The sequence below is a fragment of the Aeromonas sp. EU05-FHT14A05 genome, assembly GCF_058791175.1.
The window spans coordinates 286,612-344,282 of the sequence record NZ_JBYTDH010000004.1 but is presented as its reverse complement, the minus strand read 5'-3'; the positions used below and the strand labels follow the sequence as shown (position 1 = coordinate 344,282).

49 protein-coding genes, 3 tRNA genes and 1 pseudogene (1 of these 53 running past the window's edge) are annotated in these 57,671 nt (G+C 62.3%); 33 read left to right on the top strand and 20 right to left on the bottom strand.

Annotated elements, in window-relative coordinates:
• A protein-coding gene (locus tag AC3WR3_RS08760) for a methyl-accepting chemotaxis protein (protein WP_492291653.1) crosses the window boundary here: on the top strand, nt 1–503 show its 3' end. Its footprint begins 1,051 nt before the window's first position; 503 of the gene's 1,554 nt are visible here — the last part of the coding sequence; its start codon lies off the left edge, out of view; its stop codon occupies nt 501–503.
• Nucleotides 504–580: 77 nt separating this feature from the next.
• Nucleotides 581–937: an MGMT family protein gene (locus tag AC3WR3_RS08755; RefSeq protein WP_342057755.1), complete on the top strand. Its 357-nt coding sequence runs from the start codon at nt 581–583 to the stop codon at nt 935–937.
• A 20-nt stretch (nt 938–957) separates the two neighbouring features.
• On the opposite strand, the gene AC3WR3_RS08750 is transcribed toward AC3WR3_RS08755, so the two are convergent.
• Entirely contained in the window at nt 958–1,128 is a 171-nt protein-coding gene (locus AC3WR3_RS08750; protein ID WP_162852227.1) for a hypothetical protein, read from the bottom strand.
• A gap of 114 nt (nt 1,129–1,242) precedes the next feature.
• A complete protein-coding gene (topA, locus tag AC3WR3_RS08745) occupies nt 1,243–3,864 on the bottom strand; it encodes a type I DNA topoisomerase (RefSeq protein WP_247625799.1) in 2,622 nt (873 codons plus the stop codon).
• Nucleotides 3,865–4,224: 360 nt separating this feature from the next.
• Here topA and astB point away from each other — a divergent pair, with 360 nt between their 5' ends.
• Entirely contained in the window at nt 4,225–5,562 is a 1,338-nt protein-coding gene (gene astB / locus AC3WR3_RS08740; protein WP_202046423.1) for an N-succinylarginine dihydrolase, read from the top strand.
• A gap of 89 nt (nt 5,563–5,651) precedes the next feature.
• On the opposite strand, the gene sohB is transcribed toward astB, so the two are convergent.
• The gene (gene sohB, locus AC3WR3_RS08735) at nt 5,652–6,659 is read right to left on the bottom strand and encodes a protease SohB (RefSeq protein ID WP_492291652.1); all 1,008 of its coding nucleotides are present in this window, start codon (nt 6,657–6,659) and stop codon (nt 5,652–5,654) included.
• A gap of 224 nt (nt 6,660–6,883) precedes the next feature.
• Between sohB and AC3WR3_RS08730 the strand changes: the two genes are divergently transcribed.
• Nucleotides 6,884–7,639, top strand: coding sequence for a YciK family oxidoreductase (locus tag AC3WR3_RS08730; protein WP_139435573.1), 756 nt, complete (start codon nt 6,884–6,886; stop codon nt 7,637–7,639).
• 87 nt (nt 7,640–7,726) lie between these two features.
• Complete coding sequence (locus AC3WR3_RS08725) at nt 7,727–8,611, top strand: LysR family transcriptional regulator (RefSeq protein ID WP_139435575.1); 885 nt, start codon at nt 7,727–7,729, stop codon at nt 8,609–8,611.
• Between the two features lie 74 nt (nt 8,612–8,685).
• Here AC3WR3_RS08725 and AC3WR3_RS08720 read toward each other — a convergent pair whose 3' ends face one another.
• A complete protein-coding gene (locus tag AC3WR3_RS08720; protein ID WP_043128994.1) occupies nt 8,686–9,858 on the bottom strand; it encodes an MFS transporter in 1,173 nt (390 codons plus the stop codon).
• A 162-nt stretch (nt 9,859–10,020) separates the two neighbouring features.
• On the opposite strand from AC3WR3_RS08720, the gene AC3WR3_RS08715 reads away from it, so the two are divergent.
• Both AC3WR3_RS08715 and AC3WR3_RS08710 read left to right on the top strand, forming a co-directional pair.
• Complete coding sequence (locus tag AC3WR3_RS08715) at nt 10,021–11,163, top strand: MalY/PatB family protein (RefSeq protein ID WP_492291651.1); 1,143 nt, start codon at nt 10,021–10,023, stop codon at nt 11,161–11,163.
• A gap of 122 nt (nt 11,164–11,285) precedes the next feature.
• Nucleotides 11,286–12,614: a TAXI family TRAP transporter solute-binding subunit gene (locus tag AC3WR3_RS08710; RefSeq protein ID WP_492291650.1), complete on the top strand. Its 1,329-nt coding sequence runs from the start codon at nt 11,286–11,288 to the stop codon at nt 12,612–12,614.
• Nucleotides 12,615–12,692: 78 nt separating this feature from the next.
• Here AC3WR3_RS08710 and AC3WR3_RS08705 read toward each other — a convergent pair whose 3' ends face one another.
• On the bottom strand, nt 12,693–13,601 hold the full coding sequence (locus AC3WR3_RS08705) for a LysR family transcriptional regulator (protein ID WP_247625795.1): 909 nt from the start codon (nt 13,599–13,601) through the stop codon (nt 12,693–12,695).
• Nucleotides 13,602–13,770: 169 nt separating this feature from the next.
• Here AC3WR3_RS08705 and AC3WR3_RS08700 point away from each other — a divergent pair, with 169 nt between their 5' ends.
• The 3 genes and pseudogenes from AC3WR3_RS08700 to ygjK all read left to right on the top strand — a co-directional run bounded on the left by AC3WR3_RS08700 (nt 13,771) and on the right by ygjK (nt 18,093).
• Nucleotides 13,771–15,027, top strand: coding sequence for an adenylosuccinate synthetase (locus tag AC3WR3_RS08700; protein WP_139435583.1), 1,257 nt, complete (start codon nt 13,771–13,773; stop codon nt 15,025–15,027).
• A gap of 66 nt (nt 15,028–15,093) precedes the next feature.
• A pseudogene (locus AC3WR3_RS08695) lies at nt 15,094–15,427 on the top strand (helix-turn-helix domain-containing protein); the annotation flags it as partial.
• 185 nt (nt 15,428–15,612) lie between these two features.
• Nucleotides 15,613–18,093 (top strand): alpha-glucosidase, encoded by a 2,481-nt coding sequence (ygjK, locus tag AC3WR3_RS08690; RefSeq protein ID WP_492291649.1) that lies wholly within the window; start codon nt 15,613–15,615, stop codon nt 18,091–18,093.
• Between the two features lie 78 nt (nt 18,094–18,171).
• Here ygjK and tyrS read toward each other — a convergent pair whose 3' ends face one another.
• Complete coding sequence (tyrS, locus tag AC3WR3_RS08685; protein WP_492291648.1) at nt 18,172–19,371, bottom strand: tyrosine--tRNA ligase; 1,200 nt, start codon at nt 19,369–19,371, stop codon at nt 18,172–18,174.
• Between the two features lie 114 nt (nt 19,372–19,485).
• Here tyrS and AC3WR3_RS08680 point away from each other — a divergent pair, with 114 nt between their 5' ends.
• The 4 genes from AC3WR3_RS08680 to AC3WR3_RS08665 all read left to right on the top strand — a co-directional run bounded on the left by AC3WR3_RS08680 (nt 19,486) and on the right by AC3WR3_RS08665 (nt 24,604).
• Nucleotides 19,486–20,805 (top strand): peptidoglycan DD-metalloendopeptidase family protein, encoded by a 1,320-nt coding sequence (locus AC3WR3_RS08680; protein ID WP_492291647.1) that lies wholly within the window; start codon nt 19,486–19,488, stop codon nt 20,803–20,805.
• A 188-nt stretch (nt 20,806–20,993) separates the two neighbouring features.
• Nucleotides 20,994–22,118: an anhydro-N-acetylmuramic acid kinase gene (locus AC3WR3_RS08675; RefSeq protein ID WP_342057747.1), complete on the top strand. Its 1,125-nt coding sequence runs from the start codon at nt 20,994–20,996 to the stop codon at nt 22,116–22,118.
• A 792-nt stretch (nt 22,119–22,910) separates the two neighbouring features.
• Complete coding sequence (locus tag AC3WR3_RS08670; protein WP_492291646.1) at nt 22,911–24,176, top strand: RidA family protein; 1,266 nt, start codon at nt 22,911–22,913, stop codon at nt 24,174–24,176.
• Nucleotides 24,177–24,358: 182 nt separating this feature from the next.
• Nucleotides 24,359–24,604 carry a hypothetical protein gene (locus AC3WR3_RS08665; RefSeq protein WP_492291645.1) on the top strand — a complete coding sequence of 82 codons (246 nt, stop codon included), beginning with the start codon at nt 24,359–24,361 and terminating at the stop codon, nt 24,602–24,604.
• A gap of 663 nt (nt 24,605–25,267) precedes the next feature.
• On the opposite strand, the gene tkt is transcribed toward AC3WR3_RS08665, so the two are convergent.
• Nucleotides 25,268–27,259 carry a transketolase gene (gene tkt / locus AC3WR3_RS08660; protein ID WP_139435601.1) on the bottom strand — a complete coding sequence of 664 codons (1,992 nt, stop codon included), beginning with the start codon at nt 27,257–27,259 and terminating at the stop codon, nt 25,268–25,270.
• 341 nt (nt 27,260–27,600) lie between these two features.
• Between tkt and metK the strand changes: the two genes are divergently transcribed.
• The 7 genes from metK to ruvX all read left to right on the top strand — a co-directional run bounded on the left by metK (nt 27,601) and on the right by ruvX (nt 33,553).
• Nucleotides 27,601–28,752: a methionine adenosyltransferase gene (metK, locus tag AC3WR3_RS08655; RefSeq protein WP_005330558.1), complete on the top strand. Its 1,152-nt coding sequence runs from the start codon at nt 27,601–27,603 to the stop codon at nt 28,750–28,752.
• Nucleotides 28,753–28,820: 68 nt separating this feature from the next.
• The gene (locus AC3WR3_RS08650; protein WP_319916466.1) at nt 28,821–29,360 is read left to right on the top strand and encodes a SprT family zinc-dependent metalloprotease; all 540 of its coding nucleotides are present in this window, start codon (nt 28,821–28,823) and stop codon (nt 29,358–29,360) included.
• A gap of 73 nt (nt 29,361–29,433) precedes the next feature.
• A complete protein-coding gene (locus tag AC3WR3_RS08645; RefSeq protein WP_492291644.1) occupies nt 29,434–30,126 on the top strand; it encodes an endonuclease in 693 nt (230 codons plus the stop codon).
• 69 nt (nt 30,127–30,195) lie between these two features.
• Nucleotides 30,196–30,927: a 16S rRNA (uracil(1498)-N(3))-methyltransferase gene (rsmE, locus tag AC3WR3_RS08640; RefSeq protein WP_139435606.1), complete on the top strand. Its 732-nt coding sequence runs from the start codon at nt 30,196–30,198 to the stop codon at nt 30,925–30,927.
• Nucleotides 30,928–30,978: 51 nt separating this feature from the next.
• On the top strand, nt 30,979–31,929 hold the full coding sequence (gene gshB / locus AC3WR3_RS08635; protein WP_025326198.1) for a glutathione synthase: 951 nt from the start codon (nt 30,979–30,981) through the stop codon (nt 31,927–31,929).
• Between the two features lie 193 nt (nt 31,930–32,122).
• Nucleotides 32,123–32,677 (top strand): YqgE/AlgH family protein, encoded by a 555-nt coding sequence (locus AC3WR3_RS08630; protein WP_139435608.1) that lies wholly within the window; start codon nt 32,123–32,125, stop codon nt 32,675–32,677.
• A 453-nt stretch (nt 32,678–33,130) separates the two neighbouring features.
• Complete coding sequence (gene ruvX / locus AC3WR3_RS08625; RefSeq protein WP_025326196.1) at nt 33,131–33,553, top strand: Holliday junction resolvase RuvX; 423 nt, start codon at nt 33,131–33,133, stop codon at nt 33,551–33,553.
• Nucleotides 33,554–33,581: 28 nt separating this feature from the next.
• Here the strand turns inward: ruvX and yidZ are convergent, their stop codons facing one another.
• From yidZ to AC3WR3_RS08605, 4 genes are all read right to left on the bottom strand, one after another.
• A complete protein-coding gene (gene yidZ / locus AC3WR3_RS08620; RefSeq protein ID WP_319912777.1) occupies nt 33,582–34,589 on the bottom strand; it encodes an HTH-type transcriptional regulator YidZ in 1,008 nt (335 codons plus the stop codon).
• A gap of 13 nt (nt 34,590–34,602) precedes the next feature.
• The gene (locus tag AC3WR3_RS08615) at nt 34,603–35,772 is read right to left on the bottom strand and encodes an MdtL family multidrug efflux MFS transporter (RefSeq protein ID WP_492291643.1); all 1,170 of its coding nucleotides are present in this window, start codon (nt 35,770–35,772) and stop codon (nt 34,603–34,605) included.
• A 262-nt stretch (nt 35,773–36,034) separates the two neighbouring features.
• Complete coding sequence (ampC, locus tag AC3WR3_RS08610) at nt 36,035–37,192, bottom strand: FOX/MOX family class C beta-lactamase (protein WP_492291642.1); 1,158 nt, start codon at nt 37,190–37,192, stop codon at nt 36,035–36,037.
• Between the two features lie 229 nt (nt 37,193–37,421).
• Nucleotides 37,422–38,861 carry an alanine/glycine:cation symporter family protein gene (locus tag AC3WR3_RS08605; protein ID WP_139435616.1) on the bottom strand — a complete coding sequence of 480 codons (1,440 nt, stop codon included), beginning with the start codon at nt 38,859–38,861 and terminating at the stop codon, nt 37,422–37,424.
• A gap of 724 nt (nt 38,862–39,585) precedes the next feature.
• Between AC3WR3_RS08605 and tal the strand changes: the two genes are divergently transcribed.
• Both tal and AC3WR3_RS08595 read left to right on the top strand, forming a co-directional pair.
• Nucleotides 39,586–40,536 (top strand): transaldolase, encoded by a 951-nt coding sequence (tal, locus tag AC3WR3_RS08600; protein WP_492291641.1) that lies wholly within the window; start codon nt 39,586–39,588, stop codon nt 40,534–40,536.
• Nucleotides 40,537–40,728: 192 nt separating this feature from the next.
• The gene (locus AC3WR3_RS08595; protein ID WP_025326190.1) at nt 40,729–40,908 is read left to right on the top strand and encodes a DUF3545 family protein; all 180 of its coding nucleotides are present in this window, start codon (nt 40,729–40,731) and stop codon (nt 40,906–40,908) included.
• Nucleotides 40,909–40,997: 89 nt separating this feature from the next.
• On the opposite strand, the gene AC3WR3_RS08590 is transcribed toward AC3WR3_RS08595, so the two are convergent.
• Nucleotides 40,998–41,546: a hemerythrin domain-containing protein gene (locus AC3WR3_RS08590; RefSeq protein WP_202046443.1), complete on the bottom strand. Its 549-nt coding sequence runs from the start codon at nt 41,544–41,546 to the stop codon at nt 40,998–41,000.
• 154 nt (nt 41,547–41,700) lie between these two features.
• Complete coding sequence (gene ung, locus AC3WR3_RS08585; protein WP_202046444.1) at nt 41,701–42,387, bottom strand: uracil-DNA glycosylase; 687 nt, start codon at nt 42,385–42,387, stop codon at nt 41,701–41,703.
• 595 nt (nt 42,388–42,982) lie between these two features.
• Here ung and grcA point away from each other — a divergent pair.
• On the top strand, nt 42,983–43,363 hold the full coding sequence (grcA, locus tag AC3WR3_RS08580; protein ID WP_025326187.1) for an autonomous glycyl radical cofactor GrcA: 381 nt from the start codon (nt 42,983–42,985) through the stop codon (nt 43,361–43,363).
• A 107-nt stretch (nt 43,364–43,470) separates the two neighbouring features.
• On the opposite strand, the gene AC3WR3_RS08575 is transcribed toward grcA, so the two are convergent.
• From AC3WR3_RS08575 to hemA, 7 genes are all read right to left on the bottom strand, one after another.
• Nucleotides 43,471–44,754 (bottom strand): dicarboxylate/amino acid:cation symporter, encoded by a 1,284-nt coding sequence (locus tag AC3WR3_RS08575; RefSeq protein WP_404837995.1) that lies wholly within the window; start codon nt 44,752–44,754, stop codon nt 43,471–43,473.
• A gap of 304 nt (nt 44,755–45,058) precedes the next feature.
• Entirely contained in the window at nt 45,059–45,913 is an 855-nt protein-coding gene (gene kdsA, locus AC3WR3_RS08570; protein ID WP_202046446.1) for a 3-deoxy-8-phosphooctulonate synthase, read from the bottom strand.
• A gap of 38 nt (nt 45,914–45,951) precedes the next feature.
• Complete coding sequence (locus tag AC3WR3_RS08565; protein ID WP_139435629.1) at nt 45,952–46,752, bottom strand: SirB1 family protein; 801 nt, start codon at nt 46,750–46,752, stop codon at nt 45,952–45,954.
• Nucleotides 46,753–46,763: 11 nt separating this feature from the next.
• Entirely contained in the window at nt 46,764–47,147 is a 384-nt protein-coding gene (locus AC3WR3_RS08560; protein ID WP_139435631.1) for a SirB2 family protein, read from the bottom strand.
• A gap of 42 nt (nt 47,148–47,189) precedes the next feature.
• Nucleotides 47,190–48,023 carry a peptide chain release factor N(5)-glutamine methyltransferase gene (gene prmC / locus AC3WR3_RS08555; RefSeq protein ID WP_342059717.1) on the bottom strand — a complete coding sequence of 278 codons (834 nt, stop codon included), beginning with the start codon at nt 48,021–48,023 and terminating at the stop codon, nt 47,190–47,192.
• Nucleotides 48,024–48,028: 5 nt separating this feature from the next.
• Nucleotides 48,029–49,117, bottom strand: a complete 1,089-nt coding sequence (gene prfA, locus AC3WR3_RS08550) for a peptide chain release factor 1 (protein WP_041205238.1) — start codon at nt 49,115–49,117, stop codon at nt 48,029–48,031.
• 50 nt (nt 49,118–49,167) lie between these two features.
• On the bottom strand, nt 49,168–50,427 hold the full coding sequence (gene hemA / locus AC3WR3_RS08545; RefSeq protein ID WP_139435633.1) for a glutamyl-tRNA reductase: 1,260 nt from the start codon (nt 50,425–50,427) through the stop codon (nt 49,168–49,170).
• Between the two features lie 125 nt (nt 50,428–50,552).
• Between hemA and lolB the strand changes: the two genes are divergently transcribed.
• From lolB to AC3WR3_RS08500, 9 genes are all read left to right on the top strand, one after another.
• Complete coding sequence (gene lolB / locus AC3WR3_RS08540; protein ID WP_162519166.1) at nt 50,553–51,131, top strand: lipoprotein insertase outer membrane protein LolB; 579 nt, start codon at nt 50,553–50,555, stop codon at nt 51,129–51,131.
• Complete coding sequence (gene ispE, locus AC3WR3_RS08535; protein ID WP_265435831.1) at nt 51,128–52,018, top strand: 4-(cytidine 5'-diphospho)-2-C-methyl-D-erythritol kinase; 891 nt, start codon at nt 51,128–51,130, stop codon at nt 52,016–52,018. The genes lolB and ispE overlap by 4 nt, the downstream gene beginning before the upstream one ends.
• Nucleotides 51,998–52,072, top strand: a tRNA-Gln gene (locus AC3WR3_RS08530). The genes ispE and AC3WR3_RS08530 overlap by 21 nt, the downstream gene beginning before the upstream one ends.
• A 172-nt stretch (nt 52,073–52,244) precedes the next feature.
• A complete protein-coding gene (locus AC3WR3_RS08525) occupies nt 52,245–53,192 on the top strand; it encodes a ribose-phosphate pyrophosphokinase (protein ID WP_139435637.1) in 948 nt (315 codons plus the stop codon).
• A 96-nt stretch (nt 53,193–53,288) separates the two neighbouring features.
• Nucleotides 53,289–55,307 (top strand): bifunctional metallophosphatase/5'-nucleotidase, encoded by a 2,019-nt coding sequence (locus AC3WR3_RS08520; RefSeq protein ID WP_492291640.1) that lies wholly within the window; start codon nt 53,289–53,291, stop codon nt 55,305–55,307.
• Between the two features lie 181 nt (nt 55,308–55,488).
• The gene (gene pth / locus AC3WR3_RS08515) at nt 55,489–56,085 is read left to right on the top strand and encodes an aminoacyl-tRNA hydrolase (protein ID WP_005330168.1); all 597 of its coding nucleotides are present in this window, start codon (nt 55,489–55,491) and stop codon (nt 56,083–56,085) included.
• 92 nt (nt 56,086–56,177) lie between these two features.
• Nucleotides 56,178–57,269 carry a redox-regulated ATPase YchF gene (ychF, locus tag AC3WR3_RS08510; protein ID WP_005330171.1) on the top strand — a complete coding sequence of 364 codons (1,092 nt, stop codon included), beginning with the start codon at nt 56,178–56,180 and terminating at the stop codon, nt 57,267–57,269.
• 235 nt (nt 57,270–57,504) lie between these two features.
• Nucleotides 57,505–57,581: transfer RNA gene (locus AC3WR3_RS08505), tRNA-Met, on the top strand.
• A 13-nt stretch (nt 57,582–57,594) separates the two neighbouring features.
• Nucleotides 57,595–57,669 (top strand) — tRNA-Gln (locus tag AC3WR3_RS08500).
• The last annotated feature ends 2 nt before the right edge of the window (nt 57,670–57,671 follow it).

Below are 57,671 nucleotides of genomic sequence, written 5' to 3'. Positions count from 1 at the left end.
TCATGGGCGAGATCCAGGGCATCGCCGAGCAGACCAACCTGCTGGCCCTCAACGCCGCCATCGAGGCGGCCCGGGCCGGTGAGCAGGGACGCGGCTTTGCGGTGGTGGCGGACGAGGTGCGCACCCTCTCCACCCGCACCCACAAGGCGACCGAGCAGATCCAGGGCAGCATCCGCCAGATCCAGCAGACCCTGGGTCGCTGGCAGGGAATGATGCAGGACAACCTGGCCCAGACTCGCGAGTGCGCCCTGATGACGCGCCAGGGCTCCGGCAACCTGCATCTGGTGCTGGGGGAGATCGATCAGGTGACCGAGTTCTCCACCCAGATAGCCGCCGCGGCCGAACAGCAGCAGGCGGTGGTGGAGGAGATCAGCCGCAACATCCACCAGATCTCCCAGTACTCCCGCGCCAACAGCCAGAAGATCCAGGCGGTGGACAACTCCAGCCAGGAGCTGCTCAAGCGCGCCAGCGAGCTCAGGGGGCTGAGCCAGACCTTCGGCTGAGCCGGATCCCCTGTTGCCCCCCAGACCACGGAAGCGCCACAATGATGGCGCTTTTGTTTCACGCCGAGTAACGCACCATGATGATGACCCCTCCCCCTTCCCCCTTGAACAAGGTGGCGCGCATCGAGGCTATCCTGGCCCTGATCCCGGTCGGCCGCGTGGTGAGCTACGGCCAGGTCGCCGATCTCGCGGGCCTGCCCGGGCGGGCGCGGCTGGTGGGAAAAGTGTTGCGGGAGACGGACAAGACGCTGCCCTGGCATCGCGTGCTGGGCGCAGGCGGTACCATCTCCTTGCCCAAGGGCTCGGCGGGTTTTGATGAACAGGTAGGAAGATTGCAGGAAGAGGGGGTGCCGGTGATCAAGGGGCGGGTCAGGATGCGGGAGTGGCAGTGGCAGCCCGACCTCGCCGAGCTGCTCTTTCTGATCCCGTTCTAGCGCCTGTCAGGGCGCCGTCGCTAGTCGCTGGCAAGGGGGCCCAGGATGTCGTCGCAACGTACCTGCACCGGTATGGTCTCGTCTTCCCGCTGCAGCAATACCAGCAGACTCTGCCTGTCCACTTCCAGCACATAGGCCGTTCCTTCCCGCGTCAGGCAGGTCATGCCTGGCCGGATTTCATGTATCTCCATGACAACCTCCCTGTCTTGTGCTGCCATCCATGCAGCCCTCTCAGTATACCGCCATCTCCCAATAAAAAGGCCCCTGTACGGGGCCTCTTTCATCATGATGTGAGCAATGGCGCGTCAGGATTTCTTCGCCTTGGCCAGACTTTCCTGCCACTTTCCATTGTCGTAATGGGCGGTCCAGCCCGTCGCCTTGCCGTTGACCTCGGTCATCACGTACTGCTCCTTGCTCTTGCGGCTGAAGCGCACCACGGATGCGTTACCGTCAGGATCTGACGCCGGAGCGTCCGCCAGGTACTGATGCTTGGGCGACAACCGATCGCGGAAGCGTTTGAGCTCCTCCACCAGAGGCGCACGAGTCTCACGGGATTTCGGGAAGTTGCTGGCGGCGAGGAAGAGACCGGCCGCCCCGTCACGGAGCACGAAGTGGGCGTCGGACTGGGTGCACTTGAGCTCGGGCAGCGGCACCGGATCTTCCTTCGGCGGCGCTATGTCACCGTTTTTCAGGATCTTGCGGGTGTTCTTGCAGGTCTCGTTGGTGCAACCCATGTACTTGCCGAAGCGGCCGTTCTTGAGCTGCATCTCGGAGCCGCAGCGATCGCACTCGATGCTCGGCCCTTCATAGCCCTTGAGCTTGAACTGGCCCTGCTCGATTTCGTAACCGTCGCAGTCCGGGTTGCGACCACAGACGTGCAGCTTGCGGCTGTCGTCGATGATGTAGGCATCCATGGCGGTGCCGCAGACGCCGCAGCGGTGCTTGGCGCGCAGCGCCTCGGTCTCGGCCTCGTCCCCGTCGGTGGCGGAGACGAACTCGTCCGCACTGACCAGGTTGATGGTCTTCTTGCAGCGCTCTTTGGGCGGCAGGGCATAGCCGGAGCAGCCGAGGAAGACTCCTGTGGTGGCGGTGCGAATGCCCATCTTGCGGCCGCAGTCCGGGCAGTCGATGTCGGTCAGCACCATCTGGTTGGCACGCATGCCCCCCTCTTCCGCCGGTTTGTCGGCCTGCTCCAGCTCCTGGGTAAACTCGGCGTAGAAGGCGTCAAGCACCTTCTTCCACTCCAGGCTGCCTTCGGCGATGCCATCGAGCTTGTCTTCCATCTTGGCGGTGAACTCGTAGTTCATCAGCTCGACGAAGTTCTCCACCAGACGATCGGTGACGATCTCCCCCATCTTCTCGGCGAAGAAGCGACGGCTCTCGACCCGCACATAGCCGCGATCGACGATGGTGGAGATGATGGAGGCGTAGGTGGACGGACGGCCGATGCCGCGTTTTTCCAGCTCGCGCACCAGGGCCGCCTCGGTGAAGCGGGCGGGCGGCTTGGTGAAGTGCTGACGGGGATCCAGCTTGACCAGTTTGAGGATCTCGCCGACGGTCACCGCCGGCAGCTGGCTGTCTTCCCCCTTGCGGCCCATGGGCGGCAGGGCCTTGGTCCAACCGGCGAAGCGCAGGGTGCGGCCACGGGCCTTGAGCTCGAACTCGCCCGCCTTGACGGTCAGGGTGGAGGAGTCGTACTGGGCCGGGGTCATCTGGCATGCCACAAACTGGCGCCAGATGAGGTCATAGAGCCGCATGGCGTCCGGCTCCATCCCTTCCAGCATCTCGGCAGTCACCTGCACGCTGGAGGGACGGATCGCCTCGTGGGCCTCCTGGGCATTGGCCTTGGCACCGTAGAGGTTCGGCTCGCTCGGCAGATAGGCGGCGCCATACTGCTCGCCGATATATTCCCGCACCGCCTCGACCGCCTCTTTGCTGAGGTTGGTGGAGTCGGTACGCATATAGGTGATGTAACCCGCTTCGTAGAGACGCTGGGCCATCATCATGGTCTTCTTGACCCCGAAGCTCAGCCGGGTGGAGGCCGCCTGCTGCAGGGTGGAGGTGATGAAGGGGGCGGACGGCTTGGAGCCGGTCGGCTTGTCTTCCCGGTTCACCACCTTGTAGTCGACCCCTTCGAGGGCGGCCACGGCGGCGAAGGTCTCGGCCTGGGTCACCGGCTTGAAGTCGACGCCGTTGCGGCTGACCACTTCCATCCGCAGCTCGCTCTTCTCGGCGGTGAGCAGGTCGGCGTTGAGATCCCAGAACTCCACCGGCACGAAGGCCTTGATCTCGCGCTCTTTGTCGACGATGAGGCGCACCGCGACGGACTGCACCCGGCCGGCGGAGAGACCGCGGGCCAGCTTCTTCCAGAGCAGCGGGGAGACCATGTAGCCCACCACCCGGTCGAGGAAACGACGGGCCTGCTGGGCGTTGACGCGGTGGATGTTCAGCTCGGACGGCTGGGCGAACGCTTCCTGGATCGCGGTCTTGGTGATCTCGTTGAACACCACCCGCTTGTAGCGGCTGTCGTCGCCGCCGATGATCTCCCGCAGGTGCCAGGCGATCGCTTCCCCTTCTCTATCCAAGTCGGTTGCGAGATAGATGGTGTCGGCCTTGGCGGCCAGACTTTGCAACTCGCTGACCACTTTTTCCTTGCCGGGCAAAATCTGGTAGTTGGCCTGCCAGCCTGCGGTCGGATTGATCCCCATCCTGGAGAACAGGGCGTTGCGATCCTTGGCCGCCTTCTCGGATTCGCTGAGCTTGATGCCGCGAATGACAGGTTTTTTGGGCTCTGTGCTGGCGCTGCCGCTGGTCGGCAGATCGCGCACGTGACCGACGCTGGATTTCACCACGTAGTCCTTGCCCAAATATTTGTTGATGGTCTTGGCCTTGGCCGGAGACTCCACTATGACCAGTGATTTGCCCATGCTGTAACTATTATCCTCATTGCACCCGACGGGGTTGGCGTGCGGTTTTGTGGGGCTGTATAAGAGATTTGACGGGAAAAAGCAATCTTGTGAACAAATTTGCCATGCAGCCCGAACCGCCTTGCTTCTTTATTTATTAATGCGAAGGGGACGCGCGGGAAGCAACCGCTTTTTTGTTTTTATGCTATATCCCCCCCTTTTTTAGATTGGAAATGACATATCCAGCCACCCCCGTCACATAAAAAACCATCTTGGTTATCAGCTTGTTACAAAGGATGAAATCTCTTTATAATGGCCGCACGCCGCAGCTTTGTGCGCGGAAGGAACCGCTCCCCATATAAAAATCGAAAGGATGTAGTCATGAAGCACTTCGAGGTCAACTTCGACGGCCTGGTCGGCCCCACCCACAACTATGCCGGCTTGTCTTATGGCAACGTGGCGTCCCAAAGCAACGCCAAGGAGGCGTCCAATCCGAAGGAGGCGGCCAAGCAGGGGCTGCGCAAGATGAAGGCGCTGACCGAGCTCGGCATGACGCAAGGGGTGCTGGCGCCGCAGGAGCGGCCGGATCTCGCCACCCTGCGCCGCCTCGGCTTCACCGGCAACGATGCCAGCGTCCTGGCTCAGGCCGCGAAACAGGCCCCCGCCGTGCTGGCCGCCTGTTACTCCGCCTCCAGCATGTGGACCGCCAACGCCGCTACCGTCTCGCCGAGCGCCGACACCCAGGATGGCCGCATCCATTTCACCCCCGCCAACCTGACCAACAAGTTCCACCGCTCCCTGGAGCCCGAAGTGACCGGCCGCATCCTGCGCGCCGTGTTCAACAACGACCGTCACTTCAGCCACCACCAGCACCTGCCGGAGAACGACCACTTCGGTGACGAGGGGGCAGCCAACCACACCCGGCTGTGCCGCGCCTATGGCGAGGCCGGGGTCGAGCTGTTCGTCTATGGCCGCAGCGCCTTCGACGTCTCCCAGCCGGCTCCCAAGCGCTACCCGGCCCGCCAGACCCTGGAAGCCAGCCAGGCCATCGCCCGCCTGCACGGCCTGGGGGAAGAGAGCGCCGTCTTTATCCAGCAGAACCCGGACGTGATCGATCAGGGGGTGTTCCACAACGACGTGATCGCGGTGGGCAACCAGAACGTGCTCTTCTTCCACCAGCAGGCGTTCCTCAACACCGCCTCGGCCCTGGCCGAGGTGCGCACCAAGTTCGGCGAGGGGGAGCTGCACTTCATCGAGGTGCCGACTGCCGAGGTGTCGGTGCAGGACGCGGTGAAATCCTACCTGTTCAACACCCAGATCCTGACCCTGCCCTCCGGCGAGATGGCGATCATCGCCCCCACCGAGTGCCGTGACAATCCGGCGGTATCCGCTTATCTGGCCAGGCTGGTGACCCTGGGCACCCCCATCAAGGGGGTACATTTCATGGACGTGAAGCAGAGCATGCGCAACGGCGGCGGCCCCGCCTGCCTGCGCCTGAGGGTCGCCATGAACGACGCCGAGCTCGCGGCGGTCAACCCGGCCTGCCTCATCAACGACAGCCAGTTTGCCCGTCTGGACAACTGGGTCGAGCGTCACTACCGCGACAGCCTGTCGCTGGACGATCTGCGCGATCCGGCCCTAGTGCTGGAGACCCGCACCGCCCTGGACGAGCTGACCCAGATCCTCAAACTCGGCTCCGTCTACCCCTTCCAGCGCTGAGCACAGGCTCGCAGCGAAGCCGCGACATCAGCATAAACAGAGAGCCGGGCAATGCCCGGCTCTCTTGTTTCAACCCAATAAACTGTGCCTCAGCGCCAGGGGCTCTGCTGCCACAGGCGACCGAGGGCACCCTCCAGCCCCAGTACGGCCTGGCGGCCTAGCCGCTGGGTCAGGCTCTTGGGTTTGCGGTAGCTGATGCCGACCACCTTGTGGTGGCTGGCCTGGGCCAGCAGGTAGTCATCGCTGGTGCAGAGTGCATCCACCAGGCCGAGCTGCTTGGCCTGACTCGCCAGCCAGTGCTCCCCCGTGGTGACCTTGTCGATGTCGAGGCCGGGTCTGTGCTCGGCCACGAACCCCTTGAAGCGCTCGTGGATGGCCCCCAGCTCCTCGCGAAACTTCTCCCGCCCCAGATCGTCGTTCTCGCCGAACATGGTGATGGTGCGCTTGTACTGGCCGGCGGTGTGCATCTCGAACTCGATGTCATGCTTTTTCAGGAGTTTGTTGAAGTTCGGCAACTGGGCTATCACCCCGATGGAGCCGACGATGGCAAAGGGCGCCGCCAGTATCTTGTCCGCCACGCAGGCCATCATGTAGCCGCCGCTCGCCGCCACCTTGTCGATGGCCACCGTCAGCGTGATGTCCTTGTCCCGCAGGCGCTGCAGCTGGGAGGCCGCCAGGCCATAGCCGTGCACCACGCCGCCGCCGGACTCGAGGCGCAGCAGCACCTCGTCACCGGGCCGGGCGACCCCAATCACGGCGCTCACCTCTTCCCGCAGGGAGGCCACCTCCCTGGCGTCCATGCTGCCGTGAAAATCGAGCACAAAGAGCCGACTGCGCTCGTCCCCTGTCTTGGCGCGCGCCTTCTCCTCGGCCTTGCGTGCCTTGTCCATCTGCTTGCGCTCGGCCTTGCCTGCCAGGGCCGATTGCAGCTGATGACGGCCCTGCTCCAGCTCCCGGGAGAGATCGGTCACCACCAGCTCCCCCTTGCGGGCTCTGGGCTGACGGCTGCTCACCACCATCAGGACGACGGCGCCTATGGCCAGCACTAAGGTGAGGGTCTTGGCCAGAAACAGGCCGTATTCGGTCAAAAATGCCACTTGATGCTCCGCGCTATGTTCGGTTTTTTCACATAGTAAGGAGTTTGGCGGCATGGTGCAAAAACTCTGCCATGGGCCAGGGGCAGGCAGCGCCAATTCAGGCTAGCGCCCTGTTTTCTTCACATTTTTGCCGTCTCATACTGGTCAACGGCAGGGCCGGATCAGTACACTTGCCTCCTCTATTGTCGCGCCCATCCGTCACGGATTTGTTAACAGGAGTGCACATGCTCGATTATCAGGCCCCCCGGGATCTGCTCAAGGACAAGGTCATTCTGGTAACGGGTGCCGGTGACGGCATCGGCCGCGAAGCGGCGCTCACCTATGCCGCCCACGGCGCTACCGTGGTGCTGCTCGGGCGCACCAGCGCCAAGCTCGAGGCGGTCTACGACCAGATAGAGGCGGCCGGTCACCCCCTGCCCGCCATAGTTCCTGTGGACCTGAAAGGGGCCACCGCCGCTCACTACCGCGGCATGGCCGAGACCTTCGCCCAGCAGTTCGGCCGCCTCGACGGCGTGCTGTTCAATGCCGGCCTGCTCGGCACCCTCTCCCCCTTCGAGCACATCCAGGAGAAGGAGTGGGACGAGGTGATGCAGGTCAACGTCAAATCCGAATTCCTGCTGACCCAGGCCCTGTTGCCCCTCATTCGCCAGACCGCCAAGGAGCACGGCGAGGCCTCCATCGTCTACACCTCCTCCAGCGTGGGGCGAAAAGGGCGCGCCTACTGGGGCACCTATGCCATCTCCAAGTTCGCCGTCGAGGGCATGATGGAAGTGCTGGCGGACGAGCTGGAGAATACCGGGGTGCGGGTCAACACCCTGAACCCGGGCGGCACCCGCACCAGGATGCGGGCCAGCGCCTTCCCGGCGGAAGATCCCCAGTTGCTGAAGACCCCGGCCGACCTGATGCCGCTCTATCTCTATCTGATGGGGCCGGACAGCCGTGGCAAGACAGGCCAGACCTTCGTGGCCCAGCCCAAATAAATCAACAAACTAACCAGATGGGGTTAAAGTGAAGAGGGGTGCCAGTCGCGCCCTGTTGAATCCCATCGGCCCCTGACAGGTTGCACTATGTTTCGTCCCAAGAGCACGTTTGAGCAATGGCGGATCTTCCAGGCCGTGGTGGACTGTGGCGGTTACGCCCAGGCCGCAGAGGCGCTGAACAAGAGCCAATCCTCCCTCAATCATGCGGTCGCCAAGCTGCAACAGAGCCTGGGGCTGGCCCTGCTGGAGGTGAGGGGGCGCAAGGCGGTGCTGACGCCGGCGGGGGAGATCTTCCTCAAGCGGGCCCGTCAGCTCAGCCAGCAGGTGGAAGAGCTGGAGAACCTGGCCAACAACCTGGAGCGCCAGTGGGAGCCGCAGATCAACCTCTATGTCTCCGCGCTGCAACCCAGAGACCGGCTCTACCGGGCGCTGGCCCACTTCCATCCCCGCAGCCGGGGTTGCCGCATCAATCTGCACGAGCGGATCCATTGCCACTTCAATGCGCTCCAGGTGGGGGACCTGATGCTCTCCGAGCACCTGCCCCACGATCGCACCGGCCTGCCGCTGGACGAGGTCTGCCTGCTGCCGCTGTGCGCGGCCGGGCATCCCCTCGCCGGGCAGGAGGAGCCCATCACGGCGGAGCTGCTCGCCAGCCATAACCAGATAAGCCTGCACCCGCCCATCCACCGCTCGGTGGACTGGAACGATGCGGACGACACCGGCTGGAAGGCGACCCACTATCACGAGGTGCTCAGCATGGTGCGCCTGGGCCTTGGCTACGCCTGGGTACCTGGCCACCTGGTACGGGAGGAGCTCGCCAGCGGCGCCCTGGTGCAGCTCGATCTGGCCGGCGGCAGCGAGCGCTACCTCTACACCTACCTGCTTACTCCCTCCACCGATGCCCTGGGCCCGGCGGCCGAGCTGCTGCTGCGCTGCCTGCGCAACGAATACCAGGCCGACAACGGCAAGTAATGCTCCGCCGGCCACCGCGGCCGGCCTCTTCTTACCCCGCCGGCGTCAATGCCGCAGCGCCCGCCAGGGGCGCCTCACACATTGGGCACCCGCCAGCAGGCGGCCAGCGCAGCCAGCGCCAATGCGGTGGCCACCATGAAGACCCCGTGAAAACTCCAGATCTCCGCCACTGTCCCCGCGATGGCACCCGCCATGATGGAGCCGGTGCGGATGCTGTTGGCAAACAACGTGGTCGCTACCCCGGCCCGACCCGGCATCAGATCCTGGAAATAGGACATGCCGATGCCGGCGACTATGCCGATGAAGATGGCGTTGAGCAGTTGCAGCGCGATGAGGGCCCCCTGGCTCGACAGCGTCACCAGGCCGGCGTAGAAACCGACCCCGGCCAGCACCGCCAGCAGCATCATGGGCCGCTTGCCAAAGCGCCGGGTGTAGTAACCCGCCAGCAGCATGAAGGGGATCTCCAGGGCCGCCGCCGTGCCCATCAGGATGCCGGCCAGCTTCTCCTCCAGCCCCAGCTCGCGGGTGATGTAGAGCGGCATGTTGATGAGGTACATGCTGTTGCAGGTCCACATCAGGGTGGAGGCGATGAAGAGCGCCCGCACCGAAGGATCTCGCCAGCTGCTGACCCGCTCACCCCCGCCCTGGCTGCTCGGCAGCGGCAGGGAGGGCAGCCAGCGCCAGACCACCAGGGCGCAGATCAGATAGGCCAGGGCGGAAGCCAGATACATCACCTCGAAGCCGTAGCCGATGGCGAGCGCGAAGGCGGCCGGCGGCCCGATGACCCAGGCCAGGGAGAACTGGGCCCGCAGCACAGAGCTGAACATGTCCGCCCGCTTGTTGCGGCTGTCGGCGTATTCCCGCGCCAGGGCAAACAGCTGGGGGCTGGCGGTGGCGGTGAGGCTCGCCAGCACCACCCCCAGGCTCACCAGCAGCCAGTATTGCCGGTTCCAGGCAAACAGCAGGGAGAGCACTATGCCGGCAAGGCAGCAGCGCAGGATCAGCTGCTTGCGATCCCCCCCGTTGTCGGAGCGATGGCCGAGCCACTGGCTGATGAGGATGCCGATCACCGCGTTGACGGTGTAGAAGAGCCCCACCAGGAAGGGGCGCACCTGCACCTCTTCGGCCAGAAACAGGCTCAAGGTGGGCACCTGGAGTGCCACCGCCACCCCGGTCATGAAGGTCACGGCGAGGAAAGAGAGAGAGACGGGATCCGGCCTCTTGCGGGCAGCACTCAGCAAACTCATAGAGATACCATTGATATGGAAGAGAAAAGGAAGCCAGAAGCCGGCGGATGTACAGCATGACAGCGATTATTTTATGCGATTATCAACAGCCACCTCAAGGCTTGCGAGGCCACGTCCAAGTCCGTACATTGGTAAACCCTCTGGCCAGTACAAGGATTTCACATGTTTGATTTTGATCGGGAGATAGATCGCAGCGGCACCATGAGCCTGAAGTGGGACAAGTACAAGGGTCAGGATGTCGTGCCCATGTGGGTGGCCGACACCGATTTCGCCTCGCCCCCCGCCGTCATCGAGGCCCTCACCGCGCGGGTGGCCCACGGCGTCTTCGGCTATTCCCGCCCCTCCCCCCGGCTGATCGAACTCATCATCACCCGTCTGCAGCAGCGCTATGGCTGGACCATATCCCCGGAGTGGCTGGTCTTCCTGCCGGGGGTGGTGCCCGGTCTGAACCTCGCCTGCAAGGCCTGGAGCCAGCACGGCCGTGGCATCATCACCCCCAAGCCGGTCTATTACCCCTTCCTGCAGGCGCCGGGCTTCAACGATCGCCCCCTGCTGACCGTCCCCATGATGGAGGAGGCCGGACGCTGGGTGCTGGATCTGGAAGAGCTGGAGCGCCAGGCTCCCTCCGCCGACCTGCTGCTGCTGTGCAACCCGCAGAATCCGGGGGGCACCGTCTTCACCCGCGAGGAGCTGCTCGCCATCGACGCCATCGCCGAGCGCCACAACCTGGTGGTCTGCTCGGACGAGATCCACTGCGATCTGCTGCTGGACAAGGATGCCCGCCACATTCCCTACGGTGCCCTGAGCCCGTCGGCCGCCGAGCGCTCTGCGGTCATGATGGCGCCGAGCAAGACCTTCAACATCGCCGGCCTGTGCTGCTCCTTCGCCGTGATCCCCAACCCCCGCCTGCGGCTCAAGCTGCAACAGGCGATGCGCGGCATCAGCGCCGACGTCAACCTGCTGGGCTTTGTCGCCGCCGAAGCGGCCTACGAGGGCGGCGAGCAGTGGCTCAGCGAACAGCTCGACTATCTGAGGGCCAACCTGGCGCTGATCGAGCAGGCGGTGGCCCGCTGGCCCGGCATCAAGCTGGCAAAGAATCAGGCGACCTATCTCGCCTGGATCGATGTGAGCGCCCTCGGGCTGGACGATCCCGTCGCCTTCTTCGAGCAGGCGGGGGTCGGTCTCTCCCCGGGCGCCCAGTTTGGCGACGGCCAGTTCGTGCGCCTCAACTTTGGCTGCACCCGGGCTCGCCTCACCCAAGCCTTGGCGCGCATGGAGAAGGCCATTCTCCAGCGCACGATCTGACAAGGAGCCCCCTTGACGGGAATGGTGAAAGCCATTCAGGTTCACATCTGATATAGATAAGATGTGACACATGACGGGATGAGCCTGGCTCATCCTTTTTTCAGCCATTGTTCCGGTTCACTATGCACCCACGAGCCCTGCGTCACCTGTCGCGCCTGTCACTTGCCGCCCTGCCCTGGCTGGCGGCCATGCTGGCACAGCCCCTCTCGGCCACCCCCGCCTATGTCACCATAGGCACGGGGGCGCTCAACGGCGTCTACTACCCCACGGGGGGCGCCATCTGCCGTCTGCTCAACGACGACAGCAGCAACCACGGGCTGCACTGCACCGTGCAGAGCACCTCGGGCTCCATCGCCAACCTGGCCGCGCTGGCCAAGGGCGACATCCAGCTGGCGCTGGTGCAGTCGGATGTCCTGTACCATGCGGCCCACGGCAGCGGCCCCTTCGCGGGCCTGAGCCCGAACGCGCAGTTGCGCAGCCTGCTGCGGCTCCACAAGGAGTCCCTGACCCTGCTCGCCAGCGCCACCAGCAACATCACCACCCTGGCGGACATCGAAGGCAAGCGGGTCGATCTCGGCGCCCCCAACTCCGGGGACAGGGTCACCAGCCGGGCACTGCTCGACGCCATGGGCTGGCAGGAGAGCCAGTTCGCCGTGCCCCCCGTCGCCTCGGCAGGCAACCGGCTGGAGGGGCTCTGCAACGGCACCCTGGATGCCGCCTTCCTGGTCGCCGGCCACCCCAACCAGGGAATAGGCGATCTGACCGGTCGCTGCCAGGCCCGCCTCATTCCCATCGAGGGGGAGCAGGTCGACAAGCTGCTCAAGCAGTATCCCTACTATGAGCGCAGCCGCATCGGCGCCAACCTCTACCCGGGGCAGACCAGCTCCGTCGCCACCTTTGCGGTGACCGCCGAGCTGGTGGCCGAGGCCAGCCTGCCTGAAGATCAGGTGCGCACCCTGCGCGACGTGCTGAGCCGCAATCTCAAGCAGTTCACTCGCCTGCACCCGGCGCTCACCACGCTCACCCCCGAATCCATGCAGGCGGGAGACATACTCCCGCTCCATCCCGGCATGCTGGATGCCGCGCCGACCCTGTTGCCCGATGCGCCCTCCGGGGCCGAGGCCACCTCGGGAGCGCTCCCCACGGCGCCGTCCGCCCCCACCAGTGCGGCCACCCCGCTGGAAGGGGCTGAGGTGCTGCCGGAGCAACCCGCCGGCGCCACCCTGCCGGCCAGTTCGGATGCGGTGACGACCGAACAAGCCCCGGCGCTGACCACGCAACCTACGCCGGCAGAGGCAAGGTCGGCGCAGGGCAGCGAGCCGGACGCGGCCGGGATCACCACCCCCTCGGCGGCAAAGGGCACAGCGCAAGCACCGACCGAGGCGCCCGCACCGGGCAGCCCAAGCGGTGCCTCGCCGCTCACCGGCGAGACGCCCGCCCCCGTCCAATGACGGGGAGAGCACAGTGCAAGAGGCCACCCAAGGGTGGCCTCTTGTCATCCGGATGTGCGCCGACGAGCGGCGCCGGGCCTATCCCTTGGGAAGCGGCAGCGAGTCCGGGCGCTGGATCTCCTCCTCCACCCAGTGCAGCAACTGCTTGATGGCCCGCGACAGCACCTGGTTCTGACGCACCACATACCCCAGGCTGGTGCCGGGGAAGTCGGTGAGCCGGGTCACCGGGGCGGTGAGCTTGAGCCGCGGGTGGAGGGAGAAATCCGGCACTATGGCGACGCCAAAGCCCGCCTCCGCCCAGTCGAGCTGGGCATCCACGCTGCCCACCTCCATGATGCGGCAGCTCGGCAGCCCGAGCAGGGGCAAGGAAGGGTCTATCAGCGCCCGGGTGCGGGTGTCGTGCCCCAGCAGGATGAGGGTGGGCTCGTCGAGGGGATCGCTCTCCCCGGCCTTGGCACGGGCCTGCCAGCGGGTGAGCCCCTGCCCCAGCGCGCACCAGGTCACCTGCTGCAATTCGGTGTAGAAGAGCGGCTCGCTGCGCTTTTGCGCCATCACGAAGCCGAGATCCGCCTTGCCCGCCCTGACCAGATCCGCCGCCTGATCCGAGGTGGTGTTGAACAGGGTGAGATCGATGCCGGGAAAGGCTTGCTTGAAGCGCTGGAACGGCTGGATCAGCAGCAGGCGCGAGATGATGTCGCTGGCGGCGATGGCGAGCGTCCCCTGGCTCAGCTGGCTGAGGGCGTTGAGATCGGACTGGCAGAGCTGCAGCTCGTTGATGGCGCGCTCGGCGCTTTGCAGCAATCGCTCCCCCGCCTGGGTCAGTCGAAACGGGCTGCGTTCAATCAGCTTGACCCGGGTGGCCTGCTCCAGGTTCTTGAGGTGCAGGCTGACGTTGGGCTGGGTCATGTGCAGTTCGGTGGCGGTCTGGCCGAAGTGCTGCAGGCGGGCCAGGGTGACGAAGGTATTTAACCAGTGAATATCCAACATGAGGTAACTCTCACCCACGGCCGGCGCGGGGTGGCGCGTCATGGCGGGGCTTTGCCGATAAATTGGCCACAATTATATGACTTACTTATCGGAATTATAAAGATAATTAATTTTTCTAATCCGCACAGGGCTCCTAGGATGGACGCCTAACGTCTTAGGAGAAAGAGTCATGTCGTCTATCGTAGTCGTAGGTGCTAACTGGGGTGATGAAGGCAAAGGCCGCATCGTCGATTATCTGGCAGGCCAGTCCGCCGCCAGCATCCGTTTCCAGGGCGGCAACAACGCCGGCCACACCGTGGTCAACGATCTTGGCACCTTCAAGCTGCACCAGCTGCCAAGCGGCGTCTTCAACCCGGATTGCCTGGTCGTGCTCGGCCCTGGCATGGTCATCAGCCCGGAGCCGCTGACCAAGGAACTGGCCGAAGTGAAGGCCGCCGGCGTGACTCCCAAACTCGCCATCTCTGACAGAGCCACCTTCTGCCTGCCGATCCACGCCCTGGAAGACACCCTGGAAGAAGTTCGTCTGGGTGATGGTGCCTATGGCTCCACCCGTCAGGGCATTGCCCCGGCTTACGGTGATCGGGTCATGAAAAAGGCGATCCTGGTGGGCTGGCTGAAACAGCCGGACGTGCTGGTCGAGCGCATCCAGTTCTTCCTCGACTGGAAACTGCCGCAGCTCAAAGCCCTCTACCCCAGCTTCGAATTCAAGCAGACCGCCCAGGAGATGGCCGACTGGCTGCTGGAAGTGTCCGCCCCCTGGATCGACGCCGTCTGCAACGTCAGCGAGCCGCTCAAGGCCATCCAGGCCCAGAATGGCACCCTGCTGTTCGAAGCCCAGCTGGGCGCCGGCCGTGACCTCATCTACGGTGAGTACCCCTGGGTAACTTCTTCCCACGTCTCCGGCGCCTACGCCGGCATCGGCGGCGGCCTGCCGGCCCTGCGCCCCGAGCGCGTGATTGCCGTGGCCAAGGCGTTCAGTACCTCTGTGGGTACAGGCACCCTGATCACCGCCATGGAGAACCAGGAAGAGTTCCGCAAGTTCGCCAACGAGTTCGGCGCCACCACAGGCCGTCCCCGTGACATCGGTTACTTCGATGCGGTCGCCACCAAGCAGGGTCTGGAGATCCAGGCTGCCAACGAGATCGCCCTGACCAAGCTGGACTGCCTCTCCGGCATGCCGGATCTGAAGATCTGCGTGGCCTACGAAGGTGCCAACACCGAGAACCCGATCTGGCCGCAAACCGCCGGTCTGAAGCCGGTGTACGAGTCCATGGAAGCCTGGAGCGAAGACATCTCCCACATCCGCAAGTTCGAAGACTTGCCCAAGGCTGCCCAGCACTATGTGCTGCGCATCGAAGCCCTGCTGGGTGTGCCGGTTCCCATGGTCTCCGTCGGCCCGGGCCGCGAGCAGATGATACTGCGCTAAGCCGCCTCACGGCTGTCAGCAAGATGTCAAAACCGGCCTCATGGGGCCGGTTTTTTTATCGCCGGCCCGCTCCCCGCCGAGTGGCTGACTGACGCCCAGGCCACGCCGCAGAGGAAGCCGCGCCTTGAGATAAGCCCGGCGCTGACATTCTGCTTCGAGCGGGTTTGCTCCATGGCCAGCCGCACGCTGAGTCAGACCACCCAAGCCCAGGTGCGCATGAGCCACGCCCTCACCCTGCTGCAACAGGGACTGAACCCGCTGGAGGCGGCCCTCGCCGGCGGTTACGACTCCCCCGGCCGCTTCGCCGCCCGCTTCAAGCAGGCGTTCGGCCTGACCCCCCTACCAATATCTGCGCACCTGCCCCGCAACTGTCCCGCAACGCCAAGTAAATAGTTACTAAAAACAACTCCTGTGTAACCTCATGTAACCCGGTGATCCCGATCACACAGCTCCCCGCCCGTACTGTGACGCAGCGCCAATCTTTCCGCTTTCTTTCCCCTAGAATGGCCATGAAAACGTTTTTACTAAAATAAACACAAAAAAAGCACCTTCCTTAACCTACAAAAACTGTCATTGGAGCGAGAGATGTTTCGTAAAAGTTTACTATCCGTCACCCTGAGCGTTGCCCTGTTCGGCCTCACAGCCTGCAACGGCAATGACTCCAGCAGCCCGGCCGCCCCCAGCGCCACCCTGGCGAACCAGTATCAGAACGTGATCGACCGCAGCGGTACCCCGCTCCAGTTCCGTGACTTTGACAGCTACGCCAACCTCAAATACAACCCGCTGCTCGATCTCGGCGCCTGGCACGGCTTCCTGCTGCCCGCCAGCGACAGCGAGTGGGGCGGCTTTACCGGCCCCATGGTCATCGCCGAGGAGTACAGCCTGTTCTTCGCCAGCGAATTGGACAAGCTGACCCTGAGCGACGAGAGCGGCCGCGCCTTCCCGCTCACCAGCGCCAGCAAGCAGGCGCTGTACGCCATCCCGGGGGCGCTGGTGCAACGCTTCGAATTCGAACCTTTCACCCTGGAGCTGGAGCTGCGCTACGGCGATGCCCGCACTGCGCTGGTTCGTACCCGCCTCATCAACCACACTGACGCCCCCCTCACCCTCAAGCTCAACTGGCAGGGGGAACTGCTCAACCAGTGGGATGCCAACAAGACGGTCGCCGAGCAGTACCCCGCCTGGACCCGCACCATCAGCCAGACCGAGCGCGGCGTGGCATTCCAGTTCGGCAAACTGCGCAGCACCTGGAACATCATGCAAAGCGGCAGCGCCAGCTACCGTATCGATCGCACCCTGCCCAGTCACACCACCCTCGACGAGCAGGGGCTCGGCTACGTGAGCGAGGCCAGCCTCACCCTGGCCGCCAAAGGCCAGCAGGATATCTACACCCTGCAGAGCTATGTCCACAGTAGTGCTGACGCCGACCGCTTCGAGCAGAGCCGCCAGGCGCTGCTGGCCGACCCCGCCAGCCATTTCGACGACTCCATCCGCCGCTGGGAGGATTACCTGGCGCGCGGCCTCTCCAATCAGGGGATCCCGGAATCGGAGCGGCGCATCGCGGTCAAGGCGATGGAGACCCTCAACGGCAACTGGCGCTCACCGGCCGGCGCCATCCTGCACGACGGGGTGACCCCCTCCAACACCGCTCGCTGGTTCGACGGGGTCTGGGCCTGGGACAGCTGGAAGCACGCCTACGCCATGGCCCACTTCAACCCGGAAGTGGCCAAGAACAACGTGCGCGCCATGTATGACTACCAGATCCAGGCCGATGACCCGGTCCGGCCGCAGGATGCCGGCATGGTGATCGACGCCGTCTTCTACAACAAGCTCGCCGATCGCGGTGGCGACGGCGGCAACTGGAACGAGCGCGACACCAAGCCGCCCCTCTCCGCCTGGGCCATCTGGGAGATCTACAGCGCCACCCAGGACAAGGCCTTCATCGCCGAGATGTATCCGAAGATCCAGGCCTATCACGACTGGTGGTATCGGGCGCGGGACAACAACCGCAACGGCATCATCGAATATGGCGCCACCCGCCACGTCGAGCACAACGACGAGTTCGGCAACATCACCTTCAAGGTGCAGTACCCGACGGGGGCACCGGTCGGGCTGGATCTGTCGAGCTGTACCGATGAGGGAGATGGCTGGTATGGCTGCGCCGGCATGGCGCTCTATCAGCAGGTATTGAGCGTTGGCGGCTACGCCGACATGGATATCGGCGCCCAGCACGGCGCCGGCTGGGAGTCCGGCATGGACAACGCTGCCCGCTTCGGCTTTATCGAACCCGACCAGCTCAAGCGCTATGCCGACAAGACCTATGGCGGCGACATGGCCAAGGCGCGCCAGGACTGGAACGTCTTCTTCTTCGAAAACCATCAGGACGATGGCAACCTCATCGGCTTCTCCATCGATCAGGAGTCGGTGGAGCTCAACGCCTTCCTCGCCAAGGAGAAACGCATCCTGGCCGACATGGCCGAGCTGCTCGGCAAGCCGGACGAGGCGAGCCGCTATCGCGAAGGGGCGACCCAGCTGGCCGGCTATATCAACAGCTGCCTGTTCGATGAGGCCTCCGGCTTCTATTACGACCGCCAGATAGCCCAGGGGGATCTGCCCGACGCCAACGGCTGCGTCGGCAAGCTGTTGACCGCCCGCGGCCGTGGCCCGGAAGGGTGGAGCCCGCTCTGGGCCGAGGTGGCGGACAAGGAGAAAGCGGCGCGGGTACGCGAGGTGATGCTCAATGCTCAGGAGTTCAACACCAAGGTGCCGCTCGGCACGGCGGCGCTGACCAACCCGGCCTACGACCCCGACATCTACTGGCGCGGCCGGGTCTGGCTGGATCAGTTCTACTTCGGGGTGAAGGGGCTGGAGAACTACGGCTATCGCAGCGATGCCCAACAGCTCGTCAACAAGCTGTTTGCCAACGCCGAGGGGCTGGCGGGCAGCGGCCCCATCCGCGAGAACTACAACCCGGAGACCGGCGCCATGCAGGGGGCCAGCAACTTCAGCTGGAGCTCGGCCCACCTCTACATGCTCTACCGCAACTTCCTGAAAACAGAGGGTTGATCCCTCTTTGCAGGAATGAGCCAACAAAAAGGCCTCCGCAAGGGAGGCCTTTCTTATGGCGGCACCGGAGATGGCGACTTACTTGACGGTCACCCGGGCAAACTTGCGCTTGCCGACCTGGTAGACGGCGGTACCGGCACCGATGAGTGCCTTGCCATCTTCCAGCTTCTCGCCGTCAACCTTGACCGCGCCCTGCTTGATCATCCGCAGCGCTTCGGAGGTGGTGGCCACCAGATCGGCATCTTTCAGCAGGTTGGCAATGGCCAGCCCTTCGCCTTCCAGTGCCAGCTCGACTTCCGGCATTTCGTCCGGAATGGCGTTCTTGGAGAAGCGCTGGGTGAAATCTTCATGGGCTGCTTCAGCCGCCGCTTCGTCGTGATAACGGGCGATGATCTCCTTGGCCAGCCAGATCTTCACGTCGCGCGGGTTCAGGGTACCGGCTTCGATGCCGGCTTTGAAACCTTCGATGTCCGCCAGCGGGCGGGAGGAGAGCAGCTCGTAGTAGTTCCACATCAGGGTGTCGGTGATGGACATGATCTTGCCGAACATCTCCCCCGGGGCATCGTGCACGCCTATGTAGTTGGCGGCGGACTTGGACATCTTCTTGACGCCGTCCAGACCCACCAGGAGCGGCATCATCAGCACGCACTGGGCGGCCATGCCGGCATCTTTTTGCAGCTCGCGGCCCATCAGCAGGTTGAACTTCTGATCGGTACCACCGAGCTCCACGTCCGCCTTCAGCGCAACCGAGTCATAGCCTTGCAGCAGCGGATAGAGGAATTCGTGAATGGCGATGGACTGGCCGCCGCTGTAGCGCTTCTTGAAGTCGTCGCGCTCCATCATGCGGGCCACGGTCTGCTTGGCCGCCAGCTTGATCATGCCGGTCGCGCCGAGCTCGCCGAGCCAGCTGGAGTTGTACTCGATGCGGGTCTTGGCGGGATCCAGGATCTTGAACGCCTGCTCCGCATAGGTGAGGGCGTTGTGCTTGATGGCCTCTTCGGAGAGCGGCGGGCGAGTGCTGTTCTTGCCGGAGGGATCCCCCACCATGGCGGTGAAGTCGCCGATCAGCAGGATGATCTCGTGGCCCAGATCCTGGAAGGTCTTCAGCTTGTTGAGGATCACGGTATGACCCAGGTGAATGTCCGGAGCCGTCGGGTCCATCCCCAGCTTGATGCGCAGCGGGCGCCCTTCCTTCAACTTGGCGATAAGTTCTTCTTCAACCAGAATTTCTTCCGCTCCGCGCTTGATCTCGGCTAGCGCCACCTCGAGCTGGGACATTTTTTGACTCTCCAATCACGATTCCACAGGGCCAGACATATTACTGGAATGGCAGGCCAATTGGAAAGGCGGTAAACTCCGACCTTCTTCTGGGTTCAACTTCGTCAGCTTCTCATGGTCATTTGGCACGCCTTCAACTCTCTTCCTACCTGGCACCGCAAGATGGTGCTTATTCTGAGCATCCTGGTGATGATGCTGGCGGCCTGGCCAAGCGAACAGGCGGTCGCCACCCGGGTCGATGACAACGGCAACGAGCTTGCCCTGCGCCAGCCCGCCGACGCGGCCGCCGCGACCGATGAACTCGAGGCCGCGCAGCCCCTCACCCCGCCCAAGCCGCGCTACATCACCAAGCAGGTGAAGGTGCGCCGGGGCGACAACATGGGGGTCATCTTCCAGCGCATCGGGCTCAATACCACGGATCTGCACCTCATCGATCAGCTCGACGGCAGCGATCCCCTGCGCATGCTGCAGCCGGGACAGGAGCTCACCTTCAAGCTCACCGAACAGGGCGAGCTGCACAGCCTCTATTACCCCCACAGCCTGGAGCAGGCGCTCAAGGTGAGCCGCAAGGACGACGGCTTCGTCGCCAGGCCGGTGCGCCTCGAGCTCGACACCCGCGAGCAGGTGGCGAAGGGGGAGATCCGATCCAGCTTCTGGGGCGCCGCCAGCGAGGCGGGCATGACGGAGGATCAGATCATGGATCTCGCCGCCATCTTCGGCTGGGACATCGATTTTGCCCAGGACCTGCAGCCGGGGGACAGCTTTCGGGTGGTCTACGAAGACAAGTTTCAGGATGACGAGCGGGTGGCCTCCGGCGACATCCTGGCCGCCGAGTTCATCAACCAGGGGGCCATCTATCGCGCCGTGCTGAACCAGGATGGCAACTACTACACCCCGGAAGGCAAGGCGATGCGCAAGAGCTTCCTGCGCGCCCCGGTCAACTTCAAATACATCAGCTCCAACTTCAACCCGCGTCGCCTGCACCCGGTCACCGGCAAGGTGCGCCCCCACAACGGCATCGACTACGTGGCCCCCGTGGGCACCCCCATCATGGCGGCGGGCTCAGGCAGCGTGGTGGCCGCCGGTTACAACCAGTTCAACGGCAACTATGTCTTTATCAAGCACGCCGGCAACTACGTGACCAAGTACCTGCACCTCTCCAAGCGCACCGTGAACAAGGGGCAGCGGGTGAAACAGGGGCAGACCATAGGCCTCTTGGGAGGCACGGGCCGGGTCACAGGCCCGCACCTGCACTATGAATTCGTGGTGGGCGGCGTGCACAAGAACCCGCGCACCCTCACCCTGCCCCAGGCCGAGACCCTCACCGGACGGGCGCTGGCCAGCTTCAAGGCCGAGGCCAGACCGCAACTGGCCAAGCTCGACAGTAACGAGATGCAGCTGGCCCAGAACAAGCGGGACAGCAACGGCAGCTAAGGCCAGAAGGGCTGGCGGGATAATGCCCCGCCAGCCCTTTTTATTCAGCCCACTCTTGGCAACCAGATTGAGGAGAGCTCATGGCTGAGCGTTATATCGGATTAAGGTCGGGCACCGCTATATGGCATGGCATTGAGACCGTGACCTCTATCCCGCTCTCTATCACGACCCGCAATTGAGGAGACACCATGGCTGAGCGCTATATCGGATTGATGTCGGGTACCAGCATGGATGGCATCGATGCCGTGCTGGTCACTCTGGATGGGGAAACCCTGCGGGTGGAGGAGGCACTGTGCCATCCCTGGCCAGAGGCAACGGCCCGCGAGCTGCACGCCCTCTGCACCCCGGGCGACAACGAAATCGACCGCATGGGGGTGGCCGACAATCGCGTGGCGCAGGAATTTGCCGCCGCCACCCTGGCGCTGCTTGCCAAGGCAGGGCTTGAGCCCAAGGATATCCGCGCCATCGGCAGCCACGGCCAGACAGTGCGCCACCGTCCCGCCCTCGGCTTTACTCTGCAGATCGGCAATGCGGCCCTCTTGGCTGCCTTGACCGGCATCGACGTCATCGCCGATTTTCGCACCCTGGACATGGCCCTCGGCGGTCAGGGGGCGCCCCTGGTACCCGCCTTCCATCAGGCGATTTTTGCCAAACCCCATGCCCTGCGGGTGGTGCTGAACCTCGGCGGCATCGCCAACATCTCTGTGCTGCCGGGCCAGGCCGACGGGGGCTCTGGTTCAGGGGGATATGGCTTCGATACCGGCCCCGCCAACACCCTGCTCGATGGCTGGTATCGCCGCCATCAGCCCGACGGCGGCAGCTATGACGCCGGTGGCCAGTGGGCGGCCAGCGGCCAGCTTGTTCCCGAACTGCTCGATAAACTGCTGGCTCACCCCTACTTCGCCGCCCCCGCCCCCAAGAGCACGGGGCGGGAGATGTTCACCCTGGAGTGGCTAGACCACGAGCTGGCAGGCACGGCATACGCCCCGGTGGATGTACAGCGCACCCTGCAGGCGCTGACCTGCCACAGCATAGCCCGCCAGCTGCCTGCGGTGGATGAGACGCAAACCAGGCCAGAGCTGTTCGTCTGCGGCGGCGGCGCCCACAATGGCCCCCTGCTGGGGGAACTCGCCGCCCTGCTGCCCCGCTGGCGCCTTGCCAGCACGGCCGAGCTGGGGCTCGCCCCCGACTGGGTGGAAGGAGCTGCGTTTGCCTGGCTGGCACAGCGCTTCGTGACGCGCCAGCCCGGCAACCTGCCCGCCGTCACCGGCGCCAGCCGACCGGCGGTGCTGGGCGCACTCTACCCCGCCTGAGCGGGCAACCTGCACACACGAACAGAGAGGGCGGCATATGCCGCCCTCTCTGTCATTGTCCGGCTCTGCCGGCAGACGTTATCGACCTTGTTCATTCCCCCTCTATTTTCCGCTCTATTTCCCGCTGCAATTTCATTGCATAAATCTGGAGGTCATATGCAGCCCGTATTGGTTGATTACGGCGGCTCGCTTGCGTCAATGACGTCGTCGCCATGCAGCCTGGGTGAATGATATTTCCCGCCGCTGTTTCAAGGGGCGAAAACGGACACCGGCTAGCATATTTTTAAGGTTGCTGACAGCCCCGTCCATGGGCATAAAATGCATAGCCATTCATATTTGAATACATGAACAGCAAAACATTGCCGATGATTAACCCTTTATTCACAGAGTTGATCAACGTCGACCCGGCACAAACCCACGCACTGCGGCTATTTCCCTTATAAGGCGCGTTATGACACCCGGCCAGCCGTTATATATGGTGAATTGAACCGCATTTTAGCTATATTTCAGAGCATTGAGCCACCTCATAGAAATGCGATCCCGGTTTGCATCCCCTGGTCGGCCCCCCATAGAATCCCCCTGTCTGAATCATCAACCCGACCCATTTCTTCATCAGCCGCTCGCCCACGCAGGCGACGTCGAAGCAAGACTCGAAACAGCGATGACTGTTTTCCGTATCACCCGTCGTCATTCGTCGGGAACGGGCAACTGTTGCCGAAATAAAGCGAGACGTGCGGCAATCGAGGAAGGAAGGCGTTGACCCTACATCAATAAAGAGAAAGGAGTATCGCCATGAGTGGTACCATCATCAAATCCGCCAGAAATACCCCCAATGCCCCCCAGGATCTGGGCCCCAGCACCCAGAGCGTGGCCTTCTCCCACTACAACAATATTGCCGCCCAGCTGCCGGTCGATCCCAGGACAGGCAAGCTGGTGAGTGGCGATATCCAGTCCCAGGCCAGACAGTGCCTGACCAATATCCAGGCCATAGTCGAGAGCATCGGCCACGTCATGGACGACATGGTGAAAGTCACCCTCTTCCTCAAGAACATGGGGGATCTGGAGGCGGTCAACGCCGTTTATCGGGAATTCTTCCCCCGCAACCTGCCGACCCGTACCGTGCTGGCCGTGGCCGCTCTGCCGCTAGGCGCCGCTATTCAGATGGACGCCCTGCTCTCCAACGGGGAAGGCACCTTCCCCCAGGCCCCCTGCCCCCTGATCAAGCTCGCCCGAAACAGCTGCCGGGCGCCGACCGACCCGCTCTCGACCCATACGGTGGCCTTCTCCCACTACAACAATATCGGTGCCCAGCTGCCGGTGGATGCCGCCACCGGCCAGCTGGTTGCCGGTGGCATCCAGGAGCAGGCGGCCCAGTGCCTGCGCAATATCAAAAACGTGCTGGAGAGCATAGATGTGCCCTTTGACGATATCGTCAAGGTGACCCTCTATCTGACCAGCCTCGCGGATCTGGAGGCCGTCAACGACGTCTACCGCACCTTCTTCCCGGACTCCGCCATCGCCCGCGCCGTCGCCTATCTGCCCGCCCGCAGCGTGATCGCGGCCTCCGCCCTGCCCATGGGCGCCCGGGTGCAGATGGATGCGGTCATCTCCCACGGTGACGGCACCCCGCCCCAACTGGTGGAAGACAGACACAACCTGGTGATCCGCGCCCGCAACACCGACCAGGCACCACGCAGCCCGCTCCATAGCCAGAGCGTCGCCTTCTCCCACTACAACCATATCGCCGGCCAGCTGCCGCTCGACATGGCCACCGGCAAGGTGCTGACTGGCTGCATCCGTGAGCAGACCGCCCAGTGCCTCGGCCATATCAAGGCCATAGTGGAGAGCATCGGCCATGTGATGGACGATATAGTCAAGGTGAATATCCAGGTGAAGAACATCGAGGATCTGGACGCAGTAAACGCCATCTATACCAAATACTTCCCGAGCTATCTGCCCGCCCGCACCGTATTTGGGGTGAGCGAGCTGCCCGCTGGCGCCCTGATCCAGATGGATGCCGTGATGTCCAATGCGGAAAGCACCCCGCCGCAGGTGTAAGGTTTACGTTCAATAATAAAAAGAGACCGGCTGATGGCCGGTCTCTTTTTATGTAACATGTGGGGCATTATTTTTATGGCATCGTCTTAAAGAACGCGAACGTCCGATTACGCTTCGCTAATCGAACCTACGAGCTCATGCATATAATTGATGTCACTACAGATACTTTGGGATGGTTAGTGATGAGTAAAATTTCAGAAAGAGTAAGACATGTAAAAATCAGAGATGGATATTGTTTAATTTGTGGAGAATTTGGCACACTCTCGATAGATCATGTTCCTCCGCAGGGTTCAATTACTGTAACTAAGGTTGAACAACGTCATATTATGGAAATGATGGGAGCAGGTGCCAAATCAATAAAGGTGTACCATCAACCAATGGAAGCAAATTCAGAACGATCTGCAGCAACTGTAACAGTAATATCTTAGGAGGCAATGATGGCGAGGTTGCGGATGCAAATAAAAAGCTGACAAGTAAAATTCGAAATTATTTTCAGAATCCAATCTCCCCATATAATACCGTATCTATTGACATAAACTCTATCAAATATGCCAGAGCGATGATAGGCCATATTCTATCTGCGACATCAGTTAACGAGTGTAAAGAGCCACCACAAAAATCTCCGTACTTTGACCCACTAAAGAAATTTGTACTAGGGGATGACCATGCCATTACAAAAACCCATGATATATATTATTGGTTTTATCCTTACGATCGTCACTTGAGCGCAAAGTGTGTGAGCTTTTTCAATCAAGGGCATTCTACAGTACTAAGTTTATTGTCATTTTTTCCAATCGCATTTCTCGTAACCCCAAAAGATGAAGGTATATACCCAACGCATGCCGCGCGATTTAATTTCAGTTCTAGTAAATTAGTTCTAGATTTATCCAGTTACAACATTCATTTTTCTGACTTTCCTTTTTCAGAACTAAAAGGAAATCAGATGTGTTTACTAAACGATTGTCAGACAATAATAAGTTATCCAATTAAGAACCAAGATATATAGTATATTTTCCGTAACTATTTTTATTACAATAAAAAAGCGCCTCCCAAGGGAGGCGCTTTTCAATTCAGTATCAAGCAATCAGCTATTACAGGGACTCTGCGGTCGCAACCACGTTTTCCACGGTAAAGCCGAATTCCTTGAACAGCAGCTCGGCCGGGGCGGACTCACCGAAGGTGGTCATGCCGATGATCTTGCCGCCGAAGCCCACGTACTTGTACCAGTAGTCGGCGATGCCCGCTTCGATGGCGACACGCTTGGTGACGCTGGACGGCAGGACGGACTCCTTGTACTCGGCAGATTGGGCGTCGAACACGTCGGTGGCAGGCAGGGAGACCACACGCACGGCGCGGCCCTTGGCAGTCAGCTGCTCGTAAGCTGCAACGGCCAGCTCCACTTCGGAACCGGTGGCGATCAGGAGAAGCTCCGGGGTACCGGCGCAATCCTTCAGCACGTAGCCACCCTTGGCCACATCGGCCAGTTGCTGGGCGGTGCGGTCCATCTGGGGCAGGTTCTGACGGGAGAAGATCAGGGAGGTCGGGCCGTCGGTACGCTCGATGGCGTGCTTCCAGGCGATGGCAGACTCTACCTGGTCACAGGGGCGCCAGGTGCTCATGTTCGGGGTCAGACGCAGGGAGGCGATCTGCTCGACCGGCTGGTGAGTCGGGCCATCTTCACCCAGACCGATGGAGTCGTGGGTGTAGACGAAGATGGCGCGCTGCTTCATCAGGGCGGCCATGCGCAGGGCGTTGCGGGCGTACTCCATGAACATCAGGAAGGTGGCGCCGTAGGGGATGAAACCACCGTGCAGGGCGATGCCGTTCATGATGGCGGACATGGCGAACTCGCGCACACCGTAGTGGATGTAGTTGCCCGCCGCGCTCTCGGGAGTCAGGGACTTGGAGCCGGACCACATGGTCAGGTTGGACGGGGCCAGGTCGGCGGAACCACCCATGAACTCAGGCAGCAGCTTGCCGAAGGCTTCCAGGGCGTTCTGGGAGGCCTTGCGAGTCGCGATCTTGGCCGGGTTGGCTTGCAGGGTCTCGATGACCTTGGCGGATTCAGCGGCCCAGTTGGCTGGCAGCTCGCCAGTGGTGCGGCGCTTGAACTCGGCAGCCAGGGTCGGGTGCGCGGCTTCATAGGCGGCAAACTTGGCAGCCCAGTCGGATTCGAGCTTGGTGCCCTTTTCTTGCGCATTCCACTCGGCGGCGATCTCGGACGGGATGACGAAGGGCGCGTGATCCCACTTCAGGAAGGCACGGGCGGCGGCGATCTCGTCGTTGCCCAGCGGTGAGCCGTGGCAGTCGTGGGAGCCGGACTTGTTCGGTGAACCGTAGCCGATGATGGTGCGGCAGCAGATCAGGGTCGGCTTGCCGGTCTCGGCCTTGGCGGCTTCGATGGCGGCGTTGATGGCTTCCGGGTTGTGACCGTCAACGGCCGGGATGACGTGCCAGCCGTAGGCTTCGAAACGCTTGGGGGTGTCGTCGGTGAACCAGCCTTCCACGTGACCGTCGATGGAGATGCCGTTGTCATCCCAGAACGCGATCAGTTTGCCCAGGCCCAGGGTGCCGGCCAGGGAGCAAGCCTCGTGGGAGATACCTTCCATCAGGCAGCCGTCGCCCATGAAGGCGTAGGTGTAGTGGTCGACGATGTCGTGACCCGGCTGGTTGAACTGCTCGGCCATGGCCTTCTCGGCGATCGCCATGCCCACGGCATTGGTGATGCCCTGACCCAGGGGACCAGTGGTGGTCTCGATGCCAGGGGCATAACCGTACTCCGGGTGACCCGGGGTGCGAGAGTGCAGTTGACGGAAGTTTTTCAGATCATCGATGGAGAGGTCGTAACCGGAGAGATGCAGCAGGGAGTACAGCAGCATGGAGCCGTGGCCGTTGGACAGCACGAAGCGGTCACGGTCGGCCCACTTGGGGTTGTTCGGGTTGTGCTTGAGGTGGCCACGCCACAGCACTTCGGCGATATCTGCCATTCCCATGGGGGCGCCCGGGTGACCGGAGTTGGCTTTTTGAACGGCATCCATACTCAATGCGCGAATGGCATTGGCAAGCTCTTTACGAGAAGGCATCTGTATCTCCTGCGATTGCTTCATTTGATGGCCAAGATTAAGGCGCGTTATTGTCCCAGCAGGGCGGGCGCGGTGCAAATATTATCTGGGCGAATAAAGTGGCTTTGGGAGCACAATCGCTTTTCTGGCCCGGGAAAACGATTCAATCCGCCCCCTCCCTTACCCCCATCGGGGTGGTTGCCCCCTCAGCCTTGGCCCGGGCGGGTCCAACCCCAAATAGTGCTGGCAATCACCCAGTGACCTAATTAAAATAGACGTCCAGATGTAGATACCTCTACAGACATACTGTCATTTTCCGGTTATGGCCAAGGCGATAACCCCATACGAATCGAGAACCAATCATGGCAAAGCTGTTTACTTCCGAGTCGGTCTCCGAAGGCCATCCCGATAAAATCGCCGACCAGATCTCTGATGCGGTGCTGGACGCCATCCTGGTGCAAGACACCAAGGCACGCGTCGCCTGCGAGACCCTGGTCAAGACCGGCATGGTGATGGTGGCCGGCGAAGTAACCACCTCTGCCTGGGTCGACATCGAGCAGATCGTGCGCGACACCGTGCGCGAGATAGGTTACACCCACTCCGACATGGGCTTCGATGCTGACTCCTGCGCCGTGCTGAACGCCATCGGCAAGCAGTCCCCGGACATCAACCAGGGTGTGGATCGTACCGATCCGCTGGAGCAGGGTGCCGGTGACCAGGGCCTGATGTTCGGCTACGCCACCAACGAAACCGACGTGCTGATGCCCGCCCCCATCACCTACTCCCACCTGCTGGTGAAGCGTCAGGCCGAAGTGCGCAAGAACGGCACCCTGCCGTGGCTGCGCCCGGATGCCAAGAGCCAGCTCACCTTCGCCTACGACAGCGAAGGCAAGATCCTGGGGGTGGATGCCGTGGTGCTCTCTACCCAGCATTGCGACTCCATCAGCCACAAGGATCTGGTGGAAGCGGTGCGCGAGGAGATCATCAAGCCGGTGCTGCCGGCCGAGTGGATCAACAAGGACACCAAGTACTTCATCAACCCGACCGGCCGTTTCGTCATCGGCGGCCCCATGGGTGACTGCGGTCTGACCGGTCGCAAGATCATCGTCGACACCTACGGCGGCATGGCCCGTCACGGTGGTGGCGCCTTCTCCGGCAAGGATCCGTCCAAGGTGGACCGCTCTGCCGCCTACGCCGCCCGCTACGTGGCCAAGAACATCGTCGCCGCCGGCCTGGCTGCCCGCTGTGAAGTCCAGGTCTCCTACGCCATCGGCGTGGCCGAGCCGACCTCCATCAGCGTCGAGACCTTCGGCACCGGCAAGGTAGCCGAGGAGCTGCTGGTCAAGCTGGTGCGCGAGTTCTTCGAGCTGCGTCCCTACGGCCTCATCGAGATGCTGGACCTCAAGCGTCCCATCTACCAGGCGACCGCCGCCTACGGCCACTTCGGCCGTGACGAGTTCCCCTGGGAGAAGACCGACAAGGCCGCTCTGCTGCGCGACGCCGCCGGTCTGTAAGGCTGGCCGCTGTGATAAAAGGGGAGCCTGGCTCCCCTTTTGCTTATCCGCTACCCAACGAGACCTCGATGTCTGCCACCAGAGTCCAACTCGACGCATCCCTGCTCCAGCTGCTGCACCAGCGGGTCGACGCCTGCTTGGTACAGGCGGAGGCACGCCTCGGCCGCCCCTTCCCGCGCCCGCAGATCCACTGCAACATGCGGGGCCGGGCGGCGGGGTCAGCGCGGCTGCAAACCTGGGAGCTGCGCTTCAACCCGGCGCTCTATCAGGCCAACCAGCAGGCCTTTCTGGCCGAGGTAGTGCCCCATGAGGTGGCGCACCTGCTGGTCTATGCGCTCTGGGGGGAAGGGCGCGGCAAGTCGCGGGTGCTGCCCCATGGCCGCCAGTGGCAGTCGGTGATGCGGGAGGTGTTCGGCCTCGCCCCCAACACCACCCACAGCTTCGATCTCGCCGTGCTGGCCCAGCGTACCCATGCCTACGCCTGTGCCTGCCAGCAGCATCAGCTCTCGGTGCGTCGTCACAACAAGGTGGTGCGCGGCGAGGCCCGCTATCACTGCCGCCGCTGTCGCCAGCCCCTGGTGTTGCAGCCGGGGTCGTCGGCGGATTGAGTCAACCCGTGTCGCGCCCCTGTGTTAGGGTGCGCAGCTTCTTCATTCACTCGTTTCATTGCCAAGGATCTTCATGTTTCGCCCTCTGATTTCCCTCTGCCTGGCCCTGCTGGTCAGTGCCCCGGCCCATGCCCAGGCCCCCCAGACCTTTCGCGCCGCCAAGCAGGATCTGAACAAGCTCTACCAGAGCCACCCCACCACCTTCTATTGCGGCTGCAACATCAAGTTCAGCGGCAAGCAGATGGCCCCGGACTGGGAGAGCTGCGGCTACCTGCCGCGCAAGCAGGCCAATCGCGCCTCTCGCATCGAGTGGGAGCACGTGGTCCCCGCCTGGGAGTTCGGCCACCAGCTCCAGTGCTGGCAGGAGGGCGGGCGCAAGAACTGCGGCAAGAGCGACGAGTTCAACAAGATGGAGGGGGACATGCACAACCTCTTCCCCGCCATCGGCGAGGTGAACGGCGATCGGGCCAACTACCGCTTCTCCGACTGGAACGGCAAGCCGAACCAGTACGGCAAGTGCCAGATGCTGGTGGACTTCAAGGATCGCCGGGTGCAGCCGCCCAAGGGGCCGGTGCGCGGCCAGATAGCCCGTGCCTACCTCTACATGGGCCAGCAGTATGGGCTGCGCCTGGCCGCCCAACAGCGTAAACTGTTCGAGGCCTGGGACAGGCAGTACCCGGCCGACCGCTGGGAGTGCGAGCGCAACCGCCGCATCGGCAAACTGCAGGGCAATACCAACCCCTTCATTGAAAAGCAGTGCCAATAGCCCCATTTGACAGGGAGGGTCACCCCTCCCATCACCCAACGCGTTCAAGCCAAGAGACTGTGATCAGCCATGCGCATTCCACGTATCTATGAACCGGCCGCCCTGCAGGTGGGCCAGACTCTCGCCCTGTCGGAAGACGGTGCCAACCACATAGGCCGGGTGCTGCGCATGCAGCCGGGTCAGCAGCTCGAGCTGTTCAACGGCGACGGCAACCAATATGCCGCCACCATCACAGGCGTCGGCAAGAAGTCGGTGGAGGTGCGCATCGACAGCTGCGAGGCCCGCTCGGTGGAATCCCCCTTCGCCATCCATCTGGGCCAGGTGATCAGCCGCGGCGACAAGATGGACTTCACCATCCAGAAATCCGTGGAGCTGGGCGTCACCTGCATCACCCCGCTGTTCTCCGAGCGCTGCGGCGTCAAGCTGCCGGCCGATCGGCTGGAGAAGAAGCGCGAGCAGTGGCAGAAGGTGGTGATCAGCGCCTGCGAGCAGTGCGGCCGCAATGTGGTGCCACAAGTGCGCATGCCCATGGAGCTGGACGCCTGGCTGGCGGAAGAGACCCAGGAGCTCAAGCTCAACCTGCACCCGCGCGCCCCGTACAGCATCAACACCCTGCCGGTCCCCGAGCACGGGGTGCGGCTGCTGATCGGCCCGGAAGGGGGCTTGTCCAGCGACGAGATCGCCCGTACCGTGCAAGAGGATTTCAAGGAGATGCTGCTGGGGCCGCGGGTGCTGCGCACCGAAACCGCCGCCCTGACCGCCATCACGGCGCTGCAGTGCCGCTTCGGCGATCTCGCCTGAAACAGGTTTTAAGAATCTCACTCGCAATCGAGCCACCAGAAGGAATCTCGGATGACCATCAAACTCGGCATAGTGATGGACCCCATCTCGGCCATCAACATCAAGAAGGACTCCAGCTTCGCCATGCTCGAAGAGGCGCAAAAGCGCGGCTACGAGCTCTTCTATCTGGAGATGAAGGATCTTTACATGCAGGCCGGACGGGCGTTTGGCACCATGCGCCCGCTCACCGTCAAGCATGACTACGCCCACTGGTTCAGCCTGGGGGAGGTGGTGGATCAGCCGCTCTCCAGCCTGGACGTGATCCTGATGCGCAAGGATCCCCCCTTCGACACCGAGTTCATCTACGCCACCTACATGCTGGAGCGGGCCGAGGACGAGGGTTGCCTCATCGTCAACAAGCCCCAGAGCCTGCGCGACGCCAACGAGAAGCTCTACACCGCCTGGTTTGCCGAGCACACCCCGACCACGCTCGTCACTCGCCGCGCCGACAAGCTGCGCGCCTTCCACGCCGAGCACAAGGACGTGATCCTGAAGCCCCTGGACGGCATGGGCGGCGCCTCCATCTTCCGCATGAAGGAAGATGACGCCAACGTGGGGGTCATCATCGAGACCCTCACCGCCCACGGCAGCCAGTACTGCATGGCCCAGACCTTCCTGCCCGCCATCAAGGACGGCGACAAGCGGGTGCTGGTGGTGGACGGCGAGCCCGTGCCCTACTGCCTGGCCCGCATTCCGGCCCAGGGAGAGACCCGTGGCAACCTGGCGGCCGGCGGCCGCGGCGAGGCGCGCCCCTTGAGCGAAGCGGACTGGGCCATCGCCCGTGCGGTGGGCCCCACCCTGAAAGAGAAGGGGCTCATCTTCGTCGGGCTCGACATCATAGGCGACCGCCTGACCGAGATTAACGTCACCAGCCCGACCTGCATCCGCGAAATCGAGGCGGCCTTCCCGGTGCATATCACCGGCATGCTGATGGATGCCATCGAGCGCCGACTGGGAAAATAACCCAGGGTGACGCCCCTTGAGGCCATCAACCAGACAGTGACACCACAGGGGCCGACGCAGCCCCTGCTCTTTTCTGTTGCGTGACGATGTGAGCCAGCCCCGGACTTCCGGGTTTTCTGCGCGAAAAAGCGGTTTTGCCCGCCGCCGTCAACTGCCATAATCACCCCAAATACCTTTGCACTCTTTGATATCTATGCAAACACTGCAAAACCATTTTCTGCTCGCCATGCCGAGCCTCACGGACGCCTACTTCGAACGCTCCCTGGTCTATCTGTGCGAGCACAGCAGCGAGGGAGCCATGGGACTGGTGGTCAACATCCCGGTGGACATGTCCCTGGACGCCATGCTGACCAAGCTCAAGCTGAGCCCGCCCGCCACCGCCGAGATGAAACAGCCGGTGCTGCAGGGGGGCCCGGTCCATGCCGATCGCGGCTTCGTGCTGCACAGTTTCAGGCCCGGCTTCAACTCCACCCTGCAGGTGAGCGACGAGATGATGGTCACCACCTCCAAGGACATCCTCGAGACCCTGGGCACGGACGAGGCGCCAGACCACTGGCTGGTGGCCCTGGGTTACGCCGGCTGGAGCGCAGGGCAGCTCGAGCAGGAGCTGGTGGATGGCGCCTGGCTGGTGATCCCCCCCAACCCCAGGCTGGTGTTCGACACCCCCATTCACCAGCGCTGGCAGCAGGCCGCCGCCAGTATAGGCGTCAACCCTCTGCATCTCTCCAGCCAGGTGGGACACAGCTGATGATGTTTGACACACAGATTAACCAGCGCTGGCAGCAGGCCATTGTCGTCATCAGCATAGGCGTCAACCCCCTGCATCTCTCCAGCCAGGTGGGACACAGCTGATGATGTTTGACACACAGATTCACCAGCGCTGGCAACAGGCCATTGTCGTCATCAGCATAGGCGTCAATCCCCTGCATCTCTCCAGCCAGGTGGGGTACAGTTAGATCCCTTGTCACGCTCTTTAGTTGGTGCAGTTCCCATTTAGTGCCCCTCATCCCCAGCCCTTCTCCCGCGAGGGGAGAAGGAGGCAAATCGGCATGTTTCGGATATATCTGCGGCAACCTGTCAGCTAAAACGGCGTTATCCAGATTCGAGCGAGCATAACCTCGATCGGTTCCCTCTCCCTTTGGGAGAGGGCTAGGGTGAGGGGATACGACATCTTTTTATTCATCTTTTTTCGAGGACATCCATGTCATCACGCAGCATCATGGGCTTTGACTACGGCACCAAGAGCATTGGCGTCGCCATCGGCCAGGAGCTCACGGGCACGGCCCAACCCCTTCGTTCCCTCAAGGCCAACGACGGCATTCCCAACTGGGACGAGATTGAAAAGTTGCTCAAGGAGTGGCAGCCGGATCTGCTCATCGTCGGCCTGCCGCTGAACATGGATGGCACGGATCAGGAGATCACGGTGCGTGCCCGCAAGTTCGGCAACCGCCTCCATGGCCGCTTCGGCAAGCCGGTGGAGTTCAAGGACGAGCGGCTCACCACCACGGATGCCCGCGCCCGCCTGTTCGAGCGCGGCGGCTACAAGGCGCTGGACAAGGGCAGCGTGGACGGGGTCTCCGCCCAGCTAATCGTCGAAGCCTGGATGGAAGAGCAATACGGTTGAACCCGGGGGGCCGGCCAGGCCTCCTGCATCAGGCATCTCCTGCCGCCTCTCCCCCGTCCCACGGGAACAGGGCCAGTCCCTGCGCCGCCTGGCCATAGAGCCGCTTCGTCTCATTGCGCAGCCACATCACCTTGGCATCCTGGTTATGGCGTTTGTGCCACAGCAGGATGAAGGCTATCTCCAGTTGTACATAGAGTGCCTCAGGGAGCGGCAGGGGCATGGCGATCAGGTTGCCGTGGTGACTGGCGGCATAGCCAGCACAATAGGAGGGCGCCACGGCGATCAGTTCGTGACTCGACTGGGAGGCGATGTGCAGGGCCTGCTCGAAGCTCTCGACCATGATGGGCACCTCCCGCCTCTGCCCCTCATCCTCCAGCAGATCGTCCAGCGCCCAGCTGTCGCTGGCCTCCCACACCACGCTTATCTGGGGACAGGCCAGAAAGTTCTCCAGCGACCACGTCCGCCCGAGCAGGGGGTGATCCTTGCGCAGGAACACCACGGGGCGATCGGTGAACAGCACCTCGTGATCGATGTAATAGGGCAGCCGGTTGACCCTGGCCTGGGAGCGACCATGGGTCTCCCGGGCGCAGAAGCCGAGATCCGCATCCCCGTTGACTATGTCGTTGAGGGAGTGGTGATCCCACCCCAGCATCCTGACCACAGAGTGGGGGTACTTCTGGTAGATGGTCATGGGCAACTCGCTCAGGAAGCTGATGCCAAAGGGGGACTCCATCACCAGACTGAAGCGGGCCCCCTCGGGGATCGCCTCGCTGTTGAGAGCAGTGATGCTGCCTGTCAGCAGGAACCAGGCCTTGAGCTCCTCCTCCAGGGTCAGGGAGAGCTGGGTCGGCTGCAGCCCCTGCCGCACCCGCACCAGGAGGGGATCGTCAAACCAGTCCCGCAGCTTGGCGAGCGCCTTGCTCACCGTCGAGGGGGTGACGCAGAGCTTCTTGGCCGCCCCTGACACGCTGCGCTCCTGCATCAGGTGCTTGAAGACCACCAGCAGGTTCAAATCCAGTTCACCCAGGTTGCGCATCTTTCCTCTCCCCTTATCCCCGCGACCGCGCTTCGCGCAGCGCGAGCCATGGTAACAGCCCTTTGACGGCCAGGTAACTGAGCAGGGTCAACAGCAGGGCAGAGATCAGCATCCCGGATGGGGTAATGCCAAGCTGGCCCAGCAGCCAGATATAGAGGCCGGAGAGGCTGATCTGCATGATGCAGAGCAGGGCGCTGGCAAATGCCGCCTGGTGCCGACACTCCGCCAACGCCTCCCCCATCGCCACCCCGAAACCGCAGGAGAAGCCGATGCAGACCAGGGCAAAACCCGGCAGCAGCAAGCGGACGTCGTCCCCCAGCTGCCAGTTGCCGAGCAGGAGGCAGGCCGCCAGCAGGTAGGCCAGATGGGAGAGCGCCAGCACCCTCTGCTTGCCCTGCCAGCGCAGCAGCAACGGTGTCAGGAAGGAGGCGGACATGCTCACCCCGGCCATCACCATCATCACCAGGGCGTACTGCTCGGTGGTGAAGCCAAGCCCCTGCATCAGGATCAGCGGCGAGACGCTCACATAGACCAGGATGGCGGTGACGCTGGCACTGGTCAGCAGCGAGTGCAGCATGAAGTGCGGGGAGCCCAGCAGGGCAAAGGGCCGGGTCGCGCCACTCTGCTGGCGGGCCGGGCGGGTCTCCCTGAGCAGCAGCAGGTTGACCAGGCCGCTGACGGCGGCCACCAGCGCCATCGCCACGAAGATCCCGCGCCAATCAAAATGCGACAGGATGAGATAACCGAGCACCGGCGCCAGCACCGGGATGACGCAGATCACCCCGTTGATCATGGAGAGCGCCATGGCCAGCCGCCCCTGGCTCAGCACATCCCGCAGCACGGTAAAGGTCATGATGTAGAGCGCCCCCGCCCCGGCACCCTGCCAGAAACGACCGAGGTAGAACTGGCGGATCCCGGTCGCATTGGCCGCCACCAGGGAGGCGATGACAAAGATGAGGGCGCCCCCCAGCACTACCCAGCGCCGGCCATGGCGATCCGCAATGATCCCCCCCAGCAGCACTGTGGCCGCCATGCCGAACAGGTAGATGGAGAATGCGGTGTGGATCTGCGCCTCGCTCGCCTGCAGGGTGTCGGCAATCTGGGGCACGGCCACCAGATAGAGATCGATCCCGAGCGGGTAGAGGATGATCATCAGGAAAGTGCACAGCAGGAAAATGCCCATGGATGCTCCATTGCGAAGGGCCCGCCCACTCAGACCGTCGATGGCATGAGCATGGGGGACAGGATGAATATGGGCAGCACTATAGGAGGGGGCACCGATCGCATCGAGTGAAGAGATGGCGAACGGTAGATTCCAGTTTGGAAATCCAGTGGCGAGGGGCAGGCCATTGGAGCCATTCGCCTAGGCGTGACAGTGCCGGGCAGCACCACAAAGTACGCCGGGCTGTCCCGGCGTACTCACCTCAATCAACGGGGCCGAACCCTCACTCCGTCAGCTTGCTCAGGATGGCGTGGGCCGCCTTGACACGGGCCTCGTTCGGATAGTTGCGATTGGCCAGCATGACGATGCCGACGCCCTTCGCGGGCACGAAGGCCACGTAGGCACCGAAGCCGTTGGTCGCGCCTGTCTTGTTGTAGAGCCGCGCCTCCCCCGTCTTCCGGGACCCGGCAACGGGGCTGACCGGATTGGCCTTGAAGCTCACCGCCGGGGAGTTGCCCGCCAGCAGCGCCGCTTCGCTGACGGGATAGGGGTAGCTCTCCCAGCCGAGCCCCTGGGTCATGGCGCCCACCGAGTAAAGCCCCTTGTGAGTCAGGGCAATCGCCTGCTGCATCGCCTCGTCGCCACCGCCTGTGATGTTGGCGCCGACAAAGGCCAGCAGATCCGCCGAGCTGGTCTTGATGCCATAGGCCTCGTCCGCCAGGATGCCCGGGTTGACCCGGATGGGCTTGTCCTCTTTCGAGTAGCCATAGGCGTAGTGCCCCATGGCCGCGGCGGGCACCTTGAGATAGGTGTGTTCGAGACCAAGCCTGGGCAGCAGGGTCTGGCTCATCAGCTGCTCAAAGGGTTGCTCCAGGCTCTGGGCCGCGAGATGACCGAACAGACCGATGCTGGGGTTGGAGTACTGGCGATGGGTGCCCGCCGGGTAGGCTGGCGTCCACTGGCGATAGTAGGCGCGCATCTTGTCGGTGGAATCCACCTCGTCGGGGAATTGCAGCGGCAGGCCCCCGGCGCTGTAGGTCGCGAGCTCGGCCATGGTGATGCCGTCGAAGGCGGAACCTTTGAGCCAGGGGGCGTGCTGGCTCACCCTGTCATCGAGCTGGAAGCCGCCCTTGACCACGGCGTAGGCCCCAAGCGTTGCCGTAAAGGTCTTGCTGACCGAGCCTATCTCGAACAGGGTCTGCTCGCTGACACGGGCCCCGCTCTCCCGGTTCGCCACCCCGTAGTTGAAGTAGTGGGCCTTGCCATCCTTCAGCACGGCCACCGCCATGCCCGGGATCCTGTGCTCCTTGAGCACGGGCCGGATGCTGGCATCCACCAGGGGGCGCAGGGGATCGCCCTGGGGAGCCGCCGTGGCCTGCGCCAGACCGGTCCAGAGCAGCGTGCCCGCCGTCAGCAATGTCATCCGCACCTGTTGTTGCATGGTTATTTCATCCTCTCGGTTGTTTGGGATCGCCGCACCAGCGACGAGCTGTGGGGCCAGCATAACGGGTCAAGGTGTGCTGGATGTGAAGTGGCGTGAAGTCTCGTCGTTGTTGCCAAGGAGGCAGTCCAGCCATCCCATGCCACCGCCTCGGGCAGGCACAAGTCCATATAGAAGAGGGGAGCCCATGGCTCCCCTCTTTCATTATCCAACCGGATCAACCCAGGACTCAGGCCTGCTTGCTCTTGGGCGGGTTGTCCCAGATCCCCTCTTCCAGCTGACTGCGCAGCTCGGGGTACTTGTTGGCATCGAAGGTGGGGACGCGACCCACCTTGAGCTGGTCGTTGTAGTCCTTGGCCAGCTTGATGGCGACACCGGAGAGCAGCAGTATGGCGATCAGGTTGACGATGGCCATCAGCCCCATGGAGACATCCGCCAGGGCCCACACGGTCGGCAGCTCGCCCACGGAGCCGAACATCACCATGCCCAGCACGAACATCCGGAACAGCATCAGGCCGCCCTTGTGGTTGTGCTCCAGGAACACCAGGTTGGTCTCGGCGTAGGAGTAGTTCGCCACTATGGAGGTGAAGGCGAAGAAGAAGATGGCCGCCGCGATGAAGATGTTGCCACCGCCACCGACCTGGGAGGAGAGCGCACGCTGGGTCAGCTCGACCCCGGTCACGCCGGAGCCCGGCTCGAACTGGCCTGACATCAGTATGATGGCGGCAGTACAGGTACAGATGACGATGGTGTCGAGGAAGACCCCCAGCATCTGCACATAGCCCTGGGACGCCGGGTGCGGCGGATAGGGGGTCGCGGTCGCGGCGGCGTTGGGGGCAGAGCCCATACCGGCTTCATTGGAGAAGAGACCGCGCTTGATGCCGTTGATCATCGCCTGGGAGATGGCGTAACCCATGGCGCCGGACCCCGCCTGCTCGATGCCGAAGGCAGACTTGATGATGAGGACAAAGACCCCGGGCAGCTCGCTGATGTTCATGGCCACCACGAACAGCGCCATCAATATGTAGGCCAGCGCCATGAAGGGCACCACCAGTTCGGCGAAGCGGGCGATGCCACGGATGCCGCCGAAGATGATGAGACCGGACAGCACCACCAGGGCAAGTCCGCTGACCCAGTCAGGGATGCCGAAGGCGACGTTCATGGCCAGGCTGATGGAGTTGGCCTGCACCGCATTGAACACCAGACCGAAGGCCAGCAGCAGACAGAGGGAGAAGACCACCCCCATCCAGCGCATGCCGAGGCCGCGTTCCATGTAGTAGGCGGGGCCGCCACGGTAGTTGCCGTCTTCGTCCTTGACCTTGTAGAGCTGGGCCAGGGTGCTTTCCACAAACGCCGTCGCCATGCCGATAAAGGCGATCAGCCACATCCAGAAGATGGCGCCCGGGCCACCCAGATAGATGGCGACGGCCACGCCGGCCAGGTTGCCGGTGCCCACACGGGCGGCCAGGCTGGTACACAGGGCCTGGAAGGAGGAGATGCCGGCACTGTCGGATTTGCGGCTATTGCGCAGTACCGAGAACATGTGGCCGAAGTGGCGGATCTGGATAAACCCCAGGCGGAAAGTAAAGAAGAGTCCGACCCCGATCAGCAGGTAAATGAGCACGGCTCCCCACATCAGGTCGTTAATCATTGCAATCAAGGTGTCCATAATTCTCTCGTTGTTATCACATCCATGGTCAGTCTGCGCTGACCGCTCTCTGTCAATTTCCGAATTAGCATTGCGCCGAAGGGGCGGAATCTAGCATAGGGAGGGGATTCAGAATAGTGATTAGGTTCACTGGAAAGACAAAAAACGAGCGATTTGATGCAAAAAAGCTTCATTTAGCACGCAAATAATCAACAAAACTTGATGTGCGCTGCTACAGTCGACAAACAAGACCCGAAAGGGGCTCGTTTGTCGATATGCCTATGGCTGCAAAAGCAGATGCCTTGACGGGCCGCGGGAAGACAAGCGTTTGCCTTTGATGTCGCCCAGCCAGGGGCTGATCGCGCCAAACGTTTTACACGTAATTAAATTTCAAGTAGCTGACAAGAGTATTTGTGTGACCTACTGCACAAATTGAAGAATCAACTAAAAAAGTTGCTTTTGTGCCGGCCGGCGGACGTTGCCAAAAGATAAGTAAAAGTCGTTTTTTATCAGACACTTTCCTCCTGTCACTCCCCCCCTTCCCGCCACCTGGATGATTCACGTACAAGGCTCCCTATTGCAGGAAGCGCCACATCCGTATTAATTAGGCAGGCAGTGGCGATGGGCCACCCCCATCGTGCTTTTCTGAGCCTGAGTCGCCGGGATTTTGTAATTTTATTTCAGAACGGCCGTCTCACGCCCGCAACCCCTGGGATTGCTCCCTCATATAGAGATGATATTTGCTATGGCCGATAAATTAACCCAGCTGAAAGCCCTGACCACGGTAGTTGCCGACACCGGCGACATCGAAGCCATCAAGCGCTACCAGCCCATCGATGCCACCACCAACCCCTCCCTGGTGTTGAAGGCATCCGAGATCCCCGAGTACGCGGCTCTGATCGAAGACGCCATCAACTGGGCCAAGTCCCAGAGCCAGGACAAGGCACAGCAAATCATCGACGCGGGCGACAAGCTGGCGGTCAACATAGGTCTGGAAATCCTGAAAATCGTCCCGGGCCGCATCTCCACCGAGGTGGATGCCCGTCTCTCCTTCGACACCGACGCCAGCATCGCCAAGGCACGCAAGCTGATCCGCCTCTACAACGAATCCGGCATCAGCAACGATCGCATCCTGATCAAGCTGGCCTCCACCTGGGAAGGGATCCGTGCAGCCGAAGTGCTGGAGAAAGAGGGCATCCAGTGCAACCTGACCCTGCTGTTCTCCTTCGCCCAGGCCCGTGCCTGTGCCGAAGCCGGCGCCTTCCTGATCTCCCCGTTCGTGGGCCGCATCCTCGACTGGTACAAGGCCAAGCACAACCGTGACTACACCGCGAGCGAAGATCCGGGCGTGGTCTCCGTCACCGCCATCTACGACTACTACAAGCAGCACGACTACCCGACCGTGGTGATGGGTGCGAGCTTCCGCAACACCGGCGAGATCCTGGAGCTGGCCGGCTGTGACCGCCTGACCATAGGCCCTGCCCTGCTGGAAGAGCTGAGCAAGACCGAAGGCGCCGTGGTTCGCAAGCTGGACTACACCGGCGAGCGCAAGGCCAAACCGACTCCGATGACCGAAGCGCAGTTCCGCTGGGAACTGAACCAGGACGCCATGGCTCACGAGAAGCTGGGCGAAGGCATCCGCATGTTCGCCATCGATCAGGGCAAGCTGGAAACCATGCTGGCCAGCCGCCTGTAAAAAGACGGCCTAAGCCATCTCGGCCAGCCCCTCCACAGGAGGGGTTGCGCCGATAAAACCGGGCTCCCGACAGGGCAGCCCGGTTTTTTTTATCCACCCTCCCGATTGTCACAACCTGGTCATAAAAACGTTTTATTTTCAAATGCGTCGTGTTATACGAATGGTGAAAACCATAAAACCAAGGAGGGAGCCATGGACATGTTCAACTTCGATTTTGACGAGGTCGTTGAGCTGGGTTCACGTAGCCGCGGGACAACGGGAAAGAAACGCAAATGGCGTGAGATAGAGGCGCTTAAAGACAAGCACCGCCTGCAGAAGGAGCTGCAAGCCATCGACATCGCCTATGAAGGTTCGGAAGAACTGGAGCTGTAGCGTCGCCGATGGCGGCACAGACCCGTCGACACAGTAAAACAAGACGCCCCGGCCAAGCCGGGGCGTCGTTTTTTGGTCCGCCTGCCATTTCAGGATGAGGGGGGCAGCGAGAGCTGCTTGGCCAGCGCCTGGAAGTGCTGGCTCACCTCGGCCCCGAACAGGGGATCATTGATGGCCCTGTTCTGCCAGAGCTGCTCCAGGTGGCGCCAGTCATCCTCGGTCAGGGAGTCACGCAGATGGGGGAAGATGACCCCTTCCTCGTAGTTCATGTGGGCCTCCTGCTGCTCGATGAACTGCTCCAGCTTGGCTGTGAACTGCTCAAGCGGAATGACGGCGTCCATCAGTATCATCTCCACCATCTCCTTGAGCTCGGTGCCGGCCACCAGCAGGCGGGCGTGCTCCTCATGCAGCCGGTTGGCGACCTCCCCCTCCACCACCCTGTACTTCAGGTAGTAGTCATAGATCATGTCTTCCTTGGGGTGATGGAACTTGTCGGAGACCTCCCGCAAGTAGTCCACCACGTCCCGGAGCAGGAAATAGCTCACCGGCTGCTCATTGCGGATGGCTGCCAGCTTGTGCTTGAGCAGCGTCAGCAGCCTGGCGATGTTGAGGTGGTCCTTATGGAGACTGGATAACATGAGCACTCCTTGCGCTGAATTGAAAAAGAGACTGTCTCGAGTATACGGTCATTTATTACCCGAACTTTGCACTCAATCAAATCAGTTGCAGACAATCCCCGCCCCGGCGGTGCAGACCAGCGGGCAGGCCTGCGTGCCCTGGGCGGGAAGACGGTCAGGCCGGCACGGGCTGGTCATGGCAGACCGAGAGCCAGTCGATGGGGCTCATCCCCTGCTGCACCAGCAGGCGGTTTGCCTCGGAGAAGTGGCCGCAGCCGATGAAGCCGCGGTGAGCGGACAATGGGCTGGGATGGGGAGCCGTCAGCACATGGTGACGCTGCCTGTCGATGAAGCGCCCCTTCTTCTGGGCATGGGCTCCCCACAGCAGGAAGACCACCCCCTGGCAGTGGGAGTTGATCCGCTCGATGACCCTGTCGGTGAAGGTCTCCCAGCCCAGGTGGGCATGGGAGTGGGCCATGCCCGCCTGCACCGTCAGCACCGTATTGAGCAGCAACACCCCCTGGGTGGCCCAGGACTCCAGATAACCGTGACCGGGTGTGACAAAACCCGGCAGATCCCGCTGCATCTCCTTGTAGATGTTGACCAGAGAGGGGGGAGTGCGCACCCCAGGCAGCACGGAGAAGCAGAGGCCGTGCGCCTGACTCGGCCCGTGATAGGGGTCTTGCCCCAGGATCACCACCTTGACGCTGTCCAGCTCGGTCAACTTGAAGGCATTGAACACCTCGGTGGCCGGGGGGTAGATCACCTTGCCCGCTTCCCGCTCCTCCCTGACGGTCGCCAGGGTTGCCTTGAAATAGTCCTGCTCTTTCTCAGAACCGATCACGTCCTTCCAGGTCAGCACGCCAGTCTCCTCTCTCTGTGAATCCACTGCCTCTGGCACCCCGATATCCTCGATGAATGCCGCAAGGGGCTCAGGATAGGGGGCCGGGCAGCAAGACGCAACCGCGACTCGGCTCAAGGAGATGGCCACACCTGCATCCCGGTGCCCTCTTTCCCCTGGCACCCTGGCTATCGAGATGACGGTCGATGGCCTCAGCCATCGGCGCCCTGGCGGCCGCGCCCCCGGCCATCCAGCGGCGCCCCCCCTGACCTGATAAAACGCCCAGCCCTGACCTTATAAAGAGAATAACGGCTAAAGGTGTAGTTAAATTACTAGATATACACAATAAAAAATGCATAATTCATATATCTTACGGAATCATAAAAATGATCTCTTTTTGATTAATCTCAATGAATTAATCCCTTTTCTCGCGCGCAAATCGCGCATTTATTGATTTGGATCAATTTTCGTATTATTACCATCGTGATATATATGACCCCAACGAAGTAAAGGTGTAAGGCAAGGCCCCGTTAAATCATCCCGTCACCAAGGTGGTTTAAAAACATCAGGGTAATGTGCTTACCGTTGAATCCGCTTTCCTATGAGGAGTCATACCATGATCAAGGGCATCCAAATCACCCAGTCCGCCAACGCCGCACTGCTGAACTCTTTCTGGCTGCTGGATGAAGAGAAGCAGCAGGCTCGCTGCATCTGCGCCAAGGGCGACAGCTTCGTCGCCGATCAGGAAGTCGCACTGTCCGATCTGGGCCAGTTCGAATACCGTGAACTGCCGGTCCAGACCGAACCCGTGGTCGAGGGTGGTCAACACCTGAACGTCAACGTGCTGCGCCGCGAGACCCTGGAAGACGCCATCGCCAATCCGGAGAAATACCCGCAGCTCACCATCCGCGTGTCCGGCTACGCAGTGCGTTTCAACGCCCTGACCCCGGAACAGCAGCGTGATGTGGTCACCCGCACCTTCACCCAGAGCCTGTAAGTCGCTCTGCGGTCATCTGCACCATGAAAAACGGCCCACTCGGGCCGTTTTTTTATGGGCAAGCCACTGTGCCTGCCCATCCTCACCTCGCAGACCGCGCCTGCCGGCTATCCGTGCTGGTCGACCTTCAGCCCCTTGACCGGGTTGGCGAGCACCTCGTTCATCTTCTGCTCGTCGAGCTGATCGCAGTAGCGCGCCACCACCAGGGTCGCCACACCGTTGCCGATGAGGTTGGTCAGGGCCCGCGCCTCGGACATGAAGCGATCTATCCCCAGGATCAGCGCCAGTCCGGCGAGCGGCAGGTGCCCCACCGCCGAGATGGTGGCCGCCAGCACGATGAAGCCGCTGCCGGTGACCCCGGCCGCCCCCTTGGAGGAGATGAGCAGCACCACCAGCAGGGTGAGCTGCTGGAACAGATCCAGCGGCGTATTGGTCGCCTGGGCGATGAAGACGGCCGCCATGGTCAGGTAGATGGAGGTGCCATCCAGGTTGAAGGAGTAACCGGTCGGGATCACCAGGCCCACCACCGACTTCTTGCAGCCGAGCGCCTCCATCTTCACCAGCATGCGCGGCAATACGGATTCGGAAGAGGAGGTGCCCAGCACGATCAGCAGCTCTTCCCGGATGTAGGAAATAAAGCGCACTATGCTGAAACCATTTGCCCTGGCAATGCTGCCCAGCACCATGAAGATGAATAGCAGACAGGTCACATAGAAGCAGGCAATTAACTGACCGAGCTGGACCAGGGAGCCGATACCATATTTTCCTATGGTAAACGCCATGGCACCAAAGGCGCCAACCGGTGCCAATTTCATGATCATGTTGATGATGCCGAAAATAACCTGGGAGAAGCTGTCTATCATATTGAAGACCAGTTTCCCCTTCTCGCCGATATGATGCAGGGAGAAGCCAAACAGCACCGCAAACAGCAACACCTGAAGAATGTTGCCGCTGGCAAAGGCGCCGATCACGCTGCCCGGGATCACGTCAAGCAGGAAGGCGATGATGCCCTGGGACTTGGCTTGCTCGGCATAGGCCGAGATGGTGCTGGCATCCAGCGTGGCGGGATCCACGTTCATGCCGACCCCGGGTTGCAGCAGGTTGACCACGCACAGCCCGATCACCAGGGCTATGGTGCTCACCACTTCAAAGTAGAGCAGCGCGATGGCACCGGTTTTCCCCACCGCTTTCATGCTCTCCATGCCGGCGATGCCGGTCACCACGGTGCAGAAAATAACGGGGGCAATGATCATCTTGATTAATTTCACGAAGCCATCACCCAGCGGCTTCATATCAGCCCCGAGGTCGGGATAGACATGTCCCAGAAATACCCCCAGGGTGATCGCAAGCAGCACCTGGAAATAAAGGCTGCTGAATACTTTCTTGTGCATGATTAACGTCCTGTTAATTAATTGACAGCTCATATGGCAGAAATAGGCATGCAGGGAGCCTTCACGAGAAAATATCCTTCTCTCGCCGGCGTCATGCTATTTCGTCATCGCAACGGCGCCACTTTCACACGTTATAAGAAGCAATTAAGAGACATTAATCACACAACATATTTAACATCATTAACACCACGGCAACCTTGATATATTTGGTCGGTGATGCATTTGGGAGCTCAATGAAAACATGTTGGATAAAAAAATGCCCCGCATGGCGGGGCATTTGGCATCACTCGACCGGCGTGCTGGATCAGACGGAGGTATCCAGGGGCTCGAAGCCCTTGATGAGATCGTCGATGGCCTTCATCTGCTTGAGGAAGCCTTCCAGCTTCTCCAGCGGCAGGGCGCTCGGGCCGTCGCAGCGGGCGACCTTGGGATCCGGGTGGGATTCGATAAAGAGACCCGCCAGACCGACTGCCATGCCGGCACGGGCCAGCTCGGTCACCTGCTCGCGGCGACCACCGGAGGCGGCCCCCAGCGGGTCGCGGCACTGCAGGGAGTGGGTCACGTCGAAGATGACGGGGTAGCCGCCGGTGCTCTTCTTCATTACGCCAAGGCCCAGCATGTCCACCACCAGGTTGTCGTAGCCGAAGCTGGCACCGCGCTCGCACAGGATCAGGCGATCGTTGCCGCACTCCTCGAACTTGTCGGTGATGTTCTTCATCTGGCTCGGGCTCAGGAACTGCGGCTTCTTGATGTTGATGACGTTGCCGGTGCGGGCCATGGCCTCCACCAGATCGGTCTGGCGTGCCAGGAAGGCGGGCAGCTGGATGACATCCACCACTTCCGCCACCGGCTTGGCTTGATGGGGCTCGTGCAGATCGGAGATGACCGGCATGCCGAAGGTCGCCTTGAGCTCCTGGAAGATCTTCATCCCCTCTTCCAGACCCGGGCCGCGGTAGGAGTGGATGGAGGAGCGGTTCGCCTTGTCCCAGCTCGCCTTGAACACGAATGGTATGCCCAGCTTGCTGGTCACTTCCACGTACTTCTCGCACACCGCCATCGCCATGTCGCGGGATTCCAGCACGTTCATGCCACCGAACAGCACGAAGGGCTTGTCGTTGGCGACGTCGATCGCGTTGATCTTGATATTCTTCTGTTCCATCTCAGCATCCTTAAGTGAAAGGGCTTCCCCAGAGGCCCTCAATGGAGGGGCTTGGGGCTAAGATCCAGGCTGGCCAGCTGGGTTTTCAGCACGTCGGCCACAGGATCGTCCGGGCATTGTTCAATAAAGTATTCAAAATCGTCGGCGGCGAAACGGGGGCAGTCGAGCTGCTCGTAGATGAAGCCCCTATCCCGCGTCTCCAGCGGATCGCCGGGCTTCATGCGCAGCAGCAGCTCGCTGGTGCGCAGCGCCTCGGCCATGCGCTCCTCTCGCAGCAGGGCCCCCTTGCTGACGTTGAGCAGGCGTTCGATGATCTCCCACTGTCCCGCAGGCTGCAAATGGTCATCGCTCAAGGTCGCCAGGTTGCCGAGGGCCCCGCGCAGCAGCAGCTCGATGCGGTGCAGGCTCAGCTCGTCCCCGTTGAAGGGGTCCACATAGACCTCCCCCTCCAGGCCGGCGAAGCTCACCAGGAAATGGCCCGGGAAGCAGATCCCCTCCACATCCAGGCCAATCTTGCGGCCCAGCTGGATGATGAGGATGCCAAGGCTCACCGGTATGCCCTTGCGCTGCACCAGCACCTGGTTCAGGTCGCAGTTGGCGGCAGAGAAGTAATCCTGCCAGTCGCCCCGAAACCCCAGGGTCTGGTAGAAGCCCTGCAACAGCTGACGGCGCACCTCGTCACAGTCCCCTTCGACTATGGCCTCGTCCAGCCAGCTATCGAGGCGGGCCAGCTCGGCCTCTCCCGCGCCGCCATGGCCCAGGATCTCGTCGCTCACAGACAGCGCCAGCTCGGCCAGGTCGTGGGCCTCGAAGTCGGTCCACTCATCCACACGTATCATCGTCGTCATCCCTAACCGAACAGGTTGGCCTGCTTTTGCACCGCCAGCTTGGCGATAAAGAAGATCCACCCCAGGGCGCCCAGGAAGGCAAACCAGCGGATGCTGTTGCTGCGCGCCAGGCGCAGCGCCATCATGCCGAGGAAGGCCACCGCCAGCACGGCGCTCAGCTTCTCGCTGAGCCAGGGGATCCCGTTGTTGAGGGGATTGAGATCCAGCACCATGCACAGCAGCACGCCGGAGAGCACCACCAGGCCATTGAGCCAGCCGCTGGCCTGCAGCACCCGGCCGTTACGGGCATGAATGGAGCCGGTTTGGGCCCAGTAAAAGCGCAGCATGAACATCAGCACGGCCCCGACAATCAGGGTGAGGTGCAGATGCTTGAGAGCAACATACATATGATTTCCTTGCACAGGGGCGGACAGTTCCGCCCGTCATCATCACGGCGCCAGACGACCCAGGGTCACCCGCTCGTTATCCCCATAATCCCGCACGGTTTCCACCTGGCAGTAGCCCTGTTGCAGCAGAAGCTGACGCACCGCGGCTCCCTGCTCCCAGCCGTGTTCCAGCAGGAGCCAGCCCCCCGGGCACAGATGGGCGGGGGCACCGGCGACTATCAGGCGAATGTCCGCCAGTCCCTGCTCGTCCGCCACCAGGGCGGAGCGCGGCTCGAAGCGCACGTCCCCCTCGTCGAGATGAGGATCAGCCCCGTCGATATAGGGCGGATTGGAGACGATCATCGCAAAACGCGGTGCATCCGCCAGGGGCGCAAACCAGCTGCCGTCCCGCACTGCGATGGGCAACCCCAGGGCGGCGCTGTTGGCGCGGGCCAGGGCGGCGGCGTCCGGCATCCGATCCACCGCCCATACATCGGCATCGGGCCGCTCTGACTTGAGCGCCAGCGCGATGGCGCCGGTGCCGGTGCCGAGATCCAGCAGGGCACAGGGGCCGGCCGGCAAGCGCGCCAGCGCCTGCTCTACCAGCACCTCGGTGTCCGGGCGCGGGATCAGGGTGGCCGGGCTCACCTTCAGCGGCAGGGACCAGAACTCCCGCTCGCCGATGAGGTGGGCTATGGGTTCACCGGCCAGCCGACGGTCAAGCCACCCTTGCAGGGTGGCCTGCTGGGCGGCATCGAGCTCGCGCTCCGGCCAGGTCATCAGGTAGCTGCGCCGGCAACCCAGCAGATGGCAGAGCAGCGCATCGGCGTCGGCACGGGGGGATTCCCCAAAAGCCAGGGTCGCCATGATGTGGGCACGAGCCTGCTGGATCTGCATGGGCATTAGTTGCTCTCGGCCAGGGAGGCGAGCTGATCCGCCTGGTATTCCTGCACCAGGGGCGTGATGACGCAATCCAGATCCCCTTCGAGGATCTCCCCCAGCCGATAGAGGGTGAGGTTGATGCGGTGCTCGGAGAGGCGACCCTGGGGGTAGTTGTAGGTGCGGATGCGCTCGGAGCGATCGCCGGAGCCCACCAGGTTGCGGCGGGTGCTCTGCTCGGCGGCACGGTGACGCTCGTCCTCGGCCGCCTGCAGGCGGGCCGAGAGCACCGACATCGCCTTGGCGCGGTTCTTGTGCTGGGAGCGCTCATCCTGGCACTCCACCACCAGCCCGGTGGGCAGGTGGGTGATGCGGATGGCGGAGTCGGTCTTGTTGACGTGCTGACCACCGGCCCCGGAGGCGCGGAAGGTGTCGATCTTCAGCTCTGAGGGGTTGATCTCGATCTGTTCGGCTTCCGGCACTTCCGGCAGCACGGCCACGGTACAGGCGGAGGTGTGCACCCGGCCCTGGGATTCGGTCTCGGGCACCCGTTGCACCCGGTGGCCGCCGGACTCGAACTTGAGGCGGCCGTAGACGTGCTCGCCGTCCACCTTGGCAATCACCTCCTTGTAGCCACCGTGCTCGCCGTCGTTGCAGCTGACGATGGAGACGCGCCAGCCCTGGCGCTCGGCGTAACGGGAGTACATGCGGAACAGATCCCCCGCGAAGATGGCCGCCTCGTCGCCACCGGCGCCGGCACGGATCTCGAGATAGCAGTTGTTGTCATCCTTGGGGTCGCGCGGCAGCAGCATCACCTGCAGCGCCTGCTCCTGCTCCTCGAAGGTCGCCTTGGCGAGCGGCAGCTCCTCCTGCGCCATTTCGCGCAGGTCGGCGTCGTCCTCTTCCAGCATCATCTTGGTGGTCTCGAGGTTCTCCTCGGCCTGACGGAAGCGCTGGAAGGCGTGCACTATGTCTTCGAGCTGGGCATATTCCCGGGTCAGGGCACGGTATCTGTCCTGATCCGAGGCGACCCCGGGCTCCCCGAGCAGGGCCTGTACTTCTTCGTGGCGCTCGATGAGGCCTTCCAGCTTTCTGATCAATGACGGGTTCATAAATCTTGTGTTCTCGATGGAGGAGGGGCAGCCGGCTGGCCACCCCCAAACTATGACTCTTGTGACAACCCCAGCACCTGGCGCAGCTGGGACAGCTTGTGGCTGTCCCCCTGGGCGGCGGCCTGGCGCAGGGCCTGGGTCGGTGCGTGGATCAACTTGTTGGTGAGGCGGTGGGCCAGGGCCTTGAGCGCCTGCTCGGCATTCTCGCCCTGTTGCAGGGCCAGCAGGGCACGCTGCAACTCTTCATCCGCCACCTGCTGGGCTTGGTGGCGGTAATCGCGAATGAGATCCACCGAGTGCTGGCTGCGATACCAGCCCATGAAGTCGTCGCGCTCTTCCTGCACGATGAGCTCCGCCTCGGCGGCCGCCCGCTTGCGGGTCTCGAGGTTCTGCTCGATGATGCCCTGCAGATCGTCCACCGTGTAGAGATAGGCGTCAGAGAGCTCGTCCACCTCGGCTTCGATGTCGCGGGGCACGGCGATGTCCACCAGGAACATGGGCCTGAAGCGGCGGGCCTTGAGGGCGCGCTCCACCATGCCCTTGCCGATGATGGGCAGGGGGCTGGCGGTGGAGCTGATGACGATGTCCGCCTCGTGCAGGTAGTCCGGGATCTCTTCGAGGGTCATCACCTGGGCGCCGAACTCCTCGGCCAGCAGCTGGGCCCGCTGCAGGGTGCGGTTCGCCACCATCATCTGGGTGACGCTCTGCTCGCGCAGATGCCGAGCGACGAGCTCTATGGTCTCGCCCGCCCCCACCAGCAGCACCTTGGTCTGGGAGAGATCGGAGAAGATGCGGCGGGCCAGGCTCACGGCGGCGAAGGCCACCGAGACCGCACTGGCGCCGATCTCGGTGTCGGTACGCACCCGTTTCGCCACCGAGAAGGATTTCTGGAACAGGCGCTCGAGGGAACCCTTCACCGCTTCCGCCTGCTGGGCGTGGGCGTAGGACTGCTTGATCTGCCCCAGGATCTGCGGCTCTCCCAGCACCAGGGAGTCGAGCCCGCAGGCCACCCGCATCAGGTGGCGCACCGCCTCCTCGTCCTGGTGGCGGTAGATGGCGGAGAGCACCTCGCTCGCCTCCAGCGCGTGGAACCGCTGCAGCCAGCTCAGCACCTGCTCCCCCTGCCCTTGCTCCAGACTGCAGTACAGCTCGGTGCGATTGCAGGTGGAGACGATCACCGCCTCGCTGACGCCGGGCTGCTCCACCAGCTCACGCAAGGCGCGATCGATGCAGTCCGGGCCAAATGCGACCCGTTCCCGCAAGGCGACACTGGCGGTGTTGTGGTTGATTCCGAGGGCAAGCAGACTCATGGGTGGGTGATGATCGTTTCGTGCACAGGGTATGAAGGCCGACAATTGTACGAGAAAGGGTAAGTCTTTAAAAGCAATACGGCCGCCCCTTATACTGTGGCAAATCTCTTATCCGGAGCACGACCTTGTTGTTGCGTATCTTCTCCCTCGCCTGCCTGCTGGTACTGGCCGGCTGTACCACCACTCAACCCCAGCGAGATCAGGTCAACTGGCAGCAGGAACGGGCCCGTCTCGAGCAGCTGACCCACTGGGAGCTGTCGGGCAAGATGGCCATCATCACGGCGCGCCAGAAGGGCAGCGCCCGCCTCAACTGGCAGCAGAACGGCGATGACTATCGCCTCAACCTCACCAGCCTGATCGGCACCCATATCCTGGAACTCTCCCGCAGCAAGGGGGAGATCACCCTGACCGACAACGAGGGCAAGGTGCATCAGAGCCAGGATGCCGAGGCCCTCGTCTATCAACTCACCGGCTGGAATATTCCGGTCGCCGGGTTGCCAGAGTGGATCAAGGGGCTGCCGGGCCAGGCCGAATTCGAGCTCAACCCCGACGCCAGCCTGGCCTCGGTGCGCGACGGCCAGTGGCAGATCGTCTATGGGGACTACCGGGATCAGGACAACTACCGGCTGCCGCACCTGCTGACCATGACGGGCCAGGGCAGCCGCCTCAAGTTGCAGATCAACCAATGGACCCTGGCGCCATGATGCAGGATACCATCCGGCAGGCGCCGATCCGCTGGCCGGCACCGGCCAAGCTCAATCTGTTCCTGCACGTCAACGGCCGCCGTCCCGACGGCTATCACGAGCTGCAGACCCTGTTCATCTTCCTCAATCACGGCGACTGGCTGGAATTCGAGCCGCTCGCCGATACTGACCTGCTCACCCTGAGCCCGGCCATCCCCGGGGTGCCGGATGAACAGAACCTCATCATCCGGGCCGCCCGCCTGTTGCAGGCCAGGCTGCCAAGCCCGATGGGGGCCCATATCCGGCTGGAGAAGGTGTTGCCCATGGGGGGCGGTATCGGCGGCGGCTCGTCTGACGCCGCCACCACGCTGGTGGCGCTGAATCATCTCTGGCAGGCGGGGCTCGGCGAAGAGGAGCTGGCACAGCTCGGCGTGCAGCTGGGGGCCGACGTGCCTGTGTTCGTGCGCGGCCGGGCCGCGTTTGCAGAAGGGGTCGGCGAGAAGCTGCAACCGGTGGAGCTGCCGAGCGCCTGGTATCTGGTGCTCAAGCCCGATTGCCATGTGGCAACGGCGGCGGTGTTTCAGGATCCCGAGCTGCCCCGCGACACCCCCAGGATGACATTGCACAACCTGCTGGAAGGGGTGTGGAAAAACGATTGCGAATTGCTGGTGAAAAAGCGCCACCCCGAGGTTGCCAATGCGCTCGGCTGGTTGCTAGAATACGCGCCGTCAAGAATGACGGGCACTGGCGCCTGCGTCTTTGCTCAATTTGAAGACGAAGTGGCTGCTCGGAAGGTGTTGGCAAGGGTGCCGGAAGGCTGGGATGGGTTTGTCGCCAAGGGCGAGAACATATCACCACTCTTCGTCACTTTGCAACAAGTCAGTGATTGGGGTATCGCCAAGCGGTAAGGCAGCGGGTTTTGATCTCGCCATTCCTAGGTTCGAATCCTAGTACCCCAGCCAATCTGACATAATGGCGCCTGAGGTGGTGGCTCTGCCGTCCACCCGGGTAATCCGGCGCCACCATGAACTTCCAGAGACCTTGTCCGTTATCTTGATAAATCGTTTGCCCCCAAACGATACGGGTCTGAATCAGACTCCCCACATACTGGATGCAACCCCGAGGTTTCAAACCGTGCCTGACATGAAGCTGTTTGCTGGTAACGCAACGCCGGAACTAGCCCAGAAGATCGCAGATCGCCTGTTTATCAAACTCGGCAATGCTGCCGTAGGTCGCTTTAGCGACGGCGAGATCAGCGTACAGATCAATGAGAATGTACGCGGTGGCGATATCTTCATCATTCAATCCACCTGTGCCCCGACCAACGACAATTTGATGGAATTGATCGTCATGGTGGATGCACTGCGTCGTGCTTCAGCTGGCCGTATCACTGCCGTTATTCCCTACTTTGGTTATGCCCGTCAGGACCGCCGCGTCCGCTCCGCCCGTGTGCCCATCACCGCCAAGGTCGTCGCCGACTTCCTCTCCAGCGTGGGTGTGGATCGCGTGCTGACCGTTGACCTGCATGCCGAGCAAATCCAGGGCTTCTTCGATGTCCCCGTAGACAACGTGTTCGGCAGCCCTGTGCTGCTGGAAGACATGAAGTCCAAGAACCTCGAATCCCCCGTGGTCGTTTCGCCGGACATCGGCGGCGTGGTCCGTGCCCGTGCCATCGCCAAGCTGCTGGACGACACCGACATCGCCATCATCGACAAGCGTCGTCCCCGTCCGAACGTCTCCCAGGTCATGCACCTGATCGGTGACGTGGCTGGCCGTGACTGCGTCATCGTCGACGACATGATCGATACCGGCGGCACCCTGTGCAAGGCCGCAGAAGCGCTGAAAGAGCGCGGTGCCAAGCGCGTGTTCGCCTATGCGACCCACCCGGTCTTCTCCGGCACCGCAGTGGAGAACATCAAGAACTCGGTCATCGACGAGCTGATCATCACCGACTCCATCCCGCTCACCGCGGAGATGAAAGCCGTCGGCAAGGTCAAGCAGCTGACCCTCTCCTCCGTGCTGGCCGAGGCCATCCGTCGTATCAGCAACGAAGAGTCCATCTCTGCCATGTTTGAGCATTGATAGACCCCGTTGTGACAAAAACCGCCAACTGGCGGTTTTTGTTTTTTCAAGCCTGGTCAATGTAATGCCCTGCCCCCGCAGGTAAAGGATGTCCCCATGAAGTGCTTGCGTCTCCTCACTCTCCTCCCGCTGTGCGCCCTGCTCTCTGCCTGCCTGACCGGCCAGCAGGATCCGCCCTTCACCCTGACCCTGGCACACATGAACGACACCCACTCCCAGTTCGACCCGGTCAATGCCGAGCTGAAGGGGCCCCTCTTCGGCAAACAGGGGAAAACCGACACCCTCTACACCCGCCTCGGCGGTTATCCGCGCCTGCTCACCATGACGAAAGCCTTCCAGGCCGAGGCGCTCGCCAAGAACCAGCCGATACTGCTGCTGCACGGCGGCGATGCCTGGCAGGGCAGCGGCTACTTCAAGCTCAACGAGGGGATGGCCAATGCCGAGCTGCTGAGCCAGTTCGGCCTGGATGCCATGGCCCTTGGCAACCACGAGTTCGATCTCGACAACCAGAAGCTGGCCCGCTTCATCCAGGGGGTGAACTTCCCGGTGCTGGCCGCCAATCTGGACAGCCGCGACGATCCGGATCTGAGCCAGGCCAGCAACCTCAAGCCCTTCGTGGTCTATGCCTTCGATGGCAACCAGAAGAGCCCGGTCACCGATCTCGACCATCTGCCCGCAGACAAGCAGCTGGTCGCCGTCGTCGGGCTGGTGCTGGAGGACATGGCCAACATCTCCCCCAACGTCGGCAAGCTGCGCTTTGCCAAGGAGGTGACCTCGGCCCAGGCCACGGTCGACCTGCTGCAGGCCAGAGGGATCAACCGGATCGTCGCCCTCACCCACATCGGCAACGCCCGGGATCTGGCGCTGGCGGCCAAGGTGAATGGCATCGATGCCATCGTCGGCGGCCACTCCCACAGCCTGCTCGGTGATTTTCGCAACATCGGCTGGGGCAAGACGGGGGAATATGCGGCGCTGGTCACCAATCCGGACGGCGTCGGCCTGACCTGCGTGGTGCAGGCGGGATCCTACGCCCAGGCCATCGGTCTTGCCCGGGTCAGCTTCGATGCCCAGGGCCGGGTCATCGCCTGCAAGGGTCAGAACCAGCTGCTGGCCAGCCGCGACTTCTTCGCCGATCCGGCCCGCCAGCAGACGCTGGACAAGACCCGCAGCCAGCAGGCCGGCAAGTTCATCGACGCCCAGCCCAACCTGGTGACGGTGGATGAGGATCCGCGCCTGCGCGGCATCATCGACAGCCACTACAAACCGGCGCTGGAGCAGGCCTACGGCCCCGTCATCGGCACCCTTCCCGAGCCGTTGCAAAATGCCCGCCGCCCTGGCGACAACGGCAGTGACCACCACGGCTCCGACGCCGCGCCCCTGGTGGCGGAAGGCCAATACTTTTGGGCCAACACCCCGCAGGTGCAGGCCCTGACTGGCGGCCCGGTCGACTTCGCCCTGCTGGCGGTGGGGGGCGTGCGTGCCGACTTGCCCGCCGGTGAACTGCGTGAAGGGGAGGCGGCCCTCAGCCTGCTGCCGTTCAAGAACCCGCTCACCGTGCTGACCCTCTCCGGCGCCGAGGTGCGGGCTCTGCTGACCGAGACCATCACCGCCACCCTGCCCGCCAGCGCTCATGCGGGCAAGTTCCCCTATGGCGGCCACCTGCGTTACAGCTTCCAGGAGACCGACGCAGGCAAGGCGGGCCAGCTGACCCGCCTGCAGTGGAAAACGGCCGAGGGTCAGTGGCAGGATCTGGTGGATACAAAGCGCTACCGGGTGGTGACCAACGCCTACAGCGCCAACGGCAACGACGGCTGGCAGGCCCTGGCACGGGCCCAGCGCCACAGTCCAGAGAATCAGAATGCCGAGCGGGTGGATCTCGCCTGGGTCGCGGGCCAGCTGACCGCCTTCCCGGTGCTGGCAGTGGCACAGCGTGGCGAACAGCTCAGCGCCGTCTATGGGCCGGGCAAGGCCCTCGACTGCAAGGCGGCCAAGGTGGATTGCGGCACAGACGCAGCCTCGTTCGTGGACTATGTGCGTCATGCCCGCCCCCTGGTGACCGCCCTGGATGAAGAGACGGTGACCCTGCTGCGTGCCGGTCAAGCCGACGCCCCTTGAGCCGCTGCGTCAGAAACGGGCCTGACCAGGCCCGTTTTGGCGATCGTTGGCACCCGGTTCCCGGGTTATTCCCCCCGCTCGCCGAGCTTTGGTTGAGTGATCGCCACTCGGCGGCTAGAATATTGCGTCCCATTGCCCCGGGCCATCCGCTCATGGCAAGTAGCGAGTGAAGACATCAAGCGTGACCCATCAAATCAAACTGATTGTCGGGCTGGGTAATCCCGGCCCCGAATATGCCAAGACCCGCCACAACGCGGGGGCCTGGTATGTGGAGCAGCTAGCCCGCTGGCACAATGTCAGCCTGCGCGAAGAGCCCAAGTTCTTCGGCCACACCGCCCGCTTCCTGGTGGAGGGGCAGGATGTGCGGCTGCTCATCCCGAACACCTACATGAACCTCTCCGGCAAGGCGGTGGCGGCCCTGGCCCGCTTCTACCAGATAGTCCCGGAGGAGATACTGGTGGCCCACGACGAACTGGACCTGCCCCCTGGCATCGCCAAGTTCAAGCAGGGCGGCGGTCACGGCGGCCACAATGGCCTGAAAGACATCATCGCCAGGATGGGCAACAACAATAACTTCTTCCGGCTGCGCCTCGGGATAGGTCATCCCGGTGCCAAGGAGCTGGTCGCCGGTTTCGTGCTGACCAAGGCGCCCAGCAGTGAACAGAGCCTGATCGAGGCCGCACTGGATGAGTCTTTGCGCGCCACCGACATCCTGTTCAAGCAGGACATGACCAAGGCAATGAACCGGCTGCATAGCTTCAAGGCCGAGAAAGTCTGAATACAGATGCCTGATATGAGTCAGGCTCGCACAATATGACAGGGCTGCCCGCGTGGCCCCCTCACAGCATCCATCACGTAAGGTAACAATTCATGGGTTTTAAATGCGGTATCGTGGGCCTGCCCAATGTAGGCAAATCCACCCTGTTCAATGCGCTGACCAAGGCCGGCATCGAAGCCGCCAACTTCCCGTTCTGCACCATTGAGCCGAACACGGGTGTGGTCCCCATGCCGGATCCCCGCCTCGACCAGCTGGCGGCCATCATCAACCCCCAGCGCGTGGTGCCGACCACCATGGAGTTCGTGGACATCGCCGGTCTGGTGGCGGGCGCCTCCAAGGGCGAGGGTCTGGGCAACCAGTTCCTGGCCAACATCCGCGAGACCGAAGCCATAGGTCACGTGGTGCGCTGCTTCGAGGACGAGAACATCATCCACGTGGCGGGCAAGGTCTCCCCGGCCGATGACATCGAGGTGATCAATACCGAATTGGCCCTGTCGGATCTGGACGCCTGCGAGCGCGCCATCCACCGTCAGTCCAAGCGCGCCAAGGGCGGCGACAAGGATGCCAAGCTGGAAGTGGAGACCCTGGAAAAGATTCGGGTTGCCCTGGAAAACGGCCAGATGATCCGCGGCATGAAGCTGGACAAGGAAGAGCTGGCGGCCGTTGCCCACCTCAACTTCCTGACCCTGAAACCCACCATGTACATCGCCAACGTGGCGGAAGATGGCTTCGACAACAATCCCTTCCTCGACAAGGTGCGTGAAATCGCCGCCGCCGAGAACGCCGTTGTGGTGGTGGTCTGCTGCGCCATCGAGGCGGACATCGCCGAGCTGGACGACGCCGACCGCGCCGAGTTCATGGCCGATCTGGGGATCGAAGAGCCGGGCCTGAACCGGGTGATCCGCTCAGGTTACGAGCTGCTGAACCTGCAGACCTACTTCACCGCCGGGGTGAAGGAAGTGCGCGCCTGGACCATTCCGGTCGGCGCCACCGCCCCGCAGGCGGCGGGCAAGATCCACACCGACTTTGAAAAAGGCTTTATTCGCGCCCAGACCATCGCCTTCGACGACTTTATCACCTACAAGGGTGAGCAAGGCGCCAAGGAAGCGGGCAAGATGCGCGCCGAAGGGAAAGACTACATCGTCAAGGATGGCGATATCATGAACTTCCTGTTCAACGTCTAACCCCATGAGAGGCCAGCATTTGCTGGCCTCTTTGTTATGGGCACAGGTTGCGGATCTGCTGCCAAATGTCGCAAAAAAAACCAGATTGTTGGGCTTTTGCGCGACAGCGTCCAATAACTCGCCAAACGCACCCAAATTCGGTTTTTCTGGCAAAAAAAGGGTTGACGCCCCAGAGCCAGATACGCATAATTCCGGCCGCACAGTGACGAGGCAACGACTCACTGGAAGCACGGTTGGCTATGTAGCTCAGTTGGTTAGAGCATCGCACTCATAATGCGAGGGTCACAGGTTCGAATCCCGTCATAGCCACCATTAATCATTCAGTTGGGGTATCGCCAAGCGGTAAGGCAGCGGGTTTTGATCTCGCCATCCCTAGGTTCGAATCCTAGTACCCCAGCCATT

Coding starts and splice junctions, on each gene's coding strand:
- AC3WR3_RS08755 (WP_342057755.1), top strand. CDS start 581: ATGATGATGACCCCTCCCCCTTCCCCCTTGAACAAGGTGGCGCGCATC.
- AC3WR3_RS08750 (WP_162852227.1), bottom strand. CDS start 1,128: ATGGAGATACATGAAATCCGGCCAGGCATGACCTGCCTGACGCGGGAA.
- topA (WP_247625799.1), bottom strand. CDS start 3,864: ATGGGCAAATCACTGGTCATAGTGGAGTCTCCGGCCAAGGCCAAGACC.
- astB (WP_202046423.1), top strand. CDS start 4,225: ATGAAGCACTTCGAGGTCAACTTCGACGGCCTGGTCGGCCCCACCCAC.
- AC3WR3_RS08730 (WP_139435573.1), top strand. CDS start 6,884: ATGCTCGATTATCAGGCCCCCCGGGATCTGCTCAAGGACAAGGTCATT.
- AC3WR3_RS08725 (WP_139435575.1), top strand. CDS start 7,727: ATGTTTCGTCCCAAGAGCACGTTTGAGCAATGGCGGATCTTCCAGGCC.
- AC3WR3_RS08720 (WP_043128994.1), bottom strand. CDS start 9,858: ATGAGTTTGCTGAGTGCTGCCCGCAAGAGGCCGGATCCCGTCTCTCTC.
- AC3WR3_RS08715 (WP_492291651.1), top strand. CDS start 10,021: ATGTTTGATTTTGATCGGGAGATAGATCGCAGCGGCACCATGAGCCTG.
- AC3WR3_RS08710 (WP_492291650.1), top strand. CDS start 11,286: ATGCACCCACGAGCCCTGCGTCACCTGTCGCGCCTGTCACTTGCCGCC.
- AC3WR3_RS08705 (WP_247625795.1), bottom strand. CDS start 13,601: ATGTTGGATATTCACTGGTTAAATACCTTCGTCACCCTGGCCCGCCTG.
- AC3WR3_RS08700 (WP_139435583.1), top strand. CDS start 13,771: ATGTCGTCTATCGTAGTCGTAGGTGCTAACTGGGGTGATGAAGGCAAA.
- ygjK (WP_492291649.1), top strand. CDS start 15,613: ATGTTTCGTAAAAGTTTACTATCCGTCACCCTGAGCGTTGCCCTGTTC.
- tyrS (WP_492291648.1), bottom strand. CDS start 19,371: ATGTCCCAGCTCGAGGTGGCGCTAGCCGAGATCAAGCGCGGAGCGGAA.
- AC3WR3_RS08680 (WP_492291647.1), top strand. CDS start 19,486: ATGGTCATTTGGCACGCCTTCAACTCTCTTCCTACCTGGCACCGCAAG.
- AC3WR3_RS08675 (WP_342057747.1), top strand. CDS start 20,994: ATGGCTGAGCGCTATATCGGATTGATGTCGGGTACCAGCATGGATGGC.
- AC3WR3_RS08670 (WP_492291646.1), top strand. CDS start 22,911: ATGAGTGGTACCATCATCAAATCCGCCAGAAATACCCCCAATGCCCCC.
- AC3WR3_RS08665 (WP_492291645.1), top strand. CDS start 24,359: ATGAGTAAAATTTCAGAAAGAGTAAGACATGTAAAAATCAGAGATGGA.
- tkt (WP_139435601.1), bottom strand. CDS start 27,259: ATGCCTTCTCGTAAAGAGCTTGCCAATGCCATTCGCGCATTGAGTATG.
- metK (WP_005330558.1), top strand. CDS start 27,601: ATGGCAAAGCTGTTTACTTCCGAGTCGGTCTCCGAAGGCCATCCCGAT.
- AC3WR3_RS08650 (WP_319916466.1), top strand. CDS start 28,821: ATGTCTGCCACCAGAGTCCAACTCGACGCATCCCTGCTCCAGCTGCTG.
- AC3WR3_RS08645 (WP_492291644.1), top strand. CDS start 29,434: ATGTTTCGCCCTCTGATTTCCCTCTGCCTGGCCCTGCTGGTCAGTGCC.
- rsmE (WP_139435606.1), top strand. CDS start 30,196: ATGCGCATTCCACGTATCTATGAACCGGCCGCCCTGCAGGTGGGCCAG.
- gshB (WP_025326198.1), top strand. CDS start 30,979: ATGACCATCAAACTCGGCATAGTGATGGACCCCATCTCGGCCATCAAC.
- AC3WR3_RS08630 (WP_139435608.1), top strand. CDS start 32,123: ATGCAAACACTGCAAAACCATTTTCTGCTCGCCATGCCGAGCCTCACG.
- ruvX (WP_025326196.1), top strand. CDS start 33,131: ATGTCATCACGCAGCATCATGGGCTTTGACTACGGCACCAAGAGCATT.
- yidZ (WP_319912777.1), bottom strand. CDS start 34,589: ATGCGCAACCTGGGTGAACTGGATTTGAACCTGCTGGTGGTCTTCAAG.
- AC3WR3_RS08615 (WP_492291643.1), bottom strand. CDS start 35,772: ATGGGCATTTTCCTGCTGTGCACTTTCCTGATGATCATCCTCTACCCG.
- ampC (WP_492291642.1), bottom strand. CDS start 37,192: ATGCAACAACAGGTGCGGATGACATTGCTGACGGCGGGCACGCTGCTC.
- AC3WR3_RS08605 (WP_139435616.1), bottom strand. CDS start 38,861: ATGGACACCTTGATTGCAATGATTAACGACCTGATGTGGGGAGCCGTG.
- tal (WP_492291641.1), top strand. CDS start 39,586: ATGGCCGATAAATTAACCCAGCTGAAAGCCCTGACCACGGTAGTTGCC.
- AC3WR3_RS08595 (WP_025326190.1), top strand. CDS start 40,729: ATGGACATGTTCAACTTCGATTTTGACGAGGTCGTTGAGCTGGGTTCA.
- AC3WR3_RS08590 (WP_202046443.1), bottom strand. CDS start 41,546: ATGTTATCCAGTCTCCATAAGGACCACCTCAACATCGCCAGGCTGCTG.
- grcA (WP_025326187.1), top strand. CDS start 42,983: ATGATCAAGGGCATCCAAATCACCCAGTCCGCCAACGCCGCACTGCTG.
- AC3WR3_RS08575 (WP_404837995.1), bottom strand. CDS start 44,754: ATGCACAAGAAAGTATTCAGCAGCCTTTATTTCCAGGTGCTGCTTGCG.
- kdsA (WP_202046446.1), bottom strand. CDS start 45,913: ATGGAACAGAAGAATATCAAGATCAACGCGATCGACGTCGCCAACGAC.
- AC3WR3_RS08565 (WP_139435629.1), bottom strand. CDS start 46,752: ATGATACGTGTGGATGAGTGGACCGACTTCGAGGCCCACGACCTGGCC.
- AC3WR3_RS08560 (WP_139435631.1), bottom strand. CDS start 47,147: ATGTATGTTGCTCTCAAGCATCTGCACCTCACCCTGATTGTCGGGGCC.
- prmC (WP_342059717.1), bottom strand. CDS start 48,023: ATGCAGATCCAGCAGGCTCGTGCCCACATCATGGCGACCCTGGCTTTT.
- prfA (WP_041205238.1), bottom strand. CDS start 49,117: ATGAACCCGTCATTGATCAGAAAGCTGGAAGGCCTCATCGAGCGCCAC.
- hemA (WP_139435633.1), bottom strand. CDS start 50,427: ATGAGTCTGCTTGCCCTCGGAATCAACCACAACACCGCCAGTGTCGCC.
- ispE (WP_265435831.1), top strand. CDS start 51,128: ATGATGCAGGATACCATCCGGCAGGCGCCGATCCGCTGGCCGGCACCG.
- AC3WR3_RS08520 (WP_492291640.1), top strand. CDS start 53,289: ATGAAGTGCTTGCGTCTCCTCACTCTCCTCCCGCTGTGCGCCCTGCTC.
- ychF (WP_005330171.1), top strand. CDS start 56,178: ATGGGTTTTAAATGCGGTATCGTGGGCCTGCCCAATGTAGGCAAATCC.